52 protein-coding genes and 1 pseudogene (2 of these 53 only partly in view) are annotated in these 55741 nt (G+C 72.6%); 19 read left to right on the top strand and 34 right to left on the bottom strand.

What is annotated here, in order from left to right; translation table 11 throughout:
- A protein-coding gene (locus AB0J40_RS02700) for a hypothetical protein (protein WP_086678274.1) crosses the window boundary here: on the bottom strand, positions 1-99 show its beginning. The gene continues 270 nt to the left of window position 1, outside the view; only the first 99 of its 369 coding nucleotides appear in the window; its start codon is at positions 97-99; its stop codon lies beyond the left edge, outside the window.
- A gap of 105 nt (positions 100-204) precedes the next feature.
- Between AB0J40_RS02700 and AB0J40_RS02695 the strand changes: the two genes are divergently transcribed.
- Positions 205-639, top strand: coding sequence for a Rieske (2Fe-2S) protein (locus tag AB0J40_RS02695; protein ID WP_364446489.1), 435 nt, complete (start codon positions 205-207; stop codon positions 637-639).
- Between the two features lie 72 nt (positions 640-711).
- Here the strand turns inward: AB0J40_RS02695 and AB0J40_RS02690 are convergent, their stop codons facing one another.
- Together AB0J40_RS02690 and AB0J40_RS02685 are read right to left on the bottom strand one after the other, a co-directional pair.
- Positions 712-1167, bottom strand: coding sequence for a PTS glucose transporter subunit IIA (locus AB0J40_RS02690; RefSeq protein ID WP_364446486.1), 456 nt, complete (start codon positions 1165-1167; stop codon positions 712-714).
- Complete coding sequence (locus tag AB0J40_RS02685) at positions 1164-1403, bottom strand: PTS glucose/sucrose transporter subunit IIB (protein WP_072482356.1); 240 nt, start codon at positions 1401-1403, stop codon at positions 1164-1166. Before AB0J40_RS02685 ends, AB0J40_RS02690 begins: the two co-directional genes overlap by 4 nt.
- Before the next feature lie 243 nt (positions 1404-1646).
- Here AB0J40_RS02685 and AB0J40_RS02680 point away from each other — a divergent pair, with 243 nt between their 5' ends.
- From AB0J40_RS02680 to AB0J40_RS02660, 5 genes are all read left to right on the top strand, one after another.
- Entirely contained in the window at positions 1647-2435 is a 789-nt protein-coding gene (locus AB0J40_RS02680; protein ID WP_364446484.1) for a GntR family transcriptional regulator, read from the top strand.
- Positions 2432-3667: a PTS transporter subunit EIIC gene (locus AB0J40_RS02675; RefSeq protein WP_364446481.1), complete on the top strand. Its 1236-nt coding sequence runs from the start codon at positions 2432-2434 to the stop codon at positions 3665-3667. The genes AB0J40_RS02680 and AB0J40_RS02675 overlap by 4 nt, the downstream gene beginning before the upstream one ends.
- 41 nt (positions 3668-3708) lie before the next feature.
- Positions 3709-3975, top strand: coding sequence for an HPr family phosphocarrier protein (locus AB0J40_RS02670; protein ID WP_013224593.1), 267 nt, complete (start codon positions 3709-3711; stop codon positions 3973-3975).
- Positions 3976-4053: 78 nt separating this feature from the next.
- Complete coding sequence (locus tag AB0J40_RS02665; RefSeq protein ID WP_364446478.1) at positions 4054-4869, top strand: serine hydrolase domain-containing protein; 816 nt, start codon at positions 4054-4056, stop codon at positions 4867-4869.
- Complete coding sequence (locus AB0J40_RS02660; protein ID WP_364446476.1) at positions 4866-6347, top strand: alpha/beta hydrolase; 1482 nt, start codon at positions 4866-4868, stop codon at positions 6345-6347. The genes AB0J40_RS02665 and AB0J40_RS02660 overlap by 4 nt, the downstream gene beginning before the upstream one ends.
- Before the next feature lie 186 nt (positions 6348-6533).
- Here the strand turns inward: AB0J40_RS02660 and AB0J40_RS02655 are convergent, their stop codons facing one another.
- Positions 6534-7463, bottom strand: a complete 930-nt coding sequence (locus tag AB0J40_RS02655) for a D-2-hydroxyacid dehydrogenase family protein (RefSeq protein ID WP_364446473.1) — start codon at positions 7461-7463, stop codon at positions 6534-6536.
- Positions 7464-7467: 4 nt separating this feature from the next.
- Positions 7468-8013, bottom strand: a pseudogene (locus AB0J40_RS02650) (endonuclease/exonuclease/phosphatase family protein); the annotation flags it as partial.
- A 147-nt stretch (positions 8014-8160) separates the two neighbouring features.
- Between AB0J40_RS02650 and AB0J40_RS02645 the strand changes: the two are divergent.
- The gene (locus AB0J40_RS02645) at positions 8161-8580 is read left to right on the top strand and encodes a hypothetical protein (RefSeq protein WP_364446470.1); all 420 of its coding nucleotides are present in this window, start codon (positions 8161-8163) and stop codon (positions 8578-8580) included.
- A 25-nt stretch (positions 8581-8605) separates the two neighbouring features.
- Complete coding sequence (locus AB0J40_RS02640) at positions 8606-9265, top strand: TetR family transcriptional regulator (RefSeq protein WP_364446467.1); 660 nt, start codon at positions 8606-8608, stop codon at positions 9263-9265.
- Here the strand turns inward: AB0J40_RS02640 and AB0J40_RS02635 are convergent.
- The 7 genes from AB0J40_RS02635 to AB0J40_RS02605 form a co-directional block, all read right to left on the bottom strand.
- Positions 9252-10499: a GrpB family protein gene (locus AB0J40_RS02635; protein ID WP_364446464.1), complete on the bottom strand. Its 1248-nt coding sequence runs from the start codon at positions 10497-10499 to the stop codon at positions 9252-9254. The two genes, AB0J40_RS02640 and AB0J40_RS02635, sit on opposite strands and share 14 nt — an antisense overlap.
- Before the next feature lie 59 nt (positions 10500-10558).
- Positions 10559-11386 (bottom strand): shikimate dehydrogenase, encoded by an 828-nt coding sequence (locus AB0J40_RS02630; protein WP_364447290.1) that lies wholly within the window; start codon positions 11384-11386, stop codon positions 10559-10561.
- Between the two features lie 16 nt (positions 11387-11402).
- Positions 11403-13583, bottom strand: a complete 2181-nt coding sequence (gene mltG, locus AB0J40_RS02625) for an endolytic transglycosylase MltG (protein WP_364446462.1) — start codon at positions 13581-13583, stop codon at positions 11403-11405.
- Positions 13580-14080 carry a Holliday junction resolvase RuvX gene (gene ruvX / locus AB0J40_RS02620; RefSeq protein WP_364447287.1) on the bottom strand — a complete coding sequence of 167 codons (501 nt, stop codon included), beginning with the start codon at positions 14078-14080 and terminating at the stop codon, positions 13580-13582. Before ruvX ends, mltG begins: the two co-directional genes overlap by 4 nt.
- Entirely contained in the window at positions 14073-16733 is a 2661-nt protein-coding gene (gene alaS / locus AB0J40_RS02615; protein ID WP_364446459.1) for an alanine--tRNA ligase, read from the bottom strand. The genes ruvX and alaS overlap by 8 nt, the downstream gene beginning before the upstream one ends.
- A 75-nt stretch (positions 16734-16808) precedes the next feature.
- A complete protein-coding gene (locus tag AB0J40_RS02610; RefSeq protein WP_086865269.1) occupies positions 16809-17114 on the bottom strand; it encodes a hypothetical protein in 306 nt (101 codons plus the stop codon).
- Positions 17111-17497: a DUF948 domain-containing protein gene (locus AB0J40_RS02605; protein WP_086678291.1), complete on the bottom strand. Its 387-nt coding sequence runs from the start codon at positions 17495-17497 to the stop codon at positions 17111-17113. The genes AB0J40_RS02610 and AB0J40_RS02605 overlap by 4 nt, the downstream gene beginning before the upstream one ends.
- A 129-nt stretch (positions 17498-17626) precedes the next feature.
- Here AB0J40_RS02605 and AB0J40_RS02600 point away from each other — a divergent pair, with 129 nt between their 5' ends.
- Complete coding sequence (locus AB0J40_RS02600; protein ID WP_364446456.1) at positions 17627-18508, top strand: hypothetical protein; 882 nt, start codon at positions 17627-17629, stop codon at positions 18506-18508.
- Here AB0J40_RS02600 and AB0J40_RS02595 read toward each other — a convergent pair.
- The 3 genes from AB0J40_RS02595 to AB0J40_RS02585 form a co-directional block, all read right to left on the bottom strand.
- Positions 18505-19350 carry an NAD(P)-dependent oxidoreductase gene (locus tag AB0J40_RS02595; protein ID WP_364446453.1) on the bottom strand — a complete coding sequence of 282 codons (846 nt, stop codon included), beginning with the start codon at positions 19348-19350 and terminating at the stop codon, positions 18505-18507. The two genes, AB0J40_RS02600 and AB0J40_RS02595, sit on opposite strands and share 4 nt — an antisense overlap.
- Positions 19351-19850: 500 nt before the next feature.
- Positions 19851-20228 carry a VOC family protein gene (locus AB0J40_RS02590; RefSeq protein ID WP_364446450.1) on the bottom strand — a complete coding sequence of 126 codons (378 nt, stop codon included), beginning with the start codon at positions 20226-20228 and terminating at the stop codon, positions 19851-19853.
- Between the two features lie 105 nt (positions 20229-20333).
- Entirely contained in the window at positions 20334-21710 is a 1377-nt protein-coding gene (locus tag AB0J40_RS02585; protein WP_364446448.1) for a replication-associated recombination protein A, read from the bottom strand.
- A 143-nt stretch (positions 21711-21853) separates the two neighbouring features.
- On the opposite strand from AB0J40_RS02585, the gene AB0J40_RS02580 reads away from it, so the two are divergent.
- The 3 genes from AB0J40_RS02580 (at position 21854) to AB0J40_RS02570 (ending at position 24597) form a co-directional block, all read left to right on the top strand.
- Entirely contained in the window at positions 21854-22549 is a 696-nt protein-coding gene (locus tag AB0J40_RS02580; RefSeq protein WP_364446445.1) for a TetR/AcrR family transcriptional regulator, read from the top strand.
- A 34-nt stretch (positions 22550-22583) separates the two neighbouring features.
- Complete coding sequence (locus AB0J40_RS02575) at positions 22584-23807, top strand: cytochrome P450 (RefSeq protein ID WP_364446443.1); 1224 nt, start codon at positions 22584-22586, stop codon at positions 23805-23807.
- A 61-nt stretch (positions 23808-23868) separates the two neighbouring features.
- Positions 23869-24597, top strand: a complete 729-nt coding sequence (locus tag AB0J40_RS02570) for a metallophosphoesterase family protein (RefSeq protein WP_364446441.1) — start codon at positions 23869-23871, stop codon at positions 24595-24597.
- Here AB0J40_RS02570 and AB0J40_RS02565 read toward each other — a convergent pair.
- The 7 genes from AB0J40_RS02565 to sthA form a co-directional block, all read right to left on the bottom strand.
- Positions 24569-25417: an SGNH/GDSL hydrolase family protein gene (locus AB0J40_RS02565; RefSeq protein ID WP_364446439.1), complete on the bottom strand. Its 849-nt coding sequence runs from the start codon at positions 25415-25417 to the stop codon at positions 24569-24571. The genes AB0J40_RS02570 and AB0J40_RS02565 overlap by 29 nt on opposite strands.
- 893 nt (positions 25418-26310) lie before the next feature.
- A complete protein-coding gene (locus tag AB0J40_RS02560) occupies positions 26311-27498 on the bottom strand; it encodes a phosphotransferase (protein ID WP_364446437.1) in 1188 nt (395 codons plus the stop codon).
- 77 nt (positions 27499-27575) lie between these two features.
- The gene (locus AB0J40_RS02555; protein ID WP_364446434.1) at positions 27576-28523 is read right to left on the bottom strand and encodes a DUF389 domain-containing protein; all 948 of its coding nucleotides are present in this window, start codon (positions 28521-28523) and stop codon (positions 27576-27578) included.
- The gene (gene aspS, locus AB0J40_RS02550) at positions 28523-30298 is read right to left on the bottom strand and encodes an aspartate--tRNA ligase (protein WP_364446432.1); all 1776 of its coding nucleotides are present in this window, start codon (positions 30296-30298) and stop codon (positions 28523-28525) included. Before aspS ends, AB0J40_RS02555 begins: the two co-directional genes overlap by 1 nt.
- 94 nt (positions 30299-30392) lie before the next feature.
- A complete protein-coding gene (gene merB / locus AB0J40_RS02545) occupies positions 30393-30995 on the bottom strand; it encodes an organomercurial lyase (protein WP_364446430.1) in 603 nt (200 codons plus the stop codon).
- 328 nt (positions 30996-31323) lie between these two features.
- Positions 31324-33222, bottom strand: a complete 1899-nt coding sequence (locus AB0J40_RS02540) for an intein-containing Rv2578c family radical SAM protein (RefSeq protein WP_364446428.1) — start codon at positions 33220-33222, stop codon at positions 31324-31326.
- Between the two features lie 88 nt (positions 33223-33310).
- On the bottom strand, positions 33311-34723 hold the full coding sequence (gene sthA, locus AB0J40_RS02535) for a Si-specific NAD(P)(+) transhydrogenase (RefSeq protein ID WP_364446426.1): 1413 nt from the start codon (positions 34721-34723) through the stop codon (positions 33311-33313).
- A gap of 90 nt (positions 34724-34813) precedes the next feature.
- Here sthA and AB0J40_RS02530 point away from each other — a divergent pair, with 90 nt between their 5' ends.
- The gene (locus tag AB0J40_RS02530) at positions 34814-37807 is read left to right on the top strand and encodes an AAA family ATPase (RefSeq protein WP_364446423.1); all 2994 of its coding nucleotides are present in this window, start codon (positions 34814-34816) and stop codon (positions 37805-37807) included.
- Positions 37808-37887: 80 nt separating this feature from the next.
- Positions 37888-39276 (top strand): FAD-binding oxidoreductase, encoded by a 1389-nt coding sequence (locus tag AB0J40_RS02525; protein WP_364446420.1) that lies wholly within the window; start codon positions 37888-37890, stop codon positions 39274-39276.
- 42 nt (positions 39277-39318) lie between these two features.
- On the opposite strand, the gene AB0J40_RS02520 is transcribed toward AB0J40_RS02525, so the two are convergent.
- From AB0J40_RS02520 to AB0J40_RS02505, 4 genes are read right to left on the bottom strand one after another with little or no spacing between them, the layout of a single operon-like run.
- Positions 39319-40626 carry a glutamine synthetase gene (locus tag AB0J40_RS02520; protein ID WP_364447285.1) on the bottom strand — a complete coding sequence of 436 codons (1308 nt, stop codon included), beginning with the start codon at positions 40624-40626 and terminating at the stop codon, positions 39319-39321.
- Positions 40623-42362 carry an IucA/IucC family protein gene (locus AB0J40_RS02515; protein ID WP_364446417.1) on the bottom strand — a complete coding sequence of 580 codons (1740 nt, stop codon included), beginning with the start codon at positions 42360-42362 and terminating at the stop codon, positions 40623-40625. The genes AB0J40_RS02520 and AB0J40_RS02515 overlap by 4 nt, the downstream gene beginning before the upstream one ends.
- Positions 42359-43636 (bottom strand): SidA/IucD/PvdA family monooxygenase, encoded by a 1278-nt coding sequence (locus AB0J40_RS02510; protein ID WP_364446414.1) that lies wholly within the window; start codon positions 43634-43636, stop codon positions 42359-42361. The genes AB0J40_RS02515 and AB0J40_RS02510 overlap by 4 nt, the downstream gene beginning before the upstream one ends.
- Entirely contained in the window at positions 43633-45210 is a 1578-nt protein-coding gene (locus tag AB0J40_RS02505; protein ID WP_364446411.1) for an aminotransferase class V-fold PLP-dependent enzyme, read from the bottom strand. Before AB0J40_RS02505 ends, AB0J40_RS02510 begins: the two co-directional genes overlap by 4 nt.
- Before the next feature lie 151 nt (positions 45211-45361).
- Between AB0J40_RS02505 and AB0J40_RS02500 the strand changes: the two genes are divergently transcribed.
- From AB0J40_RS02500 to crcB, 3 genes are read left to right on the top strand one after another with little or no spacing between them, the layout of a single operon-like run.
- The gene (locus AB0J40_RS02500; protein WP_364446409.1) at positions 45362-45754 is read left to right on the top strand and encodes a CrcB family protein; all 393 of its coding nucleotides are present in this window, start codon (positions 45362-45364) and stop codon (positions 45752-45754) included.
- A complete protein-coding gene (locus AB0J40_RS02495) occupies positions 45754-46086 on the top strand; it encodes a DUF190 domain-containing protein (RefSeq protein WP_364446406.1) in 333 nt (110 codons plus the stop codon). The genes AB0J40_RS02500 and AB0J40_RS02495 overlap by 1 nt, the downstream gene beginning before the upstream one ends.
- Positions 46083-46457: a fluoride efflux transporter CrcB gene (gene crcB, locus AB0J40_RS02490; RefSeq protein WP_364446403.1), complete on the top strand. Its 375-nt coding sequence runs from the start codon at positions 46083-46085 to the stop codon at positions 46455-46457. Before AB0J40_RS02495 ends, crcB begins: the two co-directional genes overlap by 4 nt.
- Here the strand turns inward: crcB and AB0J40_RS02485 are convergent.
- Genes AB0J40_RS02485 through AB0J40_RS02460 form a run of 6 tightly spaced genes read right to left on the bottom strand, consistent with a single transcriptional unit; the run spans position 46454 to position 51607 of the window.
- Positions 46454-46831 carry a hypothetical protein gene (locus AB0J40_RS02485; RefSeq protein WP_364446400.1) on the bottom strand — a complete coding sequence of 126 codons (378 nt, stop codon included), beginning with the start codon at positions 46829-46831 and terminating at the stop codon, positions 46454-46456. The genes crcB and AB0J40_RS02485 overlap by 4 nt on opposite strands.
- Before the next feature lie 55 nt (positions 46832-46886).
- A complete protein-coding gene (locus AB0J40_RS02480; protein ID WP_364446398.1) occupies positions 46887-47837 on the bottom strand; it encodes an LLM class F420-dependent oxidoreductase in 951 nt (316 codons plus the stop codon).
- Positions 47834-49933, bottom strand: coding sequence for a prolyl oligopeptidase family serine peptidase (locus AB0J40_RS02475; RefSeq protein WP_364446396.1), 2100 nt, complete (start codon positions 49931-49933; stop codon positions 47834-47836). The genes AB0J40_RS02480 and AB0J40_RS02475 overlap by 4 nt, the downstream gene beginning before the upstream one ends.
- Before the next feature lie 20 nt (positions 49934-49953).
- A complete protein-coding gene (locus AB0J40_RS02470; RefSeq protein ID WP_364446394.1) occupies positions 49954-50805 on the bottom strand; it encodes a PPK2 family polyphosphate kinase in 852 nt (283 codons plus the stop codon).
- Positions 50806-50822: 17 nt separating this feature from the next.
- Positions 50823-51290 (bottom strand): SRPBCC family protein, encoded by a 468-nt coding sequence (locus AB0J40_RS02465; RefSeq protein ID WP_364446391.1) that lies wholly within the window; start codon positions 51288-51290, stop codon positions 50823-50825.
- A complete protein-coding gene (locus AB0J40_RS02460) occupies positions 51287-51607 on the bottom strand; it encodes a metalloregulator ArsR/SmtB family transcription factor (RefSeq protein ID WP_364446388.1) in 321 nt (106 codons plus the stop codon). The genes AB0J40_RS02465 and AB0J40_RS02460 overlap by 4 nt, the downstream gene beginning before the upstream one ends.
- A 144-nt stretch (positions 51608-51751) precedes the next feature.
- Between AB0J40_RS02460 and rocD the strand changes: the two genes are divergently transcribed.
- Positions 51752-52984 (top strand): ornithine--oxo-acid transaminase, encoded by a 1233-nt coding sequence (gene rocD / locus AB0J40_RS02455; RefSeq protein ID WP_364446386.1) that lies wholly within the window; start codon positions 51752-51754, stop codon positions 52982-52984.
- A gap of 69 nt (positions 52985-53053) precedes the next feature.
- On the opposite strand, the gene AB0J40_RS02450 is transcribed toward rocD, so the two are convergent.
- Complete coding sequence (locus AB0J40_RS02450) at positions 53054-53695, bottom strand: hypothetical protein (protein WP_364446383.1); 642 nt, start codon at positions 53693-53695, stop codon at positions 53054-53056.
- A gap of 126 nt (positions 53696-53821) precedes the next feature.
- On the opposite strand from AB0J40_RS02450, the gene AB0J40_RS02445 reads away from it, so the two are divergent.
- Positions 53822-55171: a DUF2252 domain-containing protein gene (locus AB0J40_RS02445; RefSeq protein ID WP_364446380.1), complete on the top strand. Its 1350-nt coding sequence runs from the start codon at positions 53822-53824 to the stop codon at positions 55169-55171.
- A gap of 45 nt (positions 55172-55216) precedes the next feature.
- On the opposite strand, the gene AB0J40_RS02440 is transcribed toward AB0J40_RS02445, so the two are convergent.
- Positions 55217-55741, bottom strand: partial view of a type ISP restriction/modification enzyme gene (locus AB0J40_RS02440; RefSeq protein WP_364446377.1) — the end only. The gene runs 2772 nt beyond the window's last position; only the last 525 of its 3297 coding nucleotides appear in the window; its start codon lies off the right edge, out of view — the gene reads right to left on this strand; it ends in the stop codon at positions 55217-55219.

Raw genomic sequence — 55741 nt, 5'->3', positions numbered from 1 at the left:
GACGATGCCCGGGTAGTCCTCGGTCCACAGGAAGTAGTGCACGCCCGCCGAGCCGAGCAGCGCGGCCGCCACGACGATGCGTAGAACCCAACCCACCATGATCGATCCTCCACTCCACACCCACTCGGGTAGATACACGGAACAGGGGCCGATCGGGTTCACCGCGGATTGAACCGATGCGGTGTCGATCTCGTTCATAAGGGCATGACTGCCGAACTGCACTCCCGCCGCACCGTCCTGACCACGGGTGCCGCCGTCGCCGGTGCCGCCGTCGGCGCCGTCGCGCTCACCGCCTGCTCGTCGGACGACGCCAAGTCCGGCACCGCGCAGGCGCCGATCGCCGCCGGGACGCCGCTGGTCGCGCTCGCCGACGTCCCGGTCGGGCAGGCGAAGGCCGCCAAGGCACCGGACGGCTCCGACGTGATCGTGGCCCGGACGTCCGAATCGGCCTGCGCCGCCTTCAGCGCGATCTGCACGCACCAGGGCTGCACGGTCGCGCCGAAGGGCGCCGACCTGGTCTGCCCGTGCCACGGCTCGGTGTTCAACGCCCTCACCGGCGAGGTCAAGCAGGGCCCGGCGAACAAGCCGCTGCCGAGCGTGCCGGTCAAGGTCGAGAACGGGAAGGTCGTCGCCGGCTGACGAGCCGGGAACGCCGGAGAGCCCTTGTGGACGAGCACCGTCCACAAGGGCTCTTCGTGTGACAGAAGGAACTCAGGCGTCCCAGCCGAACAGCTTCTCGCCGGCCGCGACGTCGCGTTCGGCGTCCAAACCGGACAGAACGTCCGCCGAGGCGTCCAGCGCGACGACCGGGACGATCGCCGAGTAGCCCGCCGCGGTCACCGCTTCCGGGTCCCAGCTGACGATCGGCTGGCCGGCCCGCACCTGCTCGCCCTTGACGACGTGCAGCGTGAAGCCTTCGCCCTTCTCCTTGACCGTGTCGATCCCGAGGTGGACCAGCACGGCCTTGCCGTCCTCGGTCGCGACGACGTAGGCGTGCGGGTGCAGCGTCGCGACCGTGCCGTCGACCGGCGCGACCGCGTCCGACCGCCCGCCCGAGGGCTGCACCGCGATGCCCGGGCCCACCATGGCCTGCGCGAACACCGGGTCCGGGACCTCGGTGATCGGCACCACGCGCCCGGCGACCGGGCTGAGGATTTCCAGGCTCACAGCAGGTCCTCGATGTCGCTGGCGATGGTGTCCGCCTCCGGCCCGACGATCACCTGCAGGGCCGTCGAGCCCATCTTGACCACGCCCATCGCGCCGGCCTTCTTCAGCGCCGCTTCGTCGACGAGGCTCATGTCCTCGACTTCGCAGCGAAGGCGCGTGATGCAGCCCTCGACCTCGGTGAGATTGTCCGCGCCGCCGAGTGCCGCGAGGATCTTTTCGGGCCTGTCATCCGCCATCGCGGTCTCCTTGATCACTGTTTGTTCCCAACCTGACGCGAACCGCGTGTCCACCTGTACTACGCCGTTCGTCGGCATGCACCCCGCCGCGGGCCACGAACGGATAACGGTGGTTGACACCCGTCCGCACGGCGGAGCATCCTGCCCCATCAGATCATTGGTCTAGACCGGAACGTACCAATGTTCCGGGCCGGACGCGAGCACCGGTCCCCCGGTGCGACAGAGACGAGGAGGGTGACGCCGATGAGCGCGGCCGCGCACGTCCCGCCACCCGACCGGGTCGTCAACGGGCCCACGCCCAAGCACGCCCAGCTGCGGGAGATCCTCCGCCGCACGGTGGAACGGGAACTCCCGCCCGGCGCGCCGATCCCGTCGGAACGCGAGCTCGCCCAGCGCTACGGCGTGTCGCGGCTCACGGTCAGATCGGCGATCGGCAAGCTGGTCGAGGAAGGGCTGCTCGCCCGCGTCCGTGGCAAGGGCACGTTCACCGCGGCCCGGCGGATGGAGCTGCAGCTCTACCTGATGTCGTTCACCGACGACATGCGGCGGCGGGGGCTGACCCCGACGACCGAGGTGGTCTCCGCGGCCACCGAGGTCCCGCCCACCGCGTCGGCGCACGCCCTCGGCCTCGCCGAGGGCGCCCCCGCGCACCACCTGGTGCGGTTGCGCCACGCCGACGGCGTGCCCCTGGCCGTCGAACGGGGCTGGTACCACGCGGGCCGGGCTCCCGGCCTGCTCGAGCTCGACCTGACCCAGTCCATCTACGCGCAGCTGGCCGAGACGTACGACGTGCGTCCCGACCAGGCGTGGCAGACGGTCTGGGCCGAAGGAGCGGACCGCGAGACGGCCCGGCTGCTCGGCATGCGCGCCGGCAGTCCCCTGCTCGTGTTCCGCCGGGTTTCCAGCGCAGGCGGGGACCCGATCGAAGACATCACGTCCTGGTACCGGGGAGATCACTACCAGGTGACCATGCAGTTGGACCGGAACACCCCGGAACCCGGTCAACCACCCCACTATGGAGGATCCAGATGAGCTCCACCACCGCGGAGGGGGCGAAGAAGAGCGGCAGCGGTCTCGCCGGTCTTCAGCGCTTCGGCCGTAGCCTCATGCTCCCGATCGCCGTGCTCCCGGCGGCGGGCATCCTGCTCCGGCTGGGCCAGGACGACATGCTCGGCAAGGACGGCCTCGGCTGGAACAAGGTCGCCTCGGTGCTCGGCGCCGCGGGCGGCACGCTGTTCAACTGGCTGCCGCTGCTGTTCGCGGTCGGCATCGCCGTCGGCTTCGCCAAGAAGGGCGACGGCTCGACCGCCGTCGCGGCGGTCGTCGGCTTCTTCGTCTTCAGCTCCGTCGTCCAGGTGTTCGCCCCGCTGAGCGACCTGCCCGGCTACAAGGCGGGCGCGACCGAGCTGGCGCCGATCAAGTGGCCCTACTCGGTGCTGGCCGGTGTCGTGGTCGGCATCGTGGCGGCGCTGCTGTGGCAGAAGTACCACCGCATCAAGCTGCCCGCCTACCTGGCGTTCTTCGGCGGCCGCCGGTTCGTCCCGATCATCACCGCGGGCGTCATGGTGATCCTCGGCGTGCTCTTCGGCCTGGTCTTCCACTGGGTCAACAGCGGCATCGAGGCCGCCGGTGACGCGGTCACCGCCGCCCCGGTCGTCGGTGGTGGCATCTACGGCGCGCTGAACCGCCTGCTCATCCCGGTCGGTCTGCACCAGCTGCTGAACGTCCCGGTGTGGTTCATCTTCGACGGCGGCGACATCAACAACTTCGTCGCGGGCAAGATGTCGGCCGGTGCCTTCACCACGGGCTTCTTCCCGATCTTCATGTTCGCGCTGCCCGCGGCCGCACTGGCCATCTGGCAGACGGCCCGCCCGGCGCAGAAGAAGGTCGTCGGCGGTGTGATGATCGCCGGCGCGCTGACCTCCTTCCTGACCGGTGTCACCGAGCCGATCGAGTTCTCGTTCATGTTCGTGGCGTGGCCGCTGTACCTGTTCCACGCGATCATGACCGGCACCTCGCTGGCCATCTGCAACGCGCTGGGCATCCACCAGAGCTTCAACTTCTCGGCCGGCGCGATCGACTACCTGCTCAACTTCGGCGCCCCGGCCGCGCAGAAGCCGTGGCTGCTGATCCCGATCGGCCTCGTCTACGCGGTGATCTACTACTTCGTGTTCCGCTTCGCGATCGTCAAGTTCAACCTGCGGACCCCGGGCCGCGAGGACGACTCGATCGAGGCCGACCTCGACCGCACCGCCGCCGCGTAACATCCGTACCGACGTAGCACCCCAGTAGCGAGAGGACGAACATGCCGGAGAAACGCGTCGCCGTGGCGAGCAAGGTGGGCCTGCACGCCCGGCCCGCCGCGCTGGTGGCGAAGGCGGCCGCGGCGCAGCCCGTCGCGGTGCAGATCGCCAAGGCCGGCGGGAGCCCGGTGGCCGCCGGCAGCGTGCTCAACCTGATGACGCTCGCCGCCGGGTACGGCGACGAGGTCGTCATCAGCGCCGAGGGCGAGGGCGCCGAGGAGGCCGTGGAAGCGGTCGCCCAGCTGGTCGCCACCGACCTCGACGCCTGAGCAGTACCCCGCGAAGGCCTTCGCACCGGTCCCCGACACCGGTGCGGGGGCCTTCGCGGCGTTTCGTAGGCTGGACGCATGGAAAGCGTGCGCTTGGTCGGAGACTGGCCGGTGGACAACGCCGCGACCGCCGTGGTGACGGCGGACGGCGGCGTCGTGGGCACTCACGGCGATACCGCGCGGAAGTTCCGGCTGGCCTCGGTCAGCAAGCCGCTCACCGCCTACGCCGCGCTCATCGCGGTCGAAGAGGGGGTCGTCGACCTCGACACCCCGGCCGGCCCCGAGGGCTCCACCGTGCGGCACCTGCTGGCCCACACCTCCGGTCTCGCGTTCGACGCGCACAAGGCCATGGCCGCGCCCGGCACGCGGCGGCTCTACTCCAACGCCGGCTTCGAAGAACTCGCCGACGCCCTCGCCGAGCACTCCGGCATCCCCTTCGCGCAGTACCAGGCCGAAGCGCTGTTCGCCCCGCTCGGCATGACGAGCACCACGCTCGAAGGTTCGCCCGCCGCCGATGTCGTGTCCACTGTGGACGATCTGGCCGCGTTCGCCGCCGAGCTGCAGTCCCCCAAGCTGCTCGACCCGGCCACCGTCGCCGAGGCGACGAACGTCGTGTTCCCCGGCCTCTCCGGGGTGCTGCCCGGGTTCGGGCACCAGAAGCCCAACGACTGGGGCCTGGGCTTCGAGCTCCGCGACCACAAGAGCCCGCACTGGACCGGCGCGAACAGCTCGCCGCGCACCTTCGGGCACTTCGGCCAGTCGGGCACGTTCCTTTGGGTCGACCCGGACGCGGGCGCGGCCTGCGTCGCGCTGACCGACCGCGCGTTCGGCCCCTGGGCCGCCGAGGTCTGGCCGCGCTACACCGACGCCGTGCTGGCGGAATTGAGCGCGTGAAGCCGCTCCTCGCCGCGCTGCTGCTCCTGCTCGCCGCCTGCGGCGCTCCCGAAGCCGCGCCCGCTCCCCCGCCGCCGTCCGCGGCCACCGCGACCGCCCCGCCGGCGCTCGGCACGAGCGGCGCCGCCGTGCCCGTGCTGCGCTGGACGGCGTGCCACGGGAAGTTCCAGTGCGCCGCCGCGGCCGTGCCGCTGAGCTACCGCGAGCCCCAGGGCCCGGCCATCACACTCTCGGTGATCCGGCTGCCGGCGGGCGACCCGGGGCGGCGGCTCGGCTCGCTGTTCTTCAACTTCGGCGGCCCGGGCACCGACGGCGTCGGCGAGCTGACGCGGTTCGCCGACCGCTTCCCCGCCGAGGTCCGGGCCCGGTTCGACCTGGTGAGCTTCGACCCGCGCGGGATCGGCGGGTCCGCGCCGATCAGCTGCCCCGGCGCCGACCACGCGCCCGCGCCGGGCTCGCCGCTGCGGCAGCCCGACGCGTTCTTCGCGGCGAGCGCGGCGACCGGCCGGGCCTGCGCGGCCTCGGGCGACCTGCTGAGCCACCTGTCGACGGCCAACGTGGCGCGCGACCTGGAACTGCTGCGCCAAGCCGTCGGCGACCCGACGCTGAACTACTACGGCTACTCCTACGGCACCTACCTGGGCGGGACGTACGCGAACCTGTTCCCGGACAAGGTGCGCGCGCTGGTCCTCGACGGCACGCTCGACCTCGTCGCGAACGCCACCGGCAAGCCGGGGCAGGAGCGGGAGCCGGTCGACGTCCGCGCCGACGTCGCCGGGGCGCAGCAGCAGGAGCTGGACCAGTTCTTCGCCGTGTGCGCCGCGGCCGGGCCGAAGTGCGCGTTCTCCGGCGGTGACCCGAAGGCGAAGTTCGCCGGGATCTTCGCGCGGGCCGCGCGCACCACGGGCGTCGGCTCGCTGATGCGGACCGTCGACAGCGCGCTGTACCAGTCCGGCCGGTGGAAACGGCTCGCGCAGACCCTTTCCGCGATGCCGGCGGACTCCGGCCCCGCCGCGCCGGTGCTCGACCCGTACGTGCCGACGCACTCCGCGGCGTTCCTGGCGGTCCAGTGCGTCGACAGCGACAACCCCGGTTCGCCCGCGGACTACGCGGCGCTGGCGGCTCGGGAGAGCGCGCGTCAGCCGTACTTCGGGCTGGGTTCGGTGTTCTCGATGGCCCAGTGCGTGGGCTGGCCGGCGCACGACGCCGATCGGTACACCGGACCGTGGAACCGGGCGCGGAAGAACCCGGTCCTGGTGCTGAACAACCGGTTCGACCCGGCGACGCCGCTGCACAACGCGCAGGCGACGGCGGCGGAACTGGGCGACGGCCGGGTGCTCGTCGTCGACGGGTACGGCCATACGTCACTGGACGCGCCGAGCGCCTGCGCCTCGGCGGCCGTGACGCGCTATTTGACGGACTTGGCGGCGCCGGCTGCCGGAACGACCTGCGCGCCGGACGCGGTCCCGTTCTCGTGAGTGGGAAACAGTGTTCCGCCCCTGTTTCTCACTCACGACCAGCGGGCGCGCGCCGTTCAGCCGAACGGACGCCGTGACCAGGGTCTTTGGACCCTGCCCGGTGCGGTTTCCGGGTGGTGTCATGGTTCTCGTGCGGGCCCGCCGCCGGGCCGGTGCGGGGACCTCGGGCCCCGGCGGGCCGCACGCCTACTCCATCAGCCGGATCGGTTCCCCCGCCTGGTAGGCCGCGATGTCCTCGACCGCGTCGCCGTAGAAGATCTCGTAGGTCTCGCGCGCGACGAACCCGAGGTGCGGGGTCAGGACCGCGTTGTCGAGCGTCCGCAGTGGATGGTCGGCCGGGAACGGCTCGACGTCGTAGACGTCCAGCGCCGCCCGGATCTCCTTGCGCCGCAACGCGTCCACCAGCGCGGCCTCGTCGACGATCGGGCCGCGCGAGGTGTTCACCAGCAACGCGCTCGGCTTCATCGCCGCGAGCTCGGCCGCCCCGACCAGGCCGCGGGTGCGCCCGCTGAGCACCAGGTGGATCGAGAGCACGTCCGAGCGCGCGAACAGGTCCTCTTTGGACACCGCGGTCACGCCGTGCGGGTCCGCCTTCTCCTGCGTGAGGTTCTGGCTCCACGCGATGGTTTCCATGCCGAACGCCTGCCCGATCTTCGCCGCGCCCGCACCGAGGCGGCCGAGGCCGAGCAGGCCGAGCGTCTTGCCGTGCAGCATGGTGCCGACGGTCGTCTGCCAGCCGCCTTCGCGCATGGACCGGAACTCCTGCGGCAGGTTCCGCGACGCGGCCAGGATGAGCGCCCACGTGTGCTCGGCGGTCGGCTGGCCGAGGTATCCGGTCTTCGACACGACGACGCCGTTGCGCTTCGCGGCCGGCACGTCGATGGCGGCGTTGCGCGGACCGGTGCTGACCAGCAGCTTCAGGTCGGGGAGGCGATCGAGCACCTCGGCGGGGAACCGGGTGCGCTCGCGCATCGCGACGACGACCTCGAAGCCCCGCAGCTGCTCGACGACATCGGTGAGGGGTTCGGTGAAGACCGTGATGTCGGCCTTCAGCGAGTCCCAGTCACCGAAGGTCAGAGCGACGTCCTGGTAGTCGTCGAGGATCGCGATGCGCATGATCTCACCGTAGTGGCACGAAGACATCCACGCGGACCAAGTGGTGGTCGGAGGCGTCGTTCAGCCGGGACAGCGGGTCGGATGGCACCGGCCAGAACACCTCCGCGTGCCACGGCAGCAGGCCCTTCGACGGCAGCACGTAGTCCGTCCAGAAGCGGATCTCGTCGTTGTTGCGGGCGCCGTTGCGGTCCTCCGGGCCGTCGAAGCTCGGCGGCGTCGGGTGCGAGACGAGGAAGTGCACGGTCGAGCGGCCGATCTTCAGCGGGAGGTCCCCATGCGACTTCGACGACAGCCGCAGCACGTTCAGCTCCGCCGGGCTGTACCAGTCGTGCGGCGCCGGGTCGTCCGGCAGCAGCGCGCCCGGCATGTCCTTCCAGAGGAACTTCTGGAACGTCCGGACGTGCGCCAGGTCGATCGGGTACTTCGACAGCACGAGCAAGCCGTACTGGCCCTCGAACGCGCCGAAGCCCTGCGCGTCGTTGCCGCCGCCGACCGTGCCGCTGCGGTCGAGGTCGAAGCCGGTCGGGACACCCGTGTTGACCGGCGCGGTGGCGGGCACGAAGAGCGCGGCAGCCGTCAGCCCGGCGGCGAAGCGTTTCACGCTATACCTCCCAGTCGGCGGTCACCCTACCCCTCTTGAACATGTTCAAAAACGGCGCTACAGTACTTCTTGAACACGTTCAAAAGAGGAGTGACCATGGACCGAGTAGTCGTCGCCTACGCGCTCTACCTGCTGATCAGCATCCCGCTGACCGTGCTCGTCGCCCGGACCCTGAGCAAGCACGGCCGCACCTTCCTCGCCGAGGTCTTCGCCGACAGCCCCGGCCTGGCCAACGCCGTCAACCAGCTCCTGGTCGTCGGCTTCTACCTGGTCAGCCTCGGGTTCGTGACGCTCTTCCTGACCAGCCACGCCGAGGTCGCCACCGCGCGGGCGGTGTTCGAGCTGCTCTCGGTGAAGGTCGGCGTCGTCGCGCTGATCCTCGGCGCGATGCACCTGACCAACGTGCTGGTCTTCAACGGCATCCGGCGCCGCCACCTGGCCCCGAAGCCCGCACCGCGGCCGCTGCCCGCGGCCTATCCCGGCATGCCGCAGGTGCCGCCCTTCCCCGCGCCCTGACGTGGCCGGCGCTAACGTGCCGCACGTGGCCAAGAGCGAGGAAACGCGGTCCCTGATCGTCACGACCGCGATGCGGCTGTTCACCGAGAACGGCTACGACCGCACGACGATGCGCGCGATCGCCGCCGAAGCGGGCGTCTCCGTCGGGAACGCGTACTACTACTTCTCGTCGAAGGAACAGCTCATCCAGGGCTTCTACGACGAGATCGCCCGGCAGCACCTCGACGCCGCCCGCGCCCGGATCGACGGCGAGAGCGCCTTCGCCGCCCGGCTGAAGGCCGTGCTGCTGTGCTGGCTGGACATCGCCGAGCCCTACCACCGCTTCGGCACGCAGTTCTTCGTCAACGCGGCCGACCCGGAGTCGCCGCTGAGCCCGTTCAGCGACGACTCCTCGGCCGCCCGCGAAGCGTCGATCGGCCTCATGCGCGAGGTCGTCGACGGCTCCGACGTCAAGCTCGACCCGGAACTGCGCGCCCAGCTGCCGGAACTGCTGTGGCTCTACCAGATGGGCGTGGTGCTGTACTGGGTCCACGACCGCTCGGCCGGGACCAAGCGCAGCCGGATGCTGGTGGAGCGCAGCGTCCCGCTGATCGCGCGGCTGGCCGCGCTCTCCCGGCTGCGGGTGTTCCGCCCGGTCAGCCGGGAGATCGTCGACCTCGTCCAGGACCTGGCTAGGCGGGACTGACCGCCCGGAAGTAGAGGAACCGCGGCTTGGTCCGCAGGTTCGCCGCCCACTTCGGGTCGACTTCGGCCGCCTCCGGGGCCGGCATCGGCTCGGCCAGCTCGTCGACGGCGAACCCCGCCTCGCGGACCGCCCGGAACGTCCAGCTCAGCGGGCGCCGGTAGAAGCGCACCCGCTGACCGGGCGGGAACTCGTCTTCGAGCAGCTCCAGCTCGAAGTAGTTCTCCTTGCCGAACCAGCGCCAGTCCTCACCCGGGTGGTGCACCGAGAACACCAGCACTCCCCCGGGCTTGAGGACCCGGCGGAACTCGGCGAGCACCGGCCCCCAGTCCTTCAGGTAGTGCAGGACGAGCGACGCCGTGATCACGTCGATCGAGCCGTCTTCGAGGTCGAGCGGGCGGGTCACGTCCGCGACCTCGAACCGCGCCACGTCGCCGAACTTCCGCCGGGCCACCGAAACCATCCCCGCGCTCGCGTCGACGCCCAGGACGTCCGCGCCCCGCCCGGCCAGCAGCGCGCTCAGGTGCCCGGCCGCGCAGCCGACGTCCAGCACGCGCTTGCCGTCGACCGCGCCGGCCAGGTCGAGGATCGCGGGCCGGTCGTACAGCGCGTTCGTGACGTTCTTCTCCGCGTGCTCGGCGTAGGCGTCGCTGAACGCGTCGTACTGCGCCGCCCGCGCCCGGCCGAGGATCTCTTCGATCACCTCGGTCTTGGCGTCGGCGTAGTGCTGGATGTACTTCCACTCCTTCGCGGCGAGTTCACGCTTCTTCGCCGCGTACAGGTCACGCTCCTCCGGGTGCGCGCGCATCCGGTCGCGCAGGAGGCGGTAGCGCTCGGTCTGGCCGTTGCCGGGCGAGTAGACGTGCAGGTTGACGTTGGTGTCCGGGCCCTTGAAGCAGCGGTGTTTCTCCCAGTCCGGCTCGCGGATGACGAGCCGGTAGCCCGCCGCCTCCAGCGCGGGGACGTAGGTGTCCTCGGCACCGGAGTCCGGCACCTCGAGGAGGATGTCGACGCACGGCTTGGCGCACAGGCCCGGCACCGAGGTCGACCCGACGTGTTCGAGAACGAGGACCTGGTCGCCGAGCACGTCCCGGATCCGCGCGGCCTCGCGCTCGAAGAGCTTCGGCCACTCCGGGTCGTAGTCGACGAGCAGGACCGTGGAGTTGAGCTGCGGCGCGTCGCCGCCCACCCACCCGGACTCGATCTCGGTCTCGCTCAACGCTTCTTGGCTGGTCATTCCGGTTGACCCCCTTCATCAAGGCAGTCCGCCAGAATATCGGCAGGCGCAACCGGTTTTCAGGAGATCGGCAGCGGCAGCAGGTTCCCGGTCGCTTCGCGCAGCGCGTCGCGCATCGCCGCACGCGGGGCCGGCCGCCCGGTGAAGTGCTCGGCCTGCCCGAACGCCTGGTGCAGCAGCATGTCCAGCCCGGTCGCGAGCCGGCCGCCGCGCGCCGCGACCGCTTCGGCCAGCGGTGTCGGCCACGGGTGGTAGATGACGTCGAGGACGTGCGCGACGCCCGCCAGCTCGGCCACGTGCGGGACGACCGCGTCCGGCGGCACCGTGTTCACCAGCACCGCCGCCGCCCCCAGCGACGCGAAGTCCGTGTCGGCCCAGCGAAGCACGTCGACGTCGAGCGAAGCCCGCTTCGCCGCGTCGAGGGTTTCTCCGGCCCGCGCGGGTTCCCGCACGACCAGCCGCACCCGCGCCACGCCGAGCGCCGCGAGCCCGACGACCGCCGCGGCCGCCGTGCCGCCCGCGCCGAGCACGACCGCGGTGTCCGACGGCGACGGCTGGTAGCCGCCCGCCGCGCGCAGCGCCCCGGTGACGCCGTCGACGTCGGTGCAGTCGGCGAGCCAGCCCTTCGCCGTGCGGACCAGGGTGTTGGCCGCGCCGACCGCGGCCGCGCGCGGCGTCACCTCGTCCGCGTGGTCGAGCGCCGCGCGCTTGCCCGGCATGGTGACCGAAAGCCCGGTCCACTCCGGGCCGAGGCCGTCGACCAGGCCCGGCAGCTCCTCGGCGCTCGTCTCGATGCGCTCGTACGTCCAGCCGGTCAGGCCGAGCGCGGCGAACGCGGCGCCGTGCAGCACCGGCGACAGCGAGTGCGCCACCGGCTTGCCCAGCACGGCGGCGCGGCGAGGCTCAGAAGACACCACGTTGCTGGGCCAGCTTGACGTTCGCCTTGTGCTCGTCGAACGTGACCCCGAAGCAGGAGAGGCCGTTCTTCTCGCACTTGACGAAGTACACCCAGTCGCCCGACGCCGGGTGCACCGCCGCCTGGATGGCGTCGGCGCTGGGCACCGAGATCGGGGTCGGCGTCAGGCCCGTGTTCTTGTAGGTGTTGTACGCGCCCGCCTTGTTCCGGTCGTCGTCGTTGGTCGCCAGGGTCGGGCGGTCCAGCACGTAGTTGACCGTGGAGTCCATCTGCAGCCGCATGTTGATCGCCAGCCGGTTGTAGATGACCCGCGACAGCTTGCCGAAGTCGGCCTTCACCGCCTCGCGCTCGATGATCGAGGCGATGATCAGCGTCTGGTACGGCGTCATCCCGGGACCGGTCGACTGCGGGCTCAGCCCGGCGTTCTGGATCGCCTCGGTGGAGCTGCGCACCAGCTGCCCGATGATCTCCTGCGGGGACGCCCCCGGCCGGACGTCGTAGAGGCCGGGCGCGATGAGGCCTTCGAGCCGCCGGTCCTTGCGGTCGGCCTTGTTGGCGGGCTCGATCGCCCAGTCGGGCACGCCGAGCGTCTTCAGGTCCGCGTTGTCGACCACCTTGCGCAGGTCGTCGGCGGTCACGCAGGTGCTCTTGCCGTTGATCTGCGCGCAGGAGGCCTTCGCCATCAGGCTGTACACGCCGGGCGTGACCTTGCCGTCGGGCTGGGTGATGTCGTCGAACTGCGTGTACGGCCGGATCTCCAGCTGGCCGACGCGGGCGGCCGCGTCGGTGATCCGGTCGACCGCGCTGGCCCCCGACATGTGCGACTTCATCACGTAGAAGCCGTGCTGGATCCGGGCCAGCTTCGGGTTGTCCTCACCGGCCTTGACGAACGCCTTGCCGCTGGCGACGACACCGGCCGTGGCGAGCTTCGCGCCGATCGCCGACGTCGAGTCGCCGTCGTCGACCTGGAACAGCACGTCCCCGTCGCCGGCGCCCTCGAAGTCGTCGTAGCCGAAGATCTTGTTGAAGCCGTAGTAGGCCCCGCCGGCGAGCAGCACGATCACGACCAGCGCGGCGACCCAGCCGAGGGCGCGCTTGCCCTTCTTCTTCTTGCGCGGCTGCTCCGGCTCGTCCTCGTAGTCGTCGTACTCGGCGTCGTCGTAGTCCTCGTAGGCCTCGTCGTAGTCGTCGTACTCCGCGTACTCGTCGCCCTCGGCGAAGAACTCTTCGGGCTCCTCGTGCTCGGGTTCCGGCGCCGGCTGGGCGGGGATGATGTCGGTCGGCGGGTCCTCGCGCACCGGCGGGGGCGGCGGGCGGCGGCGCCGCGGCGGCTCCAGACCGGGTTCGGGCACGCCGACAGACCGGTCACCCGGCTGGACGGGCCGCCGCGGGGGTTCCGGCGCACCGCGGCGGGGGTCGGCGTCGGGATCCGGCGCCGCGCGACGCCGGTGCGACTCCGCTTCGTTCGGGTCGGCTGCGCGACGGCGGCCGGGCGGCTCGATGGCCTCCGGTTCGGCGCGGCGACGGCGTCCGGGCGGGGGTTCGACGGCTTCGACGGGCTCGAGTTCGGCCCGGCGGCGCCGTCGCGGGGGTTCGTCCTGGGCGCCCCGCAACCGGGCGGCCTGCGCTTCGGCGGCCTCCTCCAGGTCGAGCATCGCCTGGTGCCGGCGCGCCGCGTCGGCCTCGGCCAGCTCCTCCGGGCTCGGGCGGCGACGGCGGGCGTCGGCCCCCTCGTCCGGGCTGGGCGCGGGACGGCGGCGGCGCGGCGGCTCCTCGGGGGCCGCGCGGCGGCGCCCCGGCTCGGGAGCCGCGCGGCGCGGGGCCGGGCCGTCGGCGCCGTCGTCGAGGCCGTGGCGGGCGCGGACCGGCGCCGAACGCTCGGCTTCCCGGGGGTCGAAGTCGTCTTCGGCCGGGGGCAGCGTGCCCGGCGGCTCGAGCCGGCGACGGCGGCCGGACGGCGGCGCGTCCCGGCGCGCGTCGTAACCCGGCTCGGGGCGGGCCCGGCGCGACGGCTGGGGCAGTTCGTGGGAGCCGCTGTGCCGCGACGGCTGCGGCAGCTCCTGGTACCCGCTCGCGCGGGGATCGGGCCGGGACGGCGGCGGGGTGGCCGGTCCCGGTTCGCGAAGGCGCCTGCGCCCGCGAGGGGGCTCAGGTGGCTGCTCGTTCATCGGTCTCCCTCCCGGGCGCGGTGCGCAGCGGCGGCGTCGATCCAGGCCTGCAGGATCTCCACGGCGGCGGCCTGGTCGACCACCGCGCGCTGCTTGCGGCCTTTGACCCCGCGCTGGGAGAGGATGCGGGATGCGGTGACCGTGGTCAGCCGCTCGTCGCCCAGCCGGACCGGCACGGGCGCTATCCGCCCGGCCAGGCGTTCAGAATACGCGATCGCCAGCTCGGCCGCCGGACCCTGCCGGTTGGCGAGCGTTCGCGGCAGGCCCACGATCACCTCGACCACCTCGTGCTCGGTGACGAGGGCGGCCAGCTGGTCCAGATCACTGTCGTCGGTCGCATCGCGGGAGAGGGTAACCAATGGCGAAGCGAGCAGGGGGGCCGGATCGCTCAGCGCCACGCCGACCCGGACGGATCCGACATCGACGCCGAGGCGACGGCCGCGCCCCGGATCGGCCTCTCCTGGCCGGTCCGGGCCGCGGTTTCCGCGGTTAACCAATGCCGGCAATCGCCGAACGCAGGGCCGTGACCGCGTCGGCCGCGCCGGCCGGGTTCGTGCCACCGCCCTGGGCCATGTCGGGCTTGCCGCCACCGCGCCCGCCGATCTTCTCGGCGAAGGACGGCACGAGCTTGCCCGCGGCGATGCCCTTGTCCTGGGCCGCCTTGGTCGTCGCGACGACGAAGCTCAGCTTCTCGCCGGACGGCGAGAACAGCGCCACCACGCCGGGCCGCGAGCCGAGCCTGCCGCGGATGTCCGAGGCGAGCGCGCGCAGGCCGTTGCCGTCGACGTCCGGGACGACCTCGGCCACGACCGTGACGCCGCCGATCTCCTGCGCCTTGTCGACCAGCGCGCCCGCCGAGCCCAGCACCTGCTGGGTCTTGAGCTGCGCGATCTCCTTCTCGGCGTTCTTCAGCCGGGTCAGGACGTCGTCGATGCGGCCGGGCAGCTGGTCCGAGGGCACCTTGAAGGTGTTCGCCAGCTGGGAGACCAGCAGCTGCTCCTTGCGGACGTACTTCAGCGCGTCCGTGCCGACCAGCGCCTCGACGCGGTGGACACCCGAGCCGATGGAGGCGTCGGAGACGAGCTTGACCAGGCCGAGCTGGCCGATCCGCTCGACGTGCGTGCCACCGCAGAGCTCGCGGGAGTAGTCGCCCATGTCGACCACGCGGACGTCGTTGCCGTACTTCTCGCCGAACAGCGCGACCGCGCCCAGCTCGAGGGCCTTGTCCTTGGTCGTGGTGTAGCTCTGCACCTCGACGTTGGTCTGCAGGTAGTCGTTGACCTCCTGCTCGACCTCGGTCAGCACGTCGGCCGACACCGACCCGGGCGTGGTGAAGTCGAACCGCATGCGGCCCGGCGAGTTCAGCGAGCCCGCCTGCGCCGCGCGCTTGCCGTACGCGCCGCGGACGGCCGCGTGCACCAGGTGCGTCGCGGAGTGCGAGCGCTCGATGGACAGGCGGCGGTGCGCGTCGACCGAGCCGGTCAGCTTGGTGTCGAGGCCGACCTCGCCCTGCTCCACCTCGACGCGGTGCACGTACAGGCCCGGGACGATCTTCTGGACGTCGAGGACCTTCAGCTCGACGCCGTCGCCGACCAGCACGCCGGTGTCGGCGACCTGGCCGCCGCTCTCGGCGTAGAACGGCGTCCGGTCGAGCACCAGCTCGGCCTTCTTGCCCGCCGAGACGCTGCGGACCGGCTGCCCGTCTTCGAGCAGGGCGACGACCTTGGCCTCGGCCTGCAGGTCGGTGTAGCCGAGGAACTCGGTCTCGCCGTGCTGCTCCAGGACCTTCCGGTACTCCGAGAGGTCGCCGTGGCCGGTCTTGCGGGCCGCCGCGTCCGCCTTCGCGCGGGTCCGCTGCTCGTTCATGAGCGTGCGGAAACCCTCCTCGTCGACGGTCAGGCCCTGCTCGGCCGCCATCTCCAGGGTGAGGTCGATCGGGAAGCCGTAGGTGTCGTGCAGCTGGAACGCCTTGTCGCCGGCCAGCACGTCGCCACCGCCGCGCTTGGTCTCCTCGGCCGCGAGGTCGAAGATGCGCGAACCGGAGGTCAGGGTCGAGAGGAAGGCCTCCTCCTCGATCCGGACGACCTCGCTGATCCGGTCGAAGCCGTCGATCAGCTCGGGGTAGGTCGGGGCCATCGTGTCGCGCACGACCTTCGCGAACTCCTGCAGCACCGGCTCCTGCACGCCGAGCAGGCGCGTGGAGCGGACGATGCGGCGCAGGAGGCGGCGCAGCACGTAGCCGCGGCCGTCGTTGCCCGGGGTGACGCCGTCGCCGATCAGCATGACGCCGGTGCGGGCGTGGTCGGCGATGACGCGGAAGCGGACGTCGTCGGCGTGGTTGCTGCCGTAGCGGCGGCCCGAGAACTCCTCCGCGCGGCCGATCACCGGGCGCACGAGGTCGGTTTCGTAGACGTTCTCGACGCCCTGCAGGATCGTTGCCACGCGCTCGACACCCATGCCGGTGTCGATGTTCTTCGCCGGCAGCTCGCCGAGGATCGGGAAGTCCTTCTTGCCGCTGCCCTCGCCCCGGATGTTCTGCATGAACACCAGGTTCCAGATCTCGATGTAGCGGTCCTCGTCGACGACCGGGCCGCCCTCGCGGCCGTACTCGGGGCCGCGGTCGTAGTAGATCTCCGAGCACGGGCCGCACGGGCCGGGGATGCCCATCGACCAGAAGTTGTCGACCATGTCGCGCGCCTGGATGCGCTCGCCCGGCAGGCCGGTGATCTTCTTCCACAGCCCCGCCGCTTCGGCGTCCTCCTCGTAGACGGTCGCCCACAGGCGGTCGGGGTCGAGGCCGTAGCCGCCTTCGCTCTGGGGCTTGGTGATCAGCTCCCAGGCGTACTCGATGGCGCCTTCCTTGAAGTAGTCGCCGAAGGAGAAGTTGCCGGCCATCTGGAAGAACGTGTTGTGCCGGGTGGTCTTGCCGACCTCGTCGATGTCCGGCGTGCGCACGCACTTCTGCACGGAGGTCGCGCGCGGGTACGGCGGCGGCGCCTCACCGAGGAAGTACGGCTTGAACTGCACCATGCCGGCGTTGACGAACAGCAGGTTGGGGTCGTCGAGGATCAGCGGCGCGCTGGGCACGCGCGTGTGGCCCTTGCCCTCGAAATGGCGCAGGAAACGATCGGTGATTTCGTGTGTGTCCACGGGTCAGTTCCTTGTGGCTGGTGAAGAAAGAACGGGGTCGGCGTCGACGGCGGAAGGGTTCCGGGCAGGCCCGGATCAGCCCTCCGCCCGGCGAGCTCGCCGGACCGGGCGCCGGGCGGCGGCCGCGTGCCGTCCTTCGGCGCGGGGCGCCGAGACGCCCGTCCGCTCCTCGACCATGTCGTGCAACTCCTGCTCCCGCTCGTTCATGCCCGCGCGCACCTCGGCGCCGAACGAACCCACGGCGCCGGCCAGTTCGCGCACGGCGTCGCCCAAGTTCGATGCTAACCCGGCCGGAGTGGCCTGACGAGCCGTTTCGGCGGCCTTGCGGGACAGCACGACCCCGGTGACGACGCCGACGCCGAGCCAGAACAGCCGCTTCACTTCGCCGCCTTCTTCGCGGCCTTCAGCGCGCTCTTCTTCTTGCGCGCCTTGATCGCCTTGGACAGGCCGTAGGACAGCGCCGCGGTCTTGACCAGCGGGCCGCCCAGCGTCGCGGTGAACACCGACGCCAGCGCGGAGACGTTCCCGGTGACGGCCTGCGCGTTCGACGTGATGCCGTCGACCCGCTCCAGCTGGGCGTTCACGTGGGTGATCGTCTGGTTCGCGCCGATCAGCAGCGGGTCGGTGTTGCTGTTGGTGCGCTCGATCGCCTCGGTGGCCGCGTCCAGCGTCTTGCCGAGCTTGATCAGCGGGATCGCCAGCAGGACGACCAGCACCACGAATGCTCCTGCGGCGATCAACGCGGCGATCTGCCCTGCCGACACGGGCCCTCCTCGGTTCACGGGTCTTGGGTGCCGATGAGGTTACCGCCTGGCCGGGTCCCCGACCGTGTCACCCCGCGCGGGCCGGAAAACCCTTCGCTCCGGGTCCGCGCGGGGCGGTACACCTGGGCGATGGCACACGACGACGGACCCGGGCGCCGGGTCCTTTCCGGGCCGGGCGGCACGGCGGCCGACGTGCTGGCCGCGTTGCCCGGTGCGGACCTCACGACGGTCCAGCTGGAGGTCGCGCGGCGGCGGGCGGCCCGGCTGTCCGGTCCCGACGTGCTGCGCCGCCACCGCGACGACCGGTTCGCCGCGCCGAGCCCGCTGCCGTTCGCGCTGCTGCGCCGGGTAGAAGACGCGCTCATCGGCGCCGCAACGGGCTTCGACCTGGTGCTCCTCTCGCCGCTCGTCCCGCTCGGCACCCATTCGGCGGTGGCCGGGGTGGCCCAGCACCGGGTGGTGCCGACCGGCCGCGGCACCGAGGTCGCCGCCGACCCGACCACCGGCCTGGCCCTGGAGGCGGCGGTCCGGCGTTCCTCGGCGGACGTCGTCCGCCTGGCCTCCGTGCAGCGCGTGGTGCGGGCCCAGCGGGTCCCGGCGGGGCTGTTCGCGCACTTCTCGCTGTTCGGTGCGGTGACGGCGGGCCGGGACACGGGCAGCCTCGCGTTCGAGCGGACGGCGCTGGCCGAGCACGCGCGGCTGATGGCGGCGGCGTGCCGGGCCCTGGGCGCGACGGACGTCTCGCTCGGCGTGACGGTGCTCGACCCCCGGTTCGAAGGCCTGCTCGACCCGGTGCCGGACGTGCCGGTCCGCCCGTTCCCGGACCGCGAAGGCGGCCGAGGCGGGTACTACGAGGGCCTCTGCTTCAAGGTGTACGCGTCCTTCGGCGGCGAGCTCGCCGAAGTGGGCGATGGCGGCTTCACGCCGTGGACCCGGAAGCTCCTGGGCAACGCGAAGGAGCGCCTCCTGACCAGCGCCCTGGGCGTGGACCGGCTCGCGACGCTCCTCTAACGCTCCTTCAGCACGGCCCGGTACAGCGCGGCCATGTCGTCCTCGCCGTGGCCCGCGTCCACCGCGGCTTCCAGGTGCGCCAGCACCGCGCGGGCGCCCGCGACGTCGACGTCCTCGCCCGCCGCCTCGACCACCAGCCGCGCGTCCTTCGCCGCCAGGCCCGCCGGGAACGACGGCGGGTACTCCCCGGACAGCATCGCGCCGCCCTTCACGTGCGCGTAGCCCACGTCGAGGCCGCCGCCCTTGATCGTCTCGAGGAACAGCGCGGGGTCCAGGCCCAGCGCCCGGGCCAGGCCGAGGCTCTCCGCCGTGCCGTTGGTCAGGGCCAGCACCCACGCGTTCAGCACCAGCTTCAGCCGGCTGCCGTTGCCCGCCGGGCCGAGCCACTGCGTCTTGACGGCGACCGCGTCGAACACCGGCGTGGCCTTCGGGCGGGCCTCCTCCGGGCCGGACGCGAGGACCTGCAGCTGCGCCTGTTCGGCGGGCTGCCGCGTGCCCAGCACCGGCGCGTCCACGAACACCACGCCCGCCTTTTCCGCCAGCGCGGCGAGCCGGTCGGTCCAGTCGAGGCCGACCGTGCTCATCTGCAGCCACAGCGTGCCCGAAGCGGGCGAAGCCGCCTCGAACGCTTCGGCCACCACGGGTCCGTCGGCGAGCATCGTCACGAGGGTGTCCGCGCCCTCGGCCGCCGCGGCCGCCGAATCCGCGACGTTCGCGACGTCGGCGAGCGGCTCGGCCTTCGCCCGGGTCCGGTTCCAGACCCGGACCTCCTGGCCCGCCTTGGCGATGTTGGCCGCCATCGGGGCGCCCATGATTCCGGTTCCGAGAAACGCGACGCTCATGCGTTCATCGTGCCGAAGGGGCGGCGGAACCGCGCGCTCAGCCGACCCCGGCCGCACGTTCTGCCCGGTTCGCGCCGACTTAAGCCACAACCGGGAGCCGCGGCAGCAGGCGGCCCAGAGCAGCGACGGTCTCCAAGCGGTCGCCGCCGCGTCGGTAACCGGCGGCGCGACGGAGGTGGCCTGCGCCGGCCCCTCCCGCATCGGGAGCAGGGCAGCCGCCGGGAAGGGGGCGGCGGAACCGCGCGCTCAGCCGACCGGCCGCACGTTCTGCCCGGTTCGCGCCGGCTTGTGCCACGACCGGCAGGTGCGATAGCAGGCGGTCCAGCGCGGCAACGGTCTCCGAGCGGTCGCCGCCCGCATCGGTGGCCGGCGGCGCGACGGAGGTGGCCTGCGCCGGCCCCTCCCGCATCGGGAGCAGGGCAGCCGCCGGGAAGGGGGCGTCGGAACCGCGCGCTCAGCCGACCCCGGCCGCACGTTCTGCCCGGTTCGCGCCCGCTCGGTCAGTAGTCGCCCAGCAGGCAGAACGGGTGCCCGGCCGGGTCGGCGTAGACGCGCCAGCCGCGGCCGCCGAGGTCGGGGTCGAGCAGCCGGCCGCCGTTCGCCAGGACCACGTGGTGGGACTCCCGGAAGTCGTCCACCTCGAAGTCGAGGTGGAACTGCTGCGGGTACGCCGGGTCCGGCCAGCGCGGCGGCTGGTGGTTCACGGCCCGCTGGAACCCCAGGACCAGCCCGCCCACGTGCAGCGTCGACCAGTCCTCGTCGACCCGCCAGCGCGGGTCCGGCCGGTCCACCTCGCCGCCGAGCAGGGCCTGGTAGAAGCGGGCGAGCACGACCGGTTCCGGACAGTCCAGGACGATGCACTGCAGCGTCGCGGGCACGGGCACGCCTCCTGCGGGATCGAGGTCACCTTCGAAGCGTGCAGCTTACGAAACCCGATGATCTTGACCGCCTCGGGCCGCGAAGATGATCAGCCCCCGCCCGGCTCACCGTTCGCCGCGGATCGTGCGGCGCAGCTTCGGGACGCGCTCGGCGAGGGTGCGCTCGGCGCCGCGCTGGGTCGGCTCGTAGTAGTCGCGGCCGACCAGCTCGTCCGGCGGGTACTGCTGCGCCAGCACGCCTTCCGGGACGTTGTGCGGGTAGCGGTAGCCCTGGGCGTTGCCCAGCTTCTTCGCGCCCGCGTAGTGCCCGTCGCGCAACGGCGGCGGGACCGCGCCGGCCAGCCCGGCGCGGACGTCCGCCAGCGCCGCGTCGATGCTCGTGACGACCGCGTTCGACTTCGGCGCGGTGGCCAGGTGGATGGTCGCCTGGGCCAGTGCCAGCCTGCCCTCGGGCATGCCGATGAACTGCACCGCGTGCGCGGCCGCGACGGCCGCCTGGAGCGCGGTCGGGTCGGCCAGCCCGACGTCCTCGCTGGCGTGCACCACCAGCCGCCGCGCGAGGAACCGCGGGTCCTCCCCCGCTTCGATCATCCGGGCGAGGTAATGCAGCGCGGCGTCCACATCGGACCCGCGGATCGACTTGATGAACGCGCTGATGACGTCGTAGTGCTGGTCGCCGTCGCGGTCGTAGCGGACCGCCGCCTTGTCCACAGTGGACTCGACGATGGCCAGGTCGATCGTCTTCGCCTCGGTGGCCGACGCCGCGTCCGCCGCCGCCTCCAGCGCCGTGAGCGCGCGGCGCGCGTCCCCGCCCGCGAGCCGGACGAGGTGGGCCCGCGCGTCCTCGGTCAGCGTCAGCTCGCCGCCGAGACCGCGTTCGTCTTCGAGCGCCCGCTCGATGAGGAGCGTGATGTCGTCGTCGGTCAGCGGGCGCAGCTGCAGCACCAGCGAGCGCGACAGCAACGGCGAGACGACGGAGAACGACGGGTTCTCGGTGGTCGCCGCGACCAGCAGCACGGTGCGGTCCTCGACCGCGCCGAGCAGCGCGTCCTGCTGGGTCTTGGAGAACCGGTGCACCTCGTCGATGAACAGCACGGTGTTCTCGGTGTTGTACTGGCGGCGCCGCCGCGCCTCCTCGATGACCCCGCGCACCTCCTTGACGCCCGCCGAAAGCGCCGACATCGCGACGAACCGGCGGCCGGTGGCGATCGAGACGAGGTTGGCCAGCGTCGTCTTGCCCGTGCCGGGCGGGCCGTAGAGCAGGACCGACGCCGGCGCGGCGCCCTCGACCAGCCGGCGCAGCGGGGCGCCTTCGCGCAGGAGGTGCTGCTGGCCGACGACCTCGTCGAGCGAGCGCGGCCGCATCCGCACGGCCAGCGGCGAGCTGGCGGGATCCGCCTGGGGCTCGCCCGCGTTCGACGTCGTGCGCTCCGGTGGCGGGGCCACGTCGGCGTTCACGGTGAAGAGTTCGTCCTGTGCCACACCGATGACGTTAACCGAAGGCACCGACAGAACCACTTGCCGCGGTCCCCGGATCGGCGCTACCGTCGTGTTGACCGGTTGACCGAAAGTGCGATTCCGGTCAACAAGTCAAATCCTCAACGAACCAGCAGGTGGACGACCGCATGAGCCATCCCAACCGCGAGCGCGCCGACCGCATCCTGGACGCGGCGGGCGAGCTGCTGCTGCGCATGGGCTACCGGAAGGTGGCGGTGGACGACATCGCGCGCGCGGTCGGCATCGGCAAGGGCACCGTCTACCTGCACTGGCGCAACAAGGAACTGCTGTTCCAGGCGCTGATGATGCGCGAGTCGGCCGACCTGACCGACGAGATCCTGCGGGCGATCAAGGCCGATCCGGCGATGATCCTCCCGCACCGGATGATCTCGGCGTCGTTCCTCACCACGCACCGCCGTCCGCTGGTGATGGCGATGCTGCGCGGCAACGCCGACATGTTCGGTTCACTGGGGGACCTCGCCCTGCGCAAGCAGCAGGACGAGCTGCGACGGCAGTTCGAGGACGCGATGCTCCGGCGCGGGCTGATCCGCGCGGACGTCCCGAACGTGACCTACGCGCTGCACGCGGCGACGCTCGGCTTCTACCTCGGCGACACGCTGTCGGACGAGTTCGACGGCATCGCGCTGGAGGAGAAGGCGGCGGTCCTCGCGCACATCATCCGCACCGCGTTCGAGCCCGCCGGGGAGCCCGATCCCGCGGCGGTCGCCGACGTGGCGGCGGAACTGGGTTCGGCGCTCGAGGAGCTCGTCTCGGGCTACCGGCAAGGGATCTACGCACACGATCCCACCAAGGCACCCGGCTGATCCCGGGGCCACACAGGGGAAAGAAGGGGCGGACATGACCACCACACAAGCGGATACCTGGGGACTCCACGAAGCCCAGTTCTGGCTGCGGGGGAAGCAGCCGGCGGAGCGGGTGCACCACGCCGCCGACCTCGGGTTCTGGAACGTCTACGGGCACCCGGAGGCCGAAGAGGTGCTCCGCGACCCGGCGACGTACTCCTCGGACACCACCCGGCTGGTGCCGAAGGACATGATGGCGGACCAGGACATCGACGTCGACTTCGAGGAGATGCGGGCGGGCAACCTGCTGCAGCTGGACCCGCCGCTGCACAACAAGATGCGCAAGCTGGTCAGCCGGGCGTTCACGCCGAAGGTCGTCGCGGACCTCGAGCCGCGCATCGCCGCGGTGACGAACGAGATGCTCGACGAAGCGGGCGGCGACGGCCGGCTCGAGCTGGTCGAAGACCTCGCCTACCCGTTGCCGGTGATCGTCATCGCGGAGCTGCTGGGGGTCCCCGCGAGCGACCGGTACCTGTTCAAGGGCTGGGTGGACAAGCTGTTCGACTCCTCGGAGCAGTTCTCGCTGAAGGAGCAGAGCGAGGGGCGGCAGGAGGCGGTCAAGAAGTCCCTGGAAGGCCAGAAAGCGCTTGCGGACTACCTCGGCACGCACGTCGACGAACGGCGGAAGCAGCCGCGGGAGGACCTGCTGACGAAGCTCGTCGAAGCCGAGGTCGACGGGGAGAAGCTGACCCGCAACGAGGTCGTCAACTTCGCGAACATCCTGCTGCTGGCCGGGCACATCACCACCACGATGCTGCTCGGCAACGCCGTGCTGTGCCTGGACACGCACCCGGAGTGGGACGAGCGCGTGCGCGCCGACCGGTCCCTGGTGCCGCCGGCTATCGAAGAGTCGCTGCGGTACCTGTCCCCGTTCGCGGCGGTGGCCCGCGCGACGAACCGCGAGGTCGAGCTGGGCGGGACGACCGTGCCCGCGGACCAGATGCTGATGGTCTGGGTCGCGGCGGCCAACCGCGACGACCGGGTGTTCGCCGACCCGGACACGTTCAACCCGCTGCGGGACCCGAACCCGCACCTGGCGTTCGGCCGGGGGATCCACTTCTGCATCGGGGCCCCGCTCGCGCGGCTCGAAGGCCGGGTGGCGCTGAACATCCTGTTCGACCGCTACCCGGCGCTGCGCACGATCCCCGGCGAACCGCCGAAGTTCCAGATCAACCCGAACATGACCGGGGTGCGGGAGCTGCCGCTCACCACGGCGTGAACCGGTTGCGCCCTGGGCGAAATCCCTCGCCCGGGGCGCTGCCGTGCCCCAGGGTGGGGCGATGAAGGTGGCGGTGCTGGCGGACGTCCACGGCGTCCTGCCCGCGTTGGAGGCCGTGCTGGCGGAGCCGGACGTCGTGGCGGCGGAGAAGATCGTGCTGCTCGGCGACATGCTCGCCGGCCCGATGCCGGTGGCGACCCTGGACCGGCTCCTTCTGCTGGGGTCGCGGGCGGTCTGGGTGCGCGGCAACGCCGACCGGGAGCTGGCGGCGTCGGCGCGCGGTCACGGGAAGTTCGTCCCGGACCCGATCTTCCCGTGGGCGGCGCGGCAGCTGCGTCCGGCGGATCTGCCGGTGCTGGACGCGCTGCCGCTGACGGTGGCGCTCGACGGCGTGCGGTACTGCCACGCGACGCCGCGCGACGACACGGAAATCGCGCTCGTCGACAGCCCGCCGGAGTGGTGGGCGGAGGTCCTCGAGGGCGTCGCGGAATCGACGATCGTCTGCGGGCACACGCACATGCCGTTCGTCCGGCTCGCCGACCGGCGGCTGGTCGTCAACCCGGGCAGCGTCGGGATGCCGTACGGCGCGCGGGGTGCGCACTGGGCACTGCTCGGCGACGGTGTCGAGCTGCGGCGGACGTCGTACGACGTCGAGGAGGCGTGTCGCTTCCTGGCCGCGCGGTCGGGCTATCCCGGCATCGAGGAGTGGGCGGACTGCTTCGTCCGCAACCCGGCTTCGGACGTCGAGGCGCTGCGCGTGTTCAGCGGGCGCGGAACGAGTTCCACATGATGACGGCGGCGTAGGGCAGGAACTCGCGGCCGCGGCGCCAGAGCCACGGGATTCCCTTGAGCACCAGCCATCCCACGTGCCCCGCGGCGCTCGGCTCGACCCCGCCGCCGCAGGTGAGGCTCACCGGTTCCGGCACGGCGAAACCGGCTTCGGCGAGCAGGCCGGTGAAGCCGTCGGCGAGCAGGCGGTGGCCGAGCTCCGAGGGGTGCAGCCGGTCGACGCTCCACACGGTGAGGTCGTAGGCGCCGGGAAGCCGGTCGAGGTCGAGGCAGGGGACGCCTTCGCGGGCGACGACCTCGTCGATGGCGGCGTTCAGCTCGGCGACGCGCGCGCTGAGGGCGCGCTTGAGCGACGGCGGGAGGCGGAACACCTTGCTGTGGTCGTGGAAGCGGACCGGGACGACGGTGGTACCCACCTCGCGGAGCCGGCGGACGACCTCGGTGAGGTCGGCGGCGATCCGGGCGGCGTCGAAGTCCGGCCGCAGGGTGTCGTTCATGCCGGCGACGAGCAGCGCGACATCAGGCCGGTGCGCGACGGCGGCGGGCACCTGCTGGGTGAGCACGCACCGCATCCGCGCACCGGTGAAGGCGGGGTTGAGGTAGCCACCGGGCCCGACGCCGAGCGCGGCGGCGACGAGCGGGCCGACGCCCCGCCAGCCACCCCGCTTGGGCAGCGGATCCCCCAGCCCGACGGCGGTGGAGTCCCCGAGCACGACAAGCCGCTCGGCGCGCTTGAGCGCGGTCGTGGGCACGGTCACAGGCGCGGGGCGGGGAGGTTCGGGGGTGACTTCGACACTGATCACGGTCACGTCCACGACCATCGGCCACGGAGACTCACACCCGGTGAGGACGAGGTAACGCGCCTGGGACGGAGCGCCTAATTCTTGACGCTCACCTCACAGGCGCCGGAAATGTCCCCGCCGGCGGCGGCGGGCCCAGCCCGAGGGGCCCGCCCAGCCGACGGCCCGCCCTCCCTGGGGGCTGCCCCCGCTTCCAGCGTATCGGCGAGGTCCGACGAACCCGGGCGAAAACGCCCCCGCCGACCGCACCTGTCCACATCACGGCTGCCGTGTGGACAACCTCGGCCCGGCTCAGCGGAACGCCGGGTCGAACGCCAGGTCCGCGTGCGGTCCTAGCCGCGCTGCCAAGGAGCTTCTGCGGGGCGGCCAAGCCTGCGGACCGGGGCGATCGCGACCAGTTCGGCGTGCTCCTCGGCCGCTTCCTTCACTCGGGTCTTCGCTCGCCTCCGCGGGAAGGCCTTCTCCCGCATCTTGATGTTCACGGCGTGCCGGCGAAGCGTGCGGCGGATTCGCTCCGGACGGCCAGCAGGGCCAGCAACCCCACAGCCGCGCTCGCGTTTCCAGTGCTCCTTGCAACAACGGGAACAATCCACGGGAGGGGATCACCGGAGCGCAGGATCAAGGCCACGGTCTGCAGCTGCTCTACCGCGCCCACCAGTGCGTTGCGCTGTGTGTGACAGGTCGTAGGCCCTCAAGCGCCTGTCGTCGTCCGCGAGCGGGCCCCGGGTTCCGGCCTCAGGGTGCAGGACGCGCCCTGTTCCAGCCGCCGACCCGACCCAGCCGACGGCCCGCCCTCCCTGGGGGCTGCCCCCGCTTCCAGCGTATCGGCAAGCCCCGACAGACCCGGGCGAAAACGCCCCCGCCGACCGCACCTGTCCACATCACGGCAGCCGTGTGGACAACCCCCGTCCGATTCAGCGGAAAGCCGGGTAAAACGCCAGGTCCGCGTGCGGTCCCAGCCGCGCCGCCAAAGCCGCCGCCACCCGGGCCGCGAACTCCGGCACCGCCGTCATCCGCACATACCCCGCGTGCTTGGCCAAATCCCGCCACCACGTCACCAGCGCCGCCTCGCGGCTCACCGGAGCGGCGTGCCGGGACAGGTCCAGCGAGCCCAGCTCCTCCCCCGTGATCAGCCACACCCGCAGCAGCTCGCTGGTCGTCAGGTGCGCCGCCAGCACGTCGTCGTCGGCGAAGGCCGGCCACACCCCGACCACCTCCGCTCGCCACGCCGCGATCATCGCTTCGCTCATGCCCGCCGGGAGGGCCAGCGCGTCCGGCCAGCTCGCGAACGGCAGCCGGAGGTGGGCCGCGTCGACCAGGGCCGAACGGACGCGGCCGTACTCGAAGTCGAGGAAGCGGACGCTCTCGCCCGTCACCAGGTTGTTGTCCGGGCTCAGCTCCACCGGGCTGAACGCGCGGAACCCCGCCGACCGCGACTGCTCCAGCGCCTCCGCCACCTGCGCCAGCACCGCGTCCGGCACCGGGATGCCGAGGCGCTCCTGGATCACCGCCGGCACCCGCGCGCACAGCTCGTCGTCGCCGCTCGCGTCGTTCTTCGCCGGGCCGCCGAGGCGCCGCAGCAACGCGTTGAAGTCGGCCTCGCGCCCCGCCGTGCTCGCGTGCAGCCTGCCCAGCGAACGCGCCCACGACAGCAGCGCCCGCTCGGCCGCGCGGGAGTCGCGGGCGTAGAGCTTGTCCTCCAGCGTCGGCGTGCGGCCGAGGTCCTCCAGCACCAGCACGCGGTCGCGGCCGTCGTGGGCCAGCAGCTCCGGGCACATCCGCTCGTCCGGCGCCAGCGCGGTGAACAGCTGGTAGCTGACCGCCTCCTGCGCGAACGGGTCGGCCACGCCCGCCGGCGGTGACTCCGGGTAGTGCTTGATGACCAGCGTGCGCGGCAGCGCGAAGGACGAAGACACCACTCGCGCCCGGACCACCGTCGCCGGCCCGCTCCCCGCGAGGTCCTCCGGCGCGACCAGCGTGATCGCACTGCCGAACCGGCGCGAGAGAACGGACTCGCCCGCCGCGACCGCCGCGGCGACGGCGAGGTGCTCGGCTCCTGCCCCGACCCCAGCGTCGCCGGAGGAGGAGGTGTCGACTGTCATTGTCACCGACCCTACTCGTGACTGAGCAACCATGACTACTGACATCCGGACAAGAAGTAGCCCCCGGTCCGGACCGGTCATCCCCGTGAAAGCGGACGCGTTCCCACCCGTGAACGTTGCCCATTCCGGCGCAGAGTCAACACAATGGCCGCAGCTGCAACGATTCCGAGAAGGTTGACGAGCAGCTGGCCGACCGACTGGAGGCACCGGCTCCACTCCCCCGCGACGGCCGCGATGACCGCGTAGCCCGCGGCCGGCACCGTCGTGACGGAGATGAAGACGCCCACGAGCGCGGCCGACTTCGCCGACGTCATGGCGAGCATCCCGGCGGCGCCGGCGAGCATCGCGACGACCAGGGACGGCACGCCGACGGAGAAGACGAAGTCGACTTCGTGGTTCTGCTCCAGCCGGAAGGCCTGCTCGCCGAAGACGTCGGTCGCGCGCACGAGCAGCGCGCCACCCAGCGTCACGACCATCGCCAGCGGGAAGCCGACGCCCAGCGCCGCGCCCGCCCGGCGCAGGAGGTCCCCGCGGCGCAGGACGAGCCCGACCGCGAGCGCGGCCAGTGGCCCGAACTCCGGGCCGACGACCATCGCGCCGACGATCGTCACCGCGGAGTTGGTGAGCACGCCGACCGCGGCGAGCAGACAGGCGATGGTGAGGAACGCCAGGAACGTCACGTTCATCCGGGACTCCTCGCCCGTGCGGGCGACCAGTTCCTCCCACACCACGGCGTCCGCGCCTTCGCCCGGCGCCGCCTCCTCCGCCCGGTCGGCGGCGTCGGACAGCGCGGTGTCGAGCGCTTCGAGCGTGATGCCGCCGGTGTGGTCGAGGCCGAGCCCGCACAGCGCGTCGACGATCTCGTCGGCCGCCTCGCGTGCGATGTCGGCCTCGACCAGGTCACCCGGCGGTTCCACGGCGGCGCCGCGGTGCGCGATCAGGTGCGCCGTCCCGGCGTGGGCCCGCAGGACGTCCAGCGCTTGCGCGGTGACCTCCGGCGGGCACACGGCCCTGAGGTGCAGCACTAGCTCTGCGGCGGGGCGGCCGGCTTCGCGTCGATGCCGGCTTCCTTGCGCTGCTGCGCGGTGATCGGCGCGGGCGCCGCGGTCAGCGGGTCGTAGCCGCCGCCGGTCTTCGGGAACGCGATGACGTCACGCAGCGAGTCGGCCTTCGCCAGCAGCATGACGATGCGGTCCCAGCCGAACGCGATGCCGCCGTGCGGCGGCGGGCCGAACTGGAAGGCGTCGAGCAGGAAGCCGAACTTCTCCTGCGCCTCCTCCTCGCCGAGGCCCATCAGGTTGAAGACGCGCTTCTGGACGTCGCCGCGGTGGATACGGATCGAGCCGCCGCCGATCTCGTTGCCGTTGCAGACGATGTCGTAGGCGTAGGCCAGGGCGTTGCCCGGGTCCTGCTCGAACTTGTCGATCCACTCCGGGGTCGGCGAGGTGAACGCGTGGTGCACCGCGGTCCACTTGCCGGACCCGACGGCGACGTCGTCGCCGATGTCCTCGACCGGCGCGAACAGCGGCGCGTCGACGACCCACACGAACGACCAGGCGTCCTCGTCGATCAGGCCGAGGCGCTTGCCGATCTCGTCGCGCGCGGCGCCGAGCAGCGGCTGGGTCGACGAAGCCTTGCCCGCCGAGAAGAAGATGCAGTCGCCGGGCTTGGCACCGGCAGCCTGGGCGACGTTCTCGCGCTCGGTCTCGGAGAGGTTCTTCGCGACCGGGCCGCCGAGCGTGCCGTCCTCGTTCACGAGGATGTACGCGAGGCCCTTGGCGCCGCGCTGCTTGGCCCACTCCTGCCACGCGTCGAGCTGGCGACGCGGCTGGTCGGCGCCGCCCGCCATCACGACCGCGCCGACGTACGGGGCCTGGAACACGCGGAACGGCGTGTCGGCGAAGAACTCCGTCATGTCGGTGATCTCGAGGTCGAAGCGCAGGTCCGGCTTGTCCGAGCCGTACTTGGCCATCGCCTCGTGGTAGGTGATGCGCGGGATCGGCCGCGGGATCTCGTGCCCGATCAGCTTCCACAGCGCGGACACGATGTCCTCGCCGAGCGCGATGACGTCGTCCTGCTCGACGAAGCTGATCTCGATGTCGAGCTGGGTGAACTCGGGCTGGCGGTCGGCGCGGAAGTCTTCGTCGCGGTAGCAGCGGGCGATCTGGTAGTACCGCTCCATGCCGCCGACCATGAGCAGCTGCTTGAACAGCTGCGGCGACTGCGGCAGCGCGTACCAGGAGCCGGGCTTGAGCCGGGCCGGCACCAGGAAGTCGCGCGCGCCTTCGGGCGTCGAGCGGGTCATCGTCGGGGTCTCGATCTCGACGAAGTCCTGGGCGTGCAGCACCTCGCGCGCGGCGCGGCTGACCTCGCTGCGCAGCCGCATGGCCGCGGCCGGGCCGCTGCGGCGCAGGTCGAGGTAGCGGTGCTTGAGCCGGACCTCTTCGCCGACGTCGACGCGGTCGTCGATCGGGAACGGCAGCGGTGCGGCCTCGGAGAGCACCTCGAGCTGGGTCGCGAGGACCTCGATCTCGCCGGTGGGGATCTCGGCGTTGGCGTTGCCCTCGGGGCGCTTCGCGACCTCGCCGACGATCTTCACGCAGAACTCCGAGCGCAGCGCGTGCGCGCGCTCGGCCATCTCGCCTTCGCGGAAGACGACCTGGGCGACCCCGCTGGCATCGCGGAGGTCGATGAAGATGACGCCGCCGTGATCGCGCCGCCGGGCCACCCATCCGGTGAGGGTGACGGTCTGTCCGGCCTGCTCGGCACGCAGGGTGCCGGCGTTGTGAGTGCGGAGCACTGCGACTGCTCTCCTTCGACATGGATGTTCGCTGCTCGGAAAGGCTAACGAACCACCCAGCTTAGGACGTCGGCAGGCTTGGGTTGCGCGGTGGTCAGAGGACGAACTTCGGCCGGGTCTCGAGCGCGGCCACCAGCCGGTGGGCCTGGGCGAGGTAGGCGGCGACCCGGTAGATGCGGCCGCCGGGGTGGGTGACCAGCCAGCTCGCGGCGGCCGAGGCGGAGGAGAAGAACGGCTGGCCGGCGCACGCCATGGCGTCGGCGTGCTCGAGGCCGAAGCCCAGGTCGATCGCGGCGACGACGGCCGTCGGCGGGTCGGCCAGCAGGATCCCGTTCGAGGTGAGCTCGATCCGGATCCGCGTCCCGGTGACCGGGCAGGTCGCGGTGGCGTGCACCCGCTCGCCGGTGGCGATGGCCAGCAGGAACATGTCGACGGTGCCGTCCGGCCCGGCGCCGAGGGTGCCTTCGGCGGGCTGGAGGCGGTGGTGGGCGCCGCGCGGGGCGGGGCCGGTGCTGACGAGGTCGCGGTGGAGGGTGAAGCCGATCAGCTCGACGAGCCGGCGCGCTTCGACCGGGGTGACGCCGACGGTGGCGGCCAGCCGTTCGACGCCGACGGGGTGCCGGCCGGCCCGGGTCAGCTTCAGGGCGGCCCACGCGAGCCGGGCGGCCGCGACCCGGTCGGTCTGCGAGGTCGTCATCGCCGCTCTCTCCCTTCCGCATCGATCCCTTCGACGTTAGGCGTCGGCGAGCCGGGGCGACAACGACACGATCGGACATTTTTCCGCAAGCCGCCGACTCGGCCGCGCAATCGGGTGAGGACTACGGCGAACGGCGCAGTTCCCCAGGCCGAGGCGGCGATCGGGGTGACGGCTTCACCCACACGGCCGCGGGACGGATGATGACGCACCGCGGCCCGCGGCTGTCCACAAAGGACCGCACGGCGCGGGGCTCGTGAGTGTTCGGGGCGCGGAACCGCCCCGAACACTCACGAGAGGCGCGGAAGACTTGCCGAGGCTGTTCGTGGCCTCACAGCAGCCGCAGCTGCTCCGCCGCCGGCACCTCGATCCGCGGCTCGGGCACGTCCCCCTGGCTCCGCGCCTCGTAGGCCGTCTTCGGGGCCAGCCCGTGCCGCCGCAGCAGCGGCGCCACGCGCTCCGCCAGCCGCTCGCGGTACGCCTTCTGCACGTAACTCCCCCGCGCGTACAGCTCGCGGTACCTCGGCACCAGCGCCGGGTACGTCCCCGCCAGCCAGCGGCCGAACCACTCCCGGGCGCCGGGGCGCAGGTGCAGCGGGATCACCGTCGCGCTCGTCGCGCCCGCTTCGGCCAGGCGGGCGAACAACGCGTCGAGTGCCTCGGCCGAATCCGTCAGCCACGGCAGCACCGGCGCCACCAGCACCGAGCACGGCAGTCCCGCGTCGCGGGCCTTGCGGATCAGCTCCAGCCGGGCCCGGGGGCTCGGCGTTCCCGGTTCCAGCCGGTGCTGCAGCTCGCCGTCCAGCAACGCCAGCGAGACCGCGAGCGACACCGGCACGTCCTTGGCCGCCTCCCGCAGCAGCGGCAGGTCGCGCGCGAGCACCGTGCCCTTCGTCAGCACCGACAGCGGTGTCCCCGACCGGGCCAGCGCCGTGATGATCCCCGGCATCAGCCGGTAGCGGCCCTCCGCGCGCTGGTACGGGTCGGTGTTCGTGCCCATGGCCACCGGCTCGCGCCGCCACGACGGGCGTTTCAGCTGCGCCGCCAGGACCTCCGGCGCGTTGACCTTCACCACGACCTGGGTGTCGAAGTCGTGGCCGGCGTCGAAGTCCAGGTACGTGTGGGTGTTCCGGGCGAAGCAGTTGTGGGACACCATCCCGTCGGCGACGAAGTCGCCGGTGCCGGTGGTGATGTCGAACAACGGCAGCTGCAGGCCCAGCGGCTCGATCGCCTCGACGCGGCGGCGGGTGGCGCCGATCACCGCGCCGTCCAGCGATCGCTTCCACGCCACCGCCGGGTTGCTGACGTGCAGGAACCGCAGCACCTCCGCCGTCCCGCCGAGCAGCCGGACCTCCTGGCGCGCGGGGAACTTCGGGACTTCGTCGATCTGGTGCGCGAAGCCGAAGCGAGTGAGAGCGGCGGCGAACGCCTCGATGATCTCGGGTTCGTCGTGCGCGACGGCGAGGACGCCGCGGCCGTAGTCGCCCGCGAGGTCGAAGACGCCGGCGAGGAACCCGCGCTGCCAGTGCGCGTCCGGGTCCGGCGGCACCTGGAGGAACCCGACGGACGCGCCGAAGTCGGGCAGGTACCCGAGGGCGCGGCCGGCCGCGTCCGGTTCCGCGGCGAACCCGCCGGAGCGCAGCATCCCGCACAGGTAGCCGGCCCGGTACCCGAGGGTTTCGTCCGGCGTCGGCGCGAACCGGCCGACGCCGATGAGCTCGGTGCCGGGCTCGAGGTGCGGCCGCTGCGCGGCGCCGAACTTGCTGCCGGTGACGTGCTTCCAGCCCTTGCTCGTGAGGAACCGGTGGTCGCCGCCGGCGACGAGCCGGGTGCCGTCTTCCAGGGTGACGCGGTAGGCGGCGCGCAGGGTCGTCCAGTGCGCTTCGACCCGGGTGGGCACGAGCCGCCGGGCCGCGCCGTGGCCGCGGGTGCCGTAGATCTCGTCGCCGACCTTCAGCTCGGACAGCGCCCGCGTGCGGCCGTCCGCCATGAGGATCTTGGTGCCGCCTTCGAGGCAGTACGTGCACGCGTGCGAGCACCCGCGGTAGGGGTTCACGGTCCAGTTGAAGGGGACGCCCGAGCCCGAGGGCACCTTGTTCAGCACCGAGCGCGCGTGCACCTCGTGGAAGGTGACGCCGTCGAACTCCGGTGACCGCACGGACCGCACCAGGCCCTCCAGCCCGGGCAGTGCCGGCTCACCCTCCCCCGCTCGCTGCCGATCCCATCGCACGGCGTCAGTCGAACATATGTTCTAGTCGGGTGTCAAACCGGTTCGCGGCAGGCGAATCGGGTGGTGCTGGTGTGACTCCTGGGGCGGCTCAGGACGAAAAGCGGTCCAGCGCCCGGATCTTGTTGGTCGCGTCCAGCGCCGCCACCTTGTACGCCTCGGACAGCGTCGGGTAGTTGAACACCGCGTCCACCAGGTAGTCGACCGTCCCGCCGCAGCCCATCACCGCCTGTCCGATGTGGACCAGGTCCGTCGCGCCCGTGCCGAACACGTGCACCCCGAGCAGCTTGCGGTCCGAAGTGGACACCAGCAGCTTCAGCATCCCGTAGCTGTCGCCGGTGATCTGGCCGCGCGCCAGCTCGCGGTAGCGGGCGATGCCCACCTCGTACGGCACCGACGACGACGTCAGCTGCGCCTCCGTCGCGCCCACGTACGAAATCTCCGGGATCGTGTAGATGCCGATCGGCTGCAGCGCGCCCAGGCCGTTCGCCGGCTCGCCGAACGCGTGGTACGCCGCCAGCCTGCCCTGGTCCATCGACGTCGCCGCGAGCGCCGGGAAGCCGATCACGTCGCCGACCGCGTAGATGTGCGGCACCTCCGTGCGGTAGTTCTCGTCGACCACCAGCCTGCCGCGCTCGTCCGCCGCCAGTCCCGCCGCGTCGAGGGCCAGCTCGCCGGTCATGCCCTGGCGGCCCGCGGAGTACATGACGCCGTCGGCCGGGATGCGCTTGCCGCTGACCAGCGTCGTGATCGTCGCGTCGTCGGACACCGCCACGTCCGCGACCTTCTCGCCGAAGCGGAACGTCACGCCGAGGTCGCGCAGCTGGAACTTCAGCGACTCCACGATCTCCGGGTCGCAGAAGTCGAGCATGTGGTCGCGCTGCTCGACCACCGTGACGCGGGAGCCGAGCGCGGCGAACATCGACGCGTACTCGATCCCGATCACCCCCGCACCCACCACGACCAGCGACGACGGGATCTGCTCGAGCCGCAGGATCTCGTCTGAGTCGAGCACGCGCGCGGCGTCGAAGTCCACCTGGGCCGGGCGCGCCGGGCGGGTGCCGGTGGCGATCACGACGAAGTCCGCGCTCAGCGTCCGGCGGTCGCCGGGGTGCTTGCTCTCCACGACCACCGTGTGCGGGTCGGCGAACGAGCCGGTGCCGGAGATCAGGTCGACGTGGTTGCGCATCAGCTGCGCCCGCACCACCTGGACCTCGCGCCCGACGACGTGCTGCGTGCGCGCCAGCAGGTCGGCGATCGTGATGTCCTGCTTGACGCGGTAGCTCGCGCCGTAGAGCTCGCGCTGGTTCATGCCGGTCAGGTAGAGCACCGCTTCGCGCAGCGTCTTGGACGGGATCGTGCCGGTGTTGACGCACACCCCGCCGACCATGTCGTGCCGGTCGACGACCGCCACCCGCTTGCCCAGCTTCGCCGCGGCGATCGCGGCCTTCTGGCCGCCGGGGCCCGAACCGATGACGATGAGGTCGTACTCGTGCTCGCTCACGGTGTCGAGCCTGCGCACCCGGGCGCCCCGGCGCAACCCCCGGCCGGTGAAGATCCGCGCGCGGACCGGTTTCCGGGCTAGCGTGGCCGGGTGCTGCGGGTCTCCCTGCTGGGCGAGCAGGTCATCGCCGACGACACGACCGGCACCGTGCTGACGCGGTCGCCGCGGTCGGTCGCGCTCGTGGCCCACCTCGTCGTGCACGCCGGGCTGGCCCAGCCGCGGCGCCTGCTCGCGGGGCTGTTCTGGCCGGACTCCACCGACGCCCAGGCCCTGACCAACCTCCGCCGCGAGCTGCACCAGCTGCGCCGCGTCGTCGGCGACCTGCCCTCGCTCGCCGTCACCGGGCAGGACCTGTGCTGGCGGGACACGCCGTCGAGCCGGGTGGACGTGCGGGAGTTCGACGTCGCGTACCGGGCCGCGCTGGCCGCCGAGGACCCCGGCGAAGCCGTCGCCCACGCCCAGGCCGCCCTCGCGGCCTACCGCGGCGAGCTGCTGCCCGGTCTGGCCGACGAGTGGGTCCTGGCCGCCCGCGCCGAGCTCGACCGCCAGTGCGTCGAGCTGTGCGACCTGATCTGCCGGTCGCCCGCGGGCGACCCGGCCGCCGCGCTCGCCGCGGCCCGCCGCCGGATCCGGCTGCGCCCCCTGGAAGAGACCGGCTACCGGACGCTGATGGGGTTGCAGGCCGACGCGGGCGACCGCGCGGGCGCGGTGAGCACGTACCACCGGTGCGCGTCGGTCCTCGAACGCGAGCTCGGCGTGGTCCCGGCCGAGCCGACCCGTGCGGCGCTGCGCCGGCTGCTCGCCCGGCCGGGCCCCGAGGTCCGGCGCGCGGCGGCACCCGGGCTCGTCGGCCGGGCGGCCGAGCTGGCCCGGCTCGGGCAGCGGTGGCACGCGGCCGCCGCGGGCCGCGCCGGGGTCGTCCTCGTGCGCGGCGACGCCGGCGTCGGCAAGACGCGGCTCGTCACCGAGCTCGCCGGGCTGGCGGGCGCGGAAGGCGCCGTCGTGGCCACCGGCCGCTGCTTCGGCTCGGCCGGGCGGCTCCCGCTGGCGCCGGTGGCCGACTGGCTGCGCACGCCGGCCGTGCAGCGGGCGGCGGCGTCCCTCGAACCGGAGTGGCGTGCCGAGATCGACCGCCTGCTGCCCGCCGCGCGCCCGGCCGCGGGCGGGCACCCGACCATCGACGCGTGGCAGCGCCTGCGGTTCTTCGAAGGACTCGCCCGCGCGCTCACCGCCGGCGGCCGGCCCGTGCTGCTGGTGCTCGACAACGTCCAGTGGTGCGACGAAGAGACGCTCGCCTTCCTCGCCTTCGGGCTCGGCCTCCTGCCGGACGCGCCGCTGCTCGTCGCCGGGACGCTGCGCGACGGCGACCTCGACCCCGGCGTGGCCGCCTGGACCGCCCAGCTGCGCGACGACGGCAAGCTGTCCGAGCTGCCGCTGCGCCCGTTCGACGCCGGCGGCACCGCGCTCCTCGGCGAAGCGGTGGCCGGGCGCCCGCTGTCCGCGTCGGACCGCACCCTGCTGCACGCGGCCACCGGCGGGTTCCCGCTCTACGTCGTGGAAGCGTTGCGCACCAACGCTTCCCCGCCGTCCGGGCGCCTGGACGGCGTGCTGCGGGCCCGCCTCGAACAGCCCGGCCCGGCGGCCCGCGAAGTCGCCGGGCTCGCCGCGGCGGCGGGCCGGGACTTCACCCTGGAGCTGCTGACCGAGGCGAGCGACCTCGACGCCGACAGCGTGGTCGAGGCCGTCGACGAGCTGTGGCGGCGCCGGATCGTGCGCGAGGTCGGCGGCGGCTACGACTTCACCCACGACCTCCTGCGCGAGGCCGCCTACCAGCAGGTCAGCCCGCCGCGGCGGTGGCTGCTGCACCGGCGGCTGGCCCAGGGCCTGGAGCTGCTGCACGCCGAGGACACCGACGCCGTGGCGGCGCAGCTGGCCGAGCAGTACGCCCGCGGCGGCCGCCCCGACCGCGCCGTCGAGCACTACCGGCGCGCCGCCGCCGTCGCCGCCCGGACGTTCGCCCACGCCGAGGCGATCCGGCTGCTGAAGGAGGCACTGGAGCTCGTCCGCGCGCGCCCGGCGAGCGGCAACCGCGACCGCGCCGAGCTCGAAGTCCTCGAAGCGCTCGCCGGGCCGCTCAACGCCCACCGCGGGTACTCCTCCCCCGAGCTGCAGCACGTCCTGGAACGGTCGCTCGCGCTCGCGGAGGCGGGCGGTAGCAAGGAGTCCGCGCTGACCGCGTTGCTGGAACTGTGGTCGTCGCGGTTCGTCCAGGGCCGGACGGCGGAGGCGCACCAAGCCGCCGAGCGCGCCCTCACGCTGCTCGTCCCCGGCACCAGCGCCGCGCAGAGCGGCTCGGCGCACTTCATCGTCGCGGGCTCGGCGCTGAGCCTCGGGCACGACCCGGCCGAGGCGCTGCGGCACTTCGAGCTGGGTGCCGAGCGCACGCGCGGGGCGTCGTCGTGGCCGATCGGCACCCGGCCGGACGTGCACGGGCCCGCCTGGGCGGCGCACGCCCACTGGCTGCTCGGCCACGACGACGAGGCCGTGGCGAGCAGCACCGCCGCGATCGCGCTGGCGCGCCGGATCGAGCAGCCCTACAGCCTGGCCATCGCGCTGGCGTACGCCGGGATCACCCACCAGATGCGCCGGGACCGGAAGGCGCTGTGGGCGGCCGTCTCGGAGCTGCACGCGCTCTGCGACCGGTACGGCTTCGCCTACTACCGCGAGTGGGCGCTGGTGCTGGGCGGCTGGGCGCGCGGCGGCGCGGCCGGGCTGGCCGCGGCGCAGGAGGGCGTCGCGAACCTCAAGGCCGAGGGGGCCTTCGCCCGGATGCCGTACTGGCTGGCACTGGTCGCCGACCTGGCGGACCCGGCCGCGGCCCGCGCGACGCTCGACGCCGCGCTCGCCGCCGGGGAGGCCCGCGACGACCGCTGGTGGCTGCCGGAGGTGCTGCGGCTGCGGGCGGCCCACGACGCCGACCCGGTCCCCCGCCTGCGGGCGGCCGCCGAGCTGGCCCGCGTCCAGGGCAGCGTCGCCCTGCGGCGGCGGGCGGAAGCGGACCTGGCCGTTCGGCTGCCGTCCTGACCGGCGCGAACGGACCGAACGCTGCGCGAACGCCGGGTGCCTACGTTCCCTCCGGTACGGGAAATCCGAGAGGGGCCACCATGACCACCACCGCACTGCCGCACGAGGAACTGGCCACCGCGCTGCGCGGCGACCTCGTCACGCCGGCCGACCCGGGGTACGACGAAGCCCGCGCGGTCTACAACGCCATGATCGACAAGCGGCCGGCCGCGATCGCCTACTGCCGCGACGCCGCCGACGTCGTCACCTGCGTCCGCTACGGGCGCGAACAGGGCCTGGACCTCGCCATCCGGGGCGGCGGCCACAACGCGGGCGGGCTCGGCGTCGCCGACGGCGCGCTCGTCATCGACCTGTCCGGGCTGCGCAGCACCACGGTCGACCCGGTCAACCACACCGTCCGCGCCGACGCGGGGTGCACGTGGGGGGACGTCGACCACGCGACGGTCGCGTTCGGGATGGCGACGCCGTCGGGCATCGTGTCCTCCACCGGCGTCGCGGGCCTGACGCTCGGCGGCGGTATCGGCTACCTGGCCCGCCGCTTCGGCCTGACGGTCGACAACCTGCTCGGCGCGGACGTCGTCCTCGCGGACGGCTCGTTCGTGCACGCTTCGGAGTCGTCGCACCCGGACCTGTTCTGGGCCCTGCGCGGCGGGGGCGGCAACTTCGGCGTCGTCACGTCGTTCACCTTCCGCTGCCACGACATCGGCGAGCACGGCGTGGTGCTCGGCGGGCCGGTGCTGTACGACCTGGCCGACACACCCGACGTGCTGCGCTGGTACCGCGAGCTGCTGCCGTCGCTGCCCGAGGAGCTGAACGGCTGGTTCGGCCTGCTGACGATCCCGCCCGCGCCGCCGTTCCCGGAGGAGCTGTGGGGCCGCAAGGCGTGCGGCATCGTCTGGTGCTACACGGGTGCGCACGACAAGGCGGACGAGGTGCTGGCGCCGGTCCGCTCGTTCGGGTCGCCGCTGCTGGTCGGCTTGCAGGAGATGCCGTACACGGCGTTGCAGGGAGCGTTCGACGCGCTGTACCCGAAAGGGCTGCAGTGGTACTGGCGGGCGGACGTGTTCCACGAGATCTCCGACGCGGCGATCGACATCCACCTCAAGCACGGCGAGGGCCTGCCGACGATGCACTCGTCGATGCACCTCTATCCGATCGACGGCGCGGCGAGCCGGGTGGCGCCGGACGCGACGGCGTTCCCCCACCGGTCGGGCGGCTGGTCGGGCGTGATCGTGGGCGTGGACCCGTCGCCTTCGCAGGCCGGGGCGATTTCCCAGTGGACGCGGGAGTACTGGGAGGAACTGCACCCGACGTCGGCGGGCGGGGCGTACGTCAACTTCATGATGGAGGAGGGCCAGGACCGCGTGAAGGCGTCGTACGGCCCGAACTACGACCGGCTGGCGGCGGTGAAGCGGCGGTACGACCCGGGCAACGTGTTCCACGTCAACCAGAACATCCGCCCGGCGTAGGACTTCGGGGCTGACGGCCGGAGGGGGGCCGTCAGCCCCGGATCAGGAGCGGAGGGCGCCGCGGCGGCGCTGCCAGTCGGTGACCGTGTCCAAACCGGACTCGATCTCCTCGGTCAGCAGCGCCGTCAGCTGGGCCGCGACGTCCGGGCCCAGCAGCTCGCCCACCCGGTCCATCGTCGACAGCGCCTCCCACGGCGAACCGGCCAAAGAGCCGGCGGGAGTTCCGGGCTCCGGCGGCGTCAAGCCTTCCTCCAGCCCGAACCGGCCCGCCGCCAGCAACGCCGCGACCACCAGGTGCGGCTGCGCGTCCGCGCCCGCGAAGCGGAACTCCAGGCGGGGATCCGACGGCGGCCCGGCCACCCGGACCGACGCCGTCCGGTCGTCGTGGCCCCAGCGCACCTCGCGCGGGGAGAACGGCGCCGTCCGCAGCCGGACGTAGCTGTTCCACGTCGGCGCCCACACCGCCGTCAGCGCCCGCGCGTCGCGCAGGACGCCCGCCAGGAACCCGCCCAGCAGGTCCGGCGGCGAGCCGTCCACAGTGGACAAGGACAGGTGCACGTGCCCCGAATTCCCCTGTCCGGGAAACGGCGCGGCGAGATAGGACGCCGTGACGTCGTGACGGGCGGCGACCCGGCGGACGAGCAGCTGCTGCAGCAGCACGTCATCGCACGCGGCCAGGGCGTCGCGGTGGCGCAGCACCACTTCGTACTGCCCCGGGTGGCACTCCGCGCGCGCCGACTCGACGCCGAGCCCGGCCTCGTGCAACGCCGTCCGCACGTCGGACAGCAGCGGCGCCAGGCGCTCGGTGCCGCCCACCGCGTAGTCGGCCCCGTGGGACGTCAGGGGCGCACCGGCGGCGTCGAGGAACACCACCTCGTGCTCGATGCCCACCGACGGCACCAGTCCCAGCCCCTCCAGCGCCGCGAGCCGGCCGCGCAGCACCTCGCGCGGGGCCAGCTCGGCGGCCTGGCCGGACGGCCACTCCGCGTCGCACACCACCGCCCACGTCCGGTCGCCCAGCGGGATCGCCGTCGCCGCGTCCGGGCGCACGCGCAGGTCGCCGAAGCCGTCGAGGTACCCGCCGAGCACGCCGGACTCCGGCAGCGGGTCGCGCGAGGGCGTCCACGCGAACACGTAGCTGCAGACGCCGTACCCGTCGTCGAGCACCGAAGCGGCGAACGGCGCGGCCAGCTCGACCGCCGCGAACCGGGCATGCGGGTCCGGCACCAGCAGGAGCAGCCGCGCGCCGTCCTCCTCGAGGACACCGCGCAGCACCTCCGTGCCCGCCTCGGCCACCGCGCGCCGGGTGGCCAGCGACCGCGGGCCGACCGGGCGCGCGAACGCCGTCACCACGCGCCGCCGGGATCCGGGGCGTGCAGCGGGTTCGGCACCCGGCCCCAGCGGACGTCGAACTCGTCGTCGCGCTCCACCTTGTCGAAACCCTGGCCGGCGAAGTGCTCCCGGTTGAGGGTGACGCGCTCGACGTCCGGGGCGAACAGCCGGCAGGCGTCGAACCGCGCGGCCACGTCGGGGTTTTCGTCGCGGTAGCGGCCGACGATTTCGCGGACGGGCGCCCAGAACCGTGCCCGCGGCAGGCTCAGCTCGTCGAGCAGGACCTCCGCCCAGAACCGGAACTGCCCGGAGAACACCGAGCTGAACAGCGACTGGGCCAGCAGGTGCGCGGGCCAGCGCAGCATGTCGGCGGCCGCTTCGGGCGGGAGCGACTCGTAGCTCTCCAGCTGCTCGTCGAGCAGGTCGACGCCCTGGGCGAAGTCCTTGATCAGCACGCGCTGCGGGACACCGGCGGCGTCGACGACCAGGACGAGGTTCTGGCCGTGCGGGCAGAACCCGACGCCGTGGCGCAGCAGCCACTGCAGCAACGGCGTGAGCAGCAGGTCGAAGAGCCGCGTAAGCCACGCTTCCGCGTCGCCGTCGCCGATCAGGTGCGCCAGCATCGAAACCCCGTCCGGGCCGCGATAGGGCAGTGCGGCGAAGGAGATCGCGCGCTCGCCCTCGGCCAGCTGCGCGACGAGCGGCTCGCGCCACAACGCGCCCAGCGTCTCGTGGAACCGGTACGGCAGTTCCTCCAGGTGCCCGAACAGCGGGTGCCGCACCGACACGCTCGCGACCTCGCCGAGGAGCCCGAACCGGTACTTCTCGCTGACCAGCGGGTCGGCGGCGCCGACCCGGCGCAGCCACGACGTCACCGACGGCCCGGCGAGCGTCGCGGCCGAGTTCAGCCCGCGGTAGACGAGTGTGTTCCGCACCGAAACGGCGGTCTTGACGTCGTGCCGGCCCGGCGCGCTCACGTTGGCCAGCGTCCGGACCGTCTGGTGTGGACGGTACGCGTCGGCGCTCTCCCCCAGGTCGACCACGACCCCGGTGGCGAGTTCGGCGGCGTAGAGCGTGCCGAGGATTTCGTCGGCCTGCCACGGGTGGACCGGTACCCAGACGTAGCCCTCGGGCGCGCGCGCCGTGAACTCCGCCCGCTGCGCGCCGAGTTCGGCGTCGAGCAGCGCGTCCCGGCTCAGCTCGTCGACGCACCGGAATTCGGCGTGGTCGGGGTGGACGGCGAACCAGCGCAGCCGGACGTCGGCGCCGGCCTCCGGTGCGTAGCTCGCGCGGTCGCGCGCGGAGAACCCGACGCGGCCCTTGTTGAGCACCAGCCGCGGGTGCCCGGTCAGGTGCCCGTCGGCCACATTGTAGTCCATTGTGGACAAGTCGGCCGCCGTCGGGGCGCGGCGGAGCCGGGCGGCCTCGTTGGCGACCGTCGCGGTCAGCTCGGCCAGGACGTCGGCCAGCCGCAACCCGGTCAGCCCCAGGACTTCCCGCGCGTCGACGACGAGCGCGCGCGGGTCCGTGGCCGGCTCGCCGGACCGGCGCGCGCTGCCCGGCACGACCGTCCACGCCTCGAAGGCACCTCGCCGCGCCTGGAACGTGTAGGCGACGTCGCCGGGCAGCTCCAGCCGCCATCCGTCCCCGTCGCTGACCGGCTCCAGCATGTGCTCGTACGACAGCTCGCCGAGCATCTTGTGCACGATCAGGGTGCCGGCCGCGCGCCAGGCGGCCGCTTCGTCGAGGGTCACTTCTCCTCCAGGCCGAACGTGGTGAAGGCGGTGCGGTCGGGCAGGTCGTGCACGGTCTTGCCGCACACGGCGTTGAGGATCACGGCCGCCCGCCAGGCCCCGAGGCCGAGGTCGGGCGCGCCGGGGCCGTGGGTGTGCCGTTCCGCGTTCTGCACGAACAGCGCGCCGGGCACGTCGAGGGCGACGCGGTGGTCGGCGCCGACCACCAGGCGGCCGCGCGCGTCGCGGTGGACGGCGTCGCCGAGCCCGGCCAGCAGCGGCCCGGTCGGCGTCTCCGCGTAGCCGGTGGCGGCGACGACCGCGTCGGTGCGCACGGTGGCGCCGCGGCCTTGCTGTTCGTGCCGGAGACCGAGTTCCACCGCACCGTCCACAAGGGACGCCGAGACGACCTCGACCCCCGGCGTGAGCACCGCGCCCGGCGGCCCACTGATGCTTCGGCGGTACAGCTCGTCGTGGATCGCGCCGATCGTCTCGGTGTCGATCCCCTTGTACAGCTGCCACTGCGCGGGCAACAGGCGGTCGCGGACCGCTTCGGGCAGGCCGTGGAAGTACGCGGTGTAGTCCGGGGTGAACTGCTCCAGCCCGAGCTTCGAGTACTCCATCGGCGCGAACGCGGGGGTCCGGGCGAGCCAGCGCAGCCCGTCCACAGTGGACCGCGAACGCAGCAGGTCGAGGACCACCTCGGCGCCGGACTGCCCGGACCCGACGACGGTGACGCTCTCGGCGGCGAGGAGTGCTTCCCGGTGCGTCAGGTAGTCCGCCGAGTGCAGGACTTTTGCGTTCGGGTCCGCCACCAGTGCGCGCAGCGGTTCCGGCACCGACGGCACCGAGCCGACGCCGAGCACGACGTTGTCCGCCAGCACCGGCTCGGTCCCGGCGATCGTCAGCTCGAAGGCGTCGCCCGCCCAGCGGATGCCGGTGACCTCGTGGCCGAACCGGCACGACGGCAGCCTGTTCGCGGCCCACCGGCCGTAGTCGTCGTACTCGACGCGGGGCGGGTGGAAGCGTTCGGCGAAGTAGAACGGCAGCAGCCGGCCGCGGTCGCGCAGGTAGTTGAGGAAGGAGAACGGGCTGGTCGGGTCGACCAGCGTCACCAGGTCGGCGAGGAACGGCACCTGCAGCGTCGCGCCGTCGACGAGCAGGCCCGGGTGCCAGCGGAACTCGGGGCGGGCGTCGAAGAACACCGCGTCCAGGCCGTCGATCGGGGCGGCCAGCGCCGCGAGCGAGAGGTTGAAGGGTCCGATGCCGACGCCCGCGAGGTGGTGGCGCCTCACGAAGCGACCGGGCTTTCCCGGCCGGCGACGAGCTCCGCGGAGGCCGTGGCGACGATCCGGTCGAGCAGCGGGCCGTAGTCCTCGGCGGTGGCGTGCGGGTGCAGCAGCGTCAGCTTGAGCCACAGCCGGTTTTCGCCGCCGGGCCCGGTCGGGAGGGTGGCGCGGCCGATGACGGCGGTGCCGGCTTCCAGCAGCGCGCGGCGGACGCGGGCGACGAGCTCGTCGCCCCCGGTCTCGTCGGCGACGACGGGCCGCAGCACGACGGTCGACAGCTCGGGCCGGCCCCAGAGGCGCAGGCCGGGGTGCCGTTCGACGCGCTCGGCGACCTCGGCCGCGGTGGCGCAGCAGCGTTCGACGAGCGCGCCGAGGCCGTCGGTGCCGAGCGCGCGCAGGGTGACGGCCATCCGGAAGGCGTCGGGCCGGCGCGAGGTCCGGATCGAGCGGCCGAGCAGGTCCGGCAGGCCGGCTTCGGTGTCGTCGTCGGCGTTGAGGTACTCGGCCCGGACGGTGAGGGCGGCGAGGTCCGCGGCCTCGCGGGCGGCGAAGAGCCCGGCCGCGACCGGCTGCCAGCCGAACTTGTGCAGGTCGAGGGCGACGGAGTCGGCGAGGTCGAGGCCCGCGAGCTTGTGCTTGAGGACGTCACTGCAGAGGGCGGTGCCGCCGTAGGCCGCGTCGACGTGCAGGCGCGCCTTCTTGCGGCGGCAGATTTCGGCGATTTCGGGCAGCGGGTCGAGGGTCCCGGTGTTGGTGGTCCCGGCGGTCGCGACGACGACGGTGCCCGGCCCGGCGACCTCGGCGAGGGCGGCGGGGAGCATGCGGTCGCCCTCGCACGGGACGACGAGGGGCGCGGGCAGGCCGAGCAGCCAGGCCGCGCGGGCGACGCTGTGGTGGGCGTTGGCACCGCAGACGCTCTGGACGACGCCGGTTTCGCGGGCCAGGAGCAGGCCGAGCAGGTTGGATTCGGTGCCCCCGGTGGTGACGACGGCGTCGGGCGCTTCGGCGGCGGGGTAACACAACCGGGCGATCCCGGCGGTGAACTCGCGCTCGAGTTCGCTCGCGACGGGGGCCTGGTCCCAGGAGTCCATGGAGGGGTTGAGGGCACTGGCGACGACATCGGCGGCCACGGCCACGGCGAGGGGCGGGCAGTGCAGGTGGGCGGCACAGGCGGGATCGGCGGGATCGGCGGAACCGGCGGCGAGAAGCCGGCTGAGCTCTTCGAGGGCGGCTTCGGGGCCGACACCGCGGCGGGGAAGGGCTGGTGGCACGGGGTCCCCGCTTGGGCTCGCGATGGCAGTCGCGGCCGGGCCAGGCACCCCGGGCGCCCGTTCGGCACCAAGCGCGGCGTCCGGCCCCGCGGCACCAGCCTGCGCGGCCGCAGCGTCCGGCGCCGAGTGTCCGGCCGTCAGCTCGCCACCCTGCGCGACCAGCGCCGCCGCGACCGCGGCCGGGCCGCCGGCCGGGATGGGGCCGCCGCGTTCCGCCACTCCCGCCGCCATTCCGCGCAGCGCCGCCGGGATCAGCTCGCCGAGCCGTTGCGCGCCGCCGTCGCCACCGGCCAGCCCGTCTCCGCGCATGTACCCGCCTTCCTTAGGGTTGCCTTGCCTACGCTGAGCAACAGTACGGCGACCGACGGCTGCCTGTCATCCGGCCCCGTCCAGGATGCTCGACCGGGTGGCGGGGACGCGTCGGCCATCGGGAGTAGGTTCACCGCGAGGAGGTGATCACGTGCCCCGGTGGGACGTCCTGGCGGCCATCGGCGCCGGCGGCGCGCTGGGCAGCCTCGCCCGCTACGGGCTGTCGGTGGCGATCCCGCACGCCCGCGGCGAATTCGCCGTCGCGACGCTGCTCACCAACGTCCTCGGCTGCCTGCTCATCGGCGTCCTGATGGCGCTGCTGACCACCACCGCGCGCCCCCACCACCTGCTGCGGCCGTTCCTCGGCGTCGGGATCCTCGGCGGCTTCACGACGTTCTCCACGTTCGTGACCGACACCCTCGACGCGGCGACGACCGGGCGGATACTGGCTTCGTTCGCCTACGCGCTGGCGTCGGTGGTCTGCTGCCTGGCGGCGGTGACCGCCGGCCTGACGGCGACCCGCGCGATCCGGAAGGGACGCTGATGGAAGGACCGGCCACCCGCCTCACGATCTACATCGGCGAAGACGACCACTGGCACCACAAGCCGCTCTACCACGAGATCGTCCGCCGCGCCCGGGACGCGGGCCTCGCGGGCGCTTCGGTGCTCCGCGGCGTCGAGGGCTACGGCGCGTCGTCGCTGATCCACACGACGCGGATCCTGTCGCTGTCGGAGGACCTGCCGGTGGTCATCGTGATCATCGACCGGGAGGAGAAGCTGCGGGCGTTCCTGCCGCAGCTGGACGAGCTGATCGGCGAAGGCCTGGTGACGCTCGACCAGGTCGAGGTGGTCCGCTACGTGGGGCGGACGGAGTGACGGTGGTCCTGGTGGCCGTCGGCGGGGCGGCGGGGTCGATCCTGCGCTACCTGACCGACCGGCGGGTGCAGTCGTGGCGCGACTCGCCGTTCCCGTTCGGGACGCTCACGGTGAACATCATCGGGTCGTTCGTCCTGGGGTTCCTGAGCGGCTGGCTGCTGCACGGCGCGGAGCCGTCGTCGGTGCGCGCGCTGGTGGCGGTGGGGTTCTGCGGCGGGTTGACGACGTTCTCGACGTTCGGCTACGAGACCGTGCGGCTGTTCCTGGAGAAGACGCGGCTGTACGCGGTGCTGAACGTGCTGGTGACCGTGGTCGCGGGCCTCGCCTCGGGCGCGCTGGGGCTGCTCCTGGCGACCGCGGTCTTCGCCTAGCGGTCCGGCCGCCCCAGCCGCCGCCGCACGCGGCCGAGGGCCTCCTCCAGCCGCCCGGCCCGGCCGTTTTCCCGCTCGGCGCGGCGTTCGACCTTCCACTCCACGTACTCGGCGAGCGGGATGTCCGGCCACTTGCGCTTCACCCGGCGCCGCTTCCCGAGCAGCCGCAGCTCGGCCGCTTCGGCGCGGATCTCGTCGGGTGCACCGGTCGCCGCCCGCAGCGCCAGGCTTTCCCGCGCGCGGTTGCTGCGCCGCGCGAACGCCTTGCTGCGCGCCAGGTTCTTGCGCGACGACTTGTCGTTCTCGCCGTAGGCGTCGCGCCGGTCCTTGAGGTAGCTGAGCCGCTTCTTCTCCGGCGGCGTCTTCCGTCCCATCCGTCCCTCCTCCGGAGCCAGGAAACACCCGGCCCCGAAGGAGGGCAACGGAATATCAGCGCGGAGCCAGCCCCCGCACCTGCTCGAACGGGTCTTCCCCGGTCGGCAGCAGCGCGATGATCGGCGTCGTCAGCCCGTTGTCCACATAGGACCGCACCTGCTCCCGGCAGGACTCGACACTCCCGTGGATCACCAGCTCGTCCACCACCGAGTCCGGGATCACCTGGTTCGCCTTCTGCCGGTCGCCCGCCGCCCAGGCTTCGTGCATCGGGGCCAGCTGCTCACCGCGGCCCAGCCACTCGTGGAACGCCGCGTACACCGGGACCGTCAGGTAACTCGAAATCAGCATCCGCCCCAAGCCGCGCGCCGCCTCCGCGTCTTCCGTGGGACAGACGAAGATCCGGGCCGCCAGCTCGACGTCCGGGCCGACGACCGACCGCACGCGAGGCACGTCCGAAGCCGCCAGCCAGTTGGTGATCGCGCCGTCGGCCTCACGAGCCGCCAGCTTGAGCATGCCCGGGCGAAGCGCCGCCAGCATGATCGACGGCGGCGGGTCGGCCGGCCGCTCCAGCCGGAACTTCGAGACGGCGAACGTGTCGTACTTCTCGCTGACCTTCTCCCCCGCCAGCGCCGACCGCAGGAACCGCAGGGTGTCCCGCGACCGCGCGAACGGTTCGTCGAACGAAGCCGCGTTCCACTGCGACACGATCACCGGGGACGACGCGCCGATGCCCAGCACGAACCGGCCGGGCGCCAGTTCCGCGACCGTCGCCGCCTGCATCGCCAGCAGCCCGGGGCCGCGCGTGTACACCGGCACGATCGCCGTGCCGAGGCGCAGCTGCGGCGCCCACTGCGAGGCCAGCACCAGCGGCGTGAACGCGTCCGTGCCCGCCGTCTCCGCCGTCCACGCGTCGGTGTAACCCAGGTCCGGCAGCTGCTCGACCAGTTCGCGGTGCGCCGTCAGCGGCACCCCGGTCAGCGGGATCGTGAGGCCCCAGCGGCTCATGCGGTCTCCTTCTCGACACTGGACAGTTCACGCAGCAGCCAGTCGACCTGCGTGCGCATCAGGTTTTCCGCGACCTCTTCGGCCTGCGGCGTCATGTGGGTGGCGCCCGCCAGCGGCAGGAAGACGTGCGGCCGCCCCTTCGCCAGCAACGCCGACGACAGCCGCAGAGCGTGCGCGACGAACACGTTGTCGTCGGCCAGCCCGTGCACGATCAGCAGCGCGCGGCTCAGCTCGCCGGCGCTCTCGATCAGCGAGTTGTGCGCGTAGCTCTCCGGCTCGTCCTGAGGCTTGCCCAGGTACCGCTCGGTGTAGTGCGTGTCGTAGAGCGACCAGTCGGTGACCGGCGCGCCCGCGACCGCCGCGTGGAAGACGTCCGGCCGGCGCAGCACCGCCAGCGCCGACAGGTACCCGCCGTAGGACCACCCGCGGATCGCCACGCGTTCCAGGTCCAGCTCGGGGTGCGACGCGGCCGCCGCCTGCAGCGCGTCCACCTGGTCCTGCAGGGTCACGTCGGCGAGGCGCCCGTGGATCTCGCGCTCCCACACCGCGCCGCGGCCCGGCGTGCCGCGGCCGTCCGCGACGAGCACCGCGAAGCCCTGGTCGGCCAGCCACTGCGACGTCAGGAAGGCGTTGCGGCTCTGCAGGACGCGCTGCGCGTGCGGCCCGCCGTACGGGTCGAGCAGCACCGGCAGCCTGCCTTCGCTCGGCTCGTACCCGCGCGGCAGGAGCAGCGCCGCACGCAACCCGCGCTCCCCCAGCGTCAGCCAGGTCAGGTTCGGCACGATGTCCGGGTCCACAGTGGACGCCGCGATGGACGCCACCGGCGAACCGTCGCGCAGCACCGAAACCCGCGGCCCGCTGTGCTCGAGGCTCCACGACGAGAGCACGGTGACCGCCGCGTTGCCGGAGCCGTGGTGCACGCCGTCCACAGTGGACAGGCGCCGCACCGAAGCAGCCTCGGTCCGGAACACGTGGATCTGCGTCGGGTCGGCTTCGGACGCGCTGAAGAGGATCTCGTCGCCGACGTCGAGGACGGCGCGCAGCTGCAGCCCGGCCGGCGTGACGGCCTCGCCGCCGACGAACAGCCGGTGGTCGCCGTCGACCATGCCCTCGACCACCAGGCGCCCGTCCGGCGTCCACGCCGGGACGCCGCCGACGATGTCGATCCAGTGCTGGTCGGTGGCGGTGTGCAGCACCGACGTCGAGCCGTCGGCGACGTCCAGCGCCAGGACGTCCATCCGCTTCTGGTCGCGCGGCTGCACGGCGAGCAGCGGCGCGCCGCCCGCCGACCAGTGCACCGAGGCCAGGTACTCCCAGTCGCCCTGCGGAACGTCCACGCGGGAGCCGTCCAGGCCGAGGACCGCCAGCGAAACCAGCGCGTTCGTGGTCCCCGCCGCCGGGTACGCGACGACGTTGGCGGGGTGCTGCGGGTTGGCCGGGTCGGCGATCGTCCAGCGCGGCACCGGGCCGCGGTCGGAGCGCTCGGCGAGGATGCTCCGGCCGTCCGGGGCCCACCAGTAGCCGCGGGTGCGGTCCATCTCCTCGGCCGCGATGAACTCGGCGAGGCCCCAGGCGATGTCCTCGCCGTCCTCCTCGACCAGCACGCGGTCGTCGCCGGTGGCCAGCTCCATGACGTGCAGCCGCCGGTTCTGCACGTACGCGACGTGCGTGCCGGTCGGGTTCGGCCGCGGGTCGACGACGGCGCCGTCGACGCGCAGCGTCACCTCGCCGGAGGCGAGGTCCAGGGTGTACAGCTTGCCCGAGAGCGAGAACGCCGCGACCGTGAAGCCCGCGTCCACTCCGTAGTGGACGACGCCGCCGCCGGTTTCGCGGGCCCGTTCGCGGCGCGCCCGCTCCTCGGCGGGCAGCTCCTCCTCGCCGGGCAGCAGCTCGGCGGCGTCGACCAGCTTGGTCTCGGCGCCGGTCGCCAGGTCGGCCGACCACAGGCTGTGCCGGGGGTCGGTGCCCGACTCCGCGCGCAGGAACAGCACGCGGGAGGCGTCCGGGGCGACCCGGAACTCCTTCGGCGCGCCGAGGGTGAAGCGCTGGGTCCGGGCCTGCTTGCGGAGGAACGGGAGGTCGTCGACATCGGTCACGCCCGCACTCTTTCAGACGATCACGCGGATACGCCAACGCCCTTCAGCTTCGCCAGCTCCGCGTCGACGTCGTAGTCCGGTTCCGGGAACCGCGGCTTCAGCTCGGCGAGGGTCTCGATCAGCAGCTCGGCGACGGCCCAGTTGCGGTACCACTTGTGGTCGGCGGGCACGACGTACCAGGGCGCGTGCGCCGTCGAGGTCTTCTTGAAGATGTCGGCGTAGGCCTCTTGGTAGGCGGACCAGTGCGCGCGGGCGTCGAGGTCGGCCGGGTTGAACTTCCAGCGCTTCTCCGGCGTCACGAGCCGGGCCTTGAGCCGCTTGAGCTGCTCTTCCGGCGAGATGTGCAGGAACACCTTGACGACGGTCGTGCCCGCCTCGGCCAGTTCCTCCTCGAAGGCGTTGATTTCGCTGTAGCGGCGGCGCCGCTCGGCGCCGGTGAGCAGCTTGCTCACCCGCGGGACCAGGATGTCCTCGTAGTGCGAGCGGTCGAAGACGCCGATCTGCCCGGCCGCGGGCAGCTGCTTGCGGATCCGCCACAGGTACTCGTGGCGCCGCTCGGCCGCGGTGGGCTTCTTGAACGCCACGTACCGGACGCCCATCGGGTTGACCAGGCCGAGCACGTGCGAGACCGTGCCGCCCTTGCCGGAGGTGTCCATGCCCTGCAGCACGAGCAGCACGCTGCGGTCACCGCCGCCGACGCCCTCGGCGTAGAGCGACTCCTGCAGCGCCGACAGCCGCTCGCCGGCGCTGTCGAGCTTGGCCAGCGCCTTGGGCTTCTTGCCGGGGCCGACCGGGGTCGACCCCGGGTCCGGCAGCTCCGCGCCGACGCGCAGCGCGTCCCGGACCCGGCTTCCGTCGTCCTTCTTCGCCATCCGGCGAAAGTACCCGTTCAGGCGGCGGCTTTCTCGGCGAAGAGTTCCAGCAACGCGCCGTGTCCGCCCTCGCCGGAGACGCCTTCGCGCACCTTGGCGCCGGTTTCGCCGTGCCGCTCGAAGTCCCGGTGCTCCAGCTCGACGCGGGTCGAGCGCGGTCCTTCCTCGATGAATCTGACCTCGATCTCGCTGGCGTGCGCGGGGTCGGGGTCGATCCGCCAGTCGCCGTCGATCCGCCACGACAGGACCACCCGGGCGGGCGGCTCCCAGACGAGCACCTCGCCCCACTGGCACTCGGCGCCGTCCACGGTCTTCTCGTACCAGCGCCCGCCCGGCTTCGGCTCCAGGACGGCTTCGGCGAGGTCGGCCGCTCCGATGTGGTGCTGCCGCGGCCACCAGCTGTCGAAGGCCTCGGTGTAGGTCTTGAACGCGTGCTCGCGCGAGCAGGCGACGGTGATCGTCTTGCGGATCGGCTCCAAGCTCATGACTGCTCCTCTTCGGTTCGTTCCGCCAGTTCGGCGAAGGACTTCAGCGCGTCCGACCACATCCCGTCGAGCCAGGCGCGCAGGGCGGCGATCCCGGCCGGTTCCAGCCGGTAGAGCCGCTTGGTGCCGACGGCCCGGTCGGCGACCAGGCCGGCCGCCTTGAGCACCTTCAGGTGCTGGGACACGGCCGGGCGGCTGATCGGCAGGTCCGCGGCCAGCTCGCCGACCGCGCGCGGCCCGTCGCGCAGCGCTTCGAAGATCGCGCGGCGCGAAGGGTCGGCGAGGGCGGCCAGCTGGTCGCTTCCGTAAGTCGCCACGAACGGTAAGTTACGGCTTACCAATGGCCTCGTCAACCGGCGCGCACTGTTTCGGGGGTGTTGCGCGTGGATTGCGCAACGAACGACGGGTGAAAGCAACGATTCCCGGCTGAACTCTGCGTCTCCTGCCCTTAACCTGAACGCATGACGACGTTCGCCGGCCGGGAGACCGCCGCCCCCACCGCCGCGAGCTTCATCGAGCTCGACGAGCGGTGGAGCACGCACAACTACCACCCCCTGCCCGTCGTGATCGCCGAAGCGTCCGGTGCTTCGGTGACCGACGTCGAAGGCCGCTCGTACCTGGACTTCCTGTCCGGCTACTCGGCGCTGAACTTCGGCCACCGCCACCCGGACCTGATCGCCGCCGCCGTGGACCAGCTCGGCCGCGTCACGCTGACGTCGCGGGCGTTCCACCACGACCAGCTGGGCCTGTTCTGCCGCGAGCTGGCCGAGCTGACCGGCACCGAGCTGGTGCTGCCGATGAACTCCGGCGCCGAAGCCGTCGAGTCGGCGGTCAAGATCGCCCGCAAGTGGGCGCACCGGGTCAAGGGCGTGCCGGACGGCACCGCCGAGATCATCGTCGCCGGGTCCAACTTCCACGGCCGGACGACCACGATCGTGTCGTTCTCGACCGACGAGACCGCGCGCGCCGACTTCGGGCCGTTCACGCCGGGCTTCGTCACGGTGAAGTACGGCGACGCAGCCGCGCTGCGCGACGCGATCACCCCGCGCACCGCCGCGGTGCTGCTGGAGCCGGTGCAGGGCGAGGCCGGCGTGATCGTGCCGCCGGAGGGCTACTTCGCCGACGTCCGCGCGGCCTGTGATGAGCACGGCGTGCTGCTGATCGCCGACGAGATCCAGTCCGGGCTGGCCCGCACGGGCACGGTGCTGGCGCTGGACCACGAAGGCGTCCGCGCGGACGTGTACACGCTGGGCAAGGCCCTCGGCGGCGGCATCATGCCGGTGTCCGCGGTGGTCGGCCGCCGCGACGTCCTGGGCGTGCTGAAGCCGGGTGAGCACGGCTCGACGTTCGGAGGCAACCCCCTGGCCTGCGCGATCGGCCGCGCGGTGGTCAAGCTCCTGGCCACGGGCGAGTTCCAGCGGCGCTCGACGGAGCTGGGCGCGCACCTGCACAGCCGGCTGAACTCACTGATCGGCACCGGGCTGTCCGAGGTCCGCGGCCGCGGGCTGTGGGCGGGCATCGACATCGCCCCGGGCGGGCCGTCGGGCCGCGAGGCGTCGGAGGCACTGGCCGCCCGCGGCGTGCTGTGCAAGGAGACGCACGAGCGCACGCTGCGCGTGGCGCCCCCGCTGGTGATCACGCGCGCGGAGCTGGACCGCGGCATCGACGCGATCGCCGAGGTCATCCGCCCCTGAGACGTCCGGATGCCGCCGGGTGAGCCTCCCACCCCGGCGGCATCCGGAGCACAACGAGCGGCGGGCCCGTCACCAGCCCCGTCGAGAGGTGGCCCGCCCCAGGGACGCGACCAGGGAAAGCACCAGGCCGAGCCCGAAGAGCACGACGCCGAGCCGGATGTCGGCGAACGCCGGGAACGCGGGACGCCCGAACTCGTCGGTGCGGGTGGACATCACGGTGGCCACCTCGACCACGATCAGGCCGAACCCGCCGATCGCGAGCAGCGCTCCCAGCCAGACGGCGACCCGCACCCACGCCGGCGCGCCGGAGTAGTTCGCCGGCGACGGCGCATGAACCTTGGAAATGTGTCCGCCGTGCGTCGCGACCTCGATGTTTCCGTGGCCGAAGTGCTGCGCGTTGGTCTCCGCGACGACCTGGTTGATGATCCGCCGGCCGCCGGCCTGGTCGAGCCGCCGCACGAGCGCGTCCAGCTCACGGGCGAACCGCTGGTCGGCGGCGGCGAGGTTTTCCACGGCCCGCGCGACCCGTTCCTGGACGGCCCGGTCGGTGGGCGCACGCGACAGGTCCTCCTCGGCCCGTCTGCCCAGCTTGGCTGTCACGCGCAAGGCGATCGCCTTCAGCAGCTCGTCGATCTTGCTGTCGGCGAACCTCGCGACGCCGCGGGCGAACGCCGCACCGGCGTACGCGGCGACTATCCCACCATCGATCATGGCCCCTCCCCAGGGTGACGATCCAGGTTAGGTCCGGAACCGGCGGTCGCCCCAGGTGACTGCGCGGTTTTCACCCGTACGCACTCATCCGGGAGCGTTCGTCCGGGTTGGAGCGTTGTGCCCGGTATGGGATTCGGGGAGCGCCCGCTGGTGGGCACGAACAGCGTCACACCGGGCGAGCTGTACGAGCAGGGGAAGCGGCTCCGGGAGAAGGTCCCGGCCACCGCGCACGACCACGAGGCCGCCGGTGCGGGCCGGCCGAGCGCGAAACAGTACTTCGAGGCCAGCAACGAAGGACGCCTCCCCGAGCTGGTCGCACTCCGCCGTGAGCGCATGCTCGCCTCCCCCTTCACGTTCTTCCGCGGCGCCGCCGGGCTGATGGGCGCCGATCTCGCCGGTACGCCGGACTCCGGGCTGACCGCCCAGCTCTGCGGCGACGCCCACGCCGCCAACTTCGGGCTCTACGGCACGCCCGAAGGCAAGATCGTGATGGACATTAACGACTTCGACGAGACCGTCCCGGGCCCGTGGGAGTGGGACCTCAAGCGGCTCGCCGCGAGCCTCGTGCTCGCCGGGCGCGAGGGCGGCATCGGCGAGTCCGGCTGCCGGGAGGCCGCCGAAGACGCCGTGAAGTCCTACCGCCGCACCATCCGCGCGCTGGCCGACCTGCCGTTCCTGCGCAGCTGGAACGCCCTGCCGGACTCGTCGGTGCTGTCCAAGGCGCGCGCCGACGAGCTGATCGACGACTTCGCCGACGCCGCCGAGAAGGCCCGCAAGAACGACAGCGCGAAGGTGTCGGCGAAGTGGACCGAACGCGTCGACGACCACGAGACCGGCCTGGCCCGCCACCGGTTCGTCGAAGACCCGCCGGTCCTCACGCACGTCGACGACCGGACCGCCGAAGCCGTCGCCGCCGGTTTGGTGTCCTATGTGGACACCTTGCGCGAGTCGCGGCGGACGCTGGCCGAGCGGTACCGGATCGCCGACGTCGCCTTCCGCGTGGTCGGCACGGGCAGCGTGGGCTTGCGCAGCTACGTCGCCCTGCTGCACGGCAACGACGACGAAGACCTGGTGCTGCAGGTGAAACAGGCGGCGAAGCCCGCGCTGGCACCGTACCTGGGCCTGCCGCCGGCGGACCACGAAGGACGCCGGATCGTCGACGGCGCCCGGCTGGTGCAGGCCGAGACCGACATCCTGCTGGGCTGGACCACGATCGACGGCGTCCCGTACATCGTCCGCCAGTTCCGCAACCTCAAGGGCGACATCGACCCGGCGGAGCTGGAGAAGGACCACCTCGACGACTACGGCAGGCTGGCCGGCGCGCTGCTGGCCCGCGCCCACACGCGGTCGCTGCATCCGAAGCTGCTGGCGGGCTACTTCGCCGACGACTCCGAACTGGACGAGGCGATGGGCGCGTACGCGGTGCGGTACGCCGACCGGACGGAGGCCGACCACGCCGCTTTCAGCAGCGCATGACGCTCGCCGTCGATATCTCAACGTTCGGCTTGGACCAGCTCCGAATCAGGCGTCTTCGGGATCATCTTGTGAGAACAGATCACTTCCCGTCCCCGCCTTCGGGGCGGCTTCAGCCGCGGGGGGCACCGGCAGGACACTTGCCGCGGTGAGATCGTCCACGGTGAGAAGCGGTCCCGCCATGATGTCGTCCAGCAAGGCGGCCTGCCGTGGCTCGACAGCCACACAAAGCTCCAAGACGTTCAGGAGTTCGAGCAGCTCGGTCGTCATGGTGGGCGTCCACGTAGTCGCGACCAGGTCGTCGAGCGGCGATTTCCGGTTTCCGGACGGGCTCTTCTTCCGGTAACCGAACCAATGTTTGACGACCAACATTCCAGCCACCCGGTAGTTCCAGACCGATGGCGAGACCGGAGAGACGCGACCGTCCCCGACGTGCAACGTGCGGGTCGTCTCGTCGTAGCCGATGCGTTCCGGCATGCCGTCTTCGGTATCAGGGATGCCGACCCGCACCACGGGACGGGCCGCTCGCATCTTCGGCGAGCCGGGGCGGCGCCCGGCTGAGGCATCGACGAA

This window comes from Amycolatopsis sp. NPDC049691, from assembly GCF_040675005.1.
GTDB lineage: Bacteria > Actinomycetota > Actinomycetes > Mycobacteriales > Pseudonocardiaceae > Amycolatopsis.
Note: the sequence above shows the minus strand (reverse complement) of the source record. Positions and strands in the feature narration are given on the sequence as shown.

Excerpts from the sequence above, each read along its gene's own strand:
- AB0J40_RS02680 (WP_364446484.1), top strand. The coding sequence starts at position 1,647 with ATGAGCGCGGCCGCGCACGTCCCGCCACCCGACCGGGTCGTCAACGGG.
- AB0J40_RS02685 (WP_072482356.1), bottom strand. The coding sequence starts at position 1,403 with ATGGCGGATGACAGGCCCGAAAAGATCCTCGCGGCACTCGGCGGCGCG.
- AB0J40_RS02665 (WP_364446478.1), top strand. The coding sequence starts at position 4,054 with ATGGAAAGCGTGCGCTTGGTCGGAGACTGGCCGGTGGACAACGCCGCG.
- AB0J40_RS02505 (WP_364446411.1), bottom strand. The coding sequence starts at position 45,210 with ATGCGCGGAGACGGGCTGGCCGGTGGCGACGGCGGCGCGCAACGGCTC.
- AB0J40_RS02570 (WP_364446441.1), top strand. The coding sequence starts at position 23,869 with ATGAAGGTGGCGGTGCTGGCGGACGTCCACGGCGTCCTGCCCGCGTTG.
- mltG (WP_364446462.1), bottom strand. The coding sequence starts at position 13,583 with ATGAACGAGCAGCCACCTGAGCCCCCTCGCGGGCGCAGGCGCCTTCGC.
- AB0J40_RS02560 (WP_364446437.1), bottom strand. The coding sequence starts at position 27,498 with ATGACAGTCGACACCTCCTCCTCCGGCGACGCTGGGGTCGGGGCAGGA.
- AB0J40_RS02655 (WP_364446473.1), bottom strand. The coding sequence starts at position 7,463 with ATGCGCATCGCGATCCTCGACGACTACCAGGACGTCGCTCTGACCTTC.
- AB0J40_RS02465 (WP_364446391.1), bottom strand. The coding sequence starts at position 51,290 with ATGAGCTTGGAGCCGATCCGCAAGACGATCACCGTCGCCTGCTCGCGC.
- AB0J40_RS02670 (WP_013224593.1), top strand. The coding sequence starts at position 3,709 with ATGCCGGAGAAACGCGTCGCCGTGGCGAGCAAGGTGGGCCTGCACGCC.
- rocD (WP_364446386.1), top strand. The coding sequence starts at position 51,752 with ATGACGACGTTCGCCGGCCGGGAGACCGCCGCCCCCACCGCCGCGAGC.
- AB0J40_RS02645 (WP_364446470.1), top strand. The coding sequence starts at position 8,161 with ATGGACCGAGTAGTCGTCGCCTACGCGCTCTACCTGCTGATCAGCATC.
- AB0J40_RS02495 (WP_364446406.1), top strand. The coding sequence starts at position 45,754 with ATGGAAGGACCGGCCACCCGCCTCACGATCTACATCGGCGAAGACGAC.
- AB0J40_RS02580 (WP_364446445.1), top strand. The coding sequence starts at position 21,854 with ATGAGCCATCCCAACCGCGAGCGCGCCGACCGCATCCTGGACGCGGCG.
- AB0J40_RS02445 (WP_364446380.1), top strand. The coding sequence starts at position 53,822 with ATGGGATTCGGGGAGCGCCCGCTGGTGGGCACGAACAGCGTCACACCG.
- AB0J40_RS02485 (WP_364446400.1), bottom strand. The coding sequence starts at position 46,831 with ATGGGACGGAAGACGCCGCCGGAGAAGAAGCGGCTCAGCTACCTCAAG.
- AB0J40_RS02450 (WP_364446383.1), bottom strand. The coding sequence starts at position 53,695 with ATGATCGATGGTGGGATAGTCGCCGCGTACGCCGGTGCGGCGTTCGCC.
- AB0J40_RS02470 (WP_364446394.1), bottom strand. The coding sequence starts at position 50,805 with ATGGCGAAGAAGGACGACGGAAGCCGGGTCCGGGACGCGCTGCGCGTC.
- AB0J40_RS02675 (WP_364446481.1), top strand. The coding sequence starts at position 2,432 with ATGAGCTCCACCACCGCGGAGGGGGCGAAGAAGAGCGGCAGCGGTCTC.
- AB0J40_RS02525 (WP_364446420.1), top strand. The coding sequence starts at position 37,888 with ATGACCACCACCGCACTGCCGCACGAGGAACTGGCCACCGCGCTGCGC.
- AB0J40_RS02480 (WP_364446398.1), bottom strand. The coding sequence starts at position 47,837 with ATGAGCCGCTGGGGCCTCACGATCCCGCTGACCGGGGTGCCGCTGACG.
- AB0J40_RS02595 (WP_364446453.1), bottom strand. The coding sequence starts at position 19,350 with ATGAGCGTCGCGTTTCTCGGAACCGGAATCATGGGCGCCCCGATGGCG.
- AB0J40_RS02635 (WP_364446464.1), bottom strand. The coding sequence starts at position 10,499 with ATGACCAGCCAAGAAGCGTTGAGCGAGACCGAGATCGAGTCCGGGTGG.
- AB0J40_RS02695 (WP_364446489.1), top strand. The coding sequence starts at position 205 with ATGACTGCCGAACTGCACTCCCGCCGCACCGTCCTGACCACGGGTGCC.
- AB0J40_RS02575 (WP_364446443.1), top strand. The coding sequence starts at position 22,584 with ATGACCACCACACAAGCGGATACCTGGGGACTCCACGAAGCCCAGTTC.
- AB0J40_RS02565 (WP_364446439.1), bottom strand. The coding sequence starts at position 25,417 with ATGGTCGTGGACGTGACCGTGATCAGTGTCGAAGTCACCCCCGAACCT.
- AB0J40_RS02600 (WP_364446456.1), top strand. The coding sequence starts at position 17,627 with ATGGCACACGACGACGGACCCGGGCGCCGGGTCCTTTCCGGGCCGGGC.
- merB (WP_364446430.1), bottom strand. The coding sequence starts at position 30,995 with ATGACGACCTCGCAGACCGACCGGGTCGCGGCCGCCCGGCTCGCGTGG.